Annotated in this window: 61 protein-coding genes and 1 pseudogene (2 of these 62 cut by a window edge); 34 read left to right on the plus strand and 28 right to left on the minus strand. The window is 61.9% G+C overall.

From position 1 onward, the window contains the following. The 4 genes and pseudogenes from X744_RS155935 to X744_RS1000000173700 all read left to right on the plus strand — a co-directional run. A protein-coding gene (locus tag X744_RS155935; RefSeq protein ID WP_023759473.1) for a vitamin B12-dependent ribonucleotide reductase crosses the window boundary here: on the plus strand, positions 1–2,659 show its 3' portion. 1,118 nt of this gene lie to the left of the window's left edge; 2,659 of the gene's 3,777 nt are visible here — the last part of the coding sequence; the start codon falls outside the window, past its left edge; the stop codon is at positions 2,657–2,659. A gap of 214 nt (positions 2,660–2,873) precedes the next feature. After that, positions 2,874–3,773, plus strand: a pseudogene (locus X744_RS155930) (DUF4238 domain-containing protein); the annotation flags it as partial. 57 nt (positions 3,774–3,830) lie between these two features. Continuing rightward, positions 3,831–4,037 (plus strand): type II toxin-antitoxin system HicB family antitoxin, encoded by a 207-nt coding sequence (locus tag X744_RS155925; protein WP_023759475.1) that lies wholly within the window; start codon positions 3,831–3,833, stop codon positions 4,035–4,037. A 36-nt stretch (positions 4,038–4,073) separates the two neighbouring features. Beyond that, a complete protein-coding gene (locus tag X744_RS1000000173700; protein ID WP_156938548.1) occupies positions 4,074–4,820 on the plus strand; it encodes a hypothetical protein in 747 nt (248 codons plus the stop codon). Between the two features lie 150 nt (positions 4,821–4,970). Here the strand turns inward: X744_RS1000000173700 and X744_RS155915 are convergent, their stop codons facing one another. After that, entirely contained in the window at positions 4,971–5,591 is a 621-nt protein-coding gene (locus X744_RS155915; RefSeq protein ID WP_023759477.1) for a hypothetical protein, read from the minus strand. Continuing rightward, on the minus strand, positions 5,584–6,105 hold the full coding sequence (locus tag X744_RS155910; RefSeq protein ID WP_023759478.1) for a hypothetical protein: 522 nt from the start codon (positions 6,103–6,105) through the stop codon (positions 5,584–5,586). The genes X744_RS155915 and X744_RS155910 overlap by 8 nt, the downstream gene beginning before the upstream one ends. A 175-nt stretch (positions 6,106–6,280) precedes the next feature. Here X744_RS155910 and X744_RS155905 point away from each other — a divergent pair, with 175 nt between their 5' ends. Next, entirely contained in the window at positions 6,281–6,640 is a 360-nt protein-coding gene (locus tag X744_RS155905) for a hypothetical protein (RefSeq protein ID WP_023759479.1), read from the plus strand. A gap of 15 nt (positions 6,641–6,655) precedes the next feature. Here the strand turns inward: X744_RS155905 and X744_RS155900 are convergent, their stop codons facing one another. The 7 genes from X744_RS155900 to X744_RS155870 form a co-directional block, all read right to left on the minus strand. Continuing rightward, complete coding sequence (locus X744_RS155900) at positions 6,656–7,621, minus strand: DUF3592 domain-containing protein (RefSeq protein ID WP_245266617.1); 966 nt, start codon at positions 7,619–7,621, stop codon at positions 6,656–6,658. A 323-nt stretch (positions 7,622–7,944) separates the two neighbouring features. Further along, positions 7,945–9,015 (minus strand): GH25 family lysozyme, encoded by a 1,071-nt coding sequence (locus X744_RS155895; protein WP_023759482.1) that lies wholly within the window; start codon positions 9,013–9,015, stop codon positions 7,945–7,947. Positions 9,016–9,191: 176 nt separating this feature from the next. After that, positions 9,192–9,980, minus strand: a complete 789-nt coding sequence (locus X744_RS155890; RefSeq protein ID WP_023759483.1) for a phosphodiester glycosidase family protein — start codon at positions 9,978–9,980, stop codon at positions 9,192–9,194. Between the two features lie 71 nt (positions 9,981–10,051). Next, positions 10,052–10,924, minus strand: coding sequence for an undecaprenyl-diphosphatase UppP (gene uppP, locus X744_RS155885; RefSeq protein WP_023759484.1), 873 nt, complete (start codon positions 10,922–10,924; stop codon positions 10,052–10,054). A gap of 182 nt (positions 10,925–11,106) precedes the next feature. Further along, on the minus strand, positions 11,107–11,304 hold the full coding sequence (locus X744_RS155880; protein ID WP_023759485.1) for a hypothetical protein: 198 nt from the start codon (positions 11,302–11,304) through the stop codon (positions 11,107–11,109). A 140-nt stretch (positions 11,305–11,444) separates the two neighbouring features. Beyond that, positions 11,445–11,843, minus strand: coding sequence for a GFA family protein (locus X744_RS155875; RefSeq protein ID WP_023759486.1), 399 nt, complete (start codon positions 11,841–11,843; stop codon positions 11,445–11,447). Between the two features lie 264 nt (positions 11,844–12,107). Beyond that, positions 12,108–12,356: a ParB N-terminal domain-containing protein gene (locus X744_RS155870; protein WP_013532091.1), complete on the minus strand. Its 249-nt coding sequence runs from the start codon at positions 12,354–12,356 to the stop codon at positions 12,108–12,110. Between the two features lie 156 nt (positions 12,357–12,512). On the opposite strand from X744_RS155870, the gene X744_RS155865 reads away from it, so the two are divergent. From X744_RS155865 to X744_RS155845, 5 genes are all read left to right on the plus strand, one after another. Beyond that, entirely contained in the window at positions 12,513–14,153 is a 1,641-nt protein-coding gene (locus X744_RS155865; RefSeq protein WP_023759488.1) for a N,N-dimethylformamidase beta subunit family domain-containing protein, read from the plus strand. 1 nt (position 14,154) lies between these two features. Then, entirely contained in the window at positions 14,155–15,540 is a 1,386-nt protein-coding gene (locus tag X744_RS155860; RefSeq protein WP_023759489.1) for an aspartate aminotransferase family protein, read from the plus strand. A gap of 4 nt (positions 15,541–15,544) precedes the next feature. After that, positions 15,545–16,474 (plus strand): 3-keto-5-aminohexanoate cleavage protein, encoded by a 930-nt coding sequence (locus X744_RS155855; RefSeq protein WP_023759490.1) that lies wholly within the window; start codon positions 15,545–15,547, stop codon positions 16,472–16,474. A 195-nt stretch (positions 16,475–16,669) separates the two neighbouring features. Beyond that, positions 16,670–17,182 carry a GNAT family N-acetyltransferase gene (locus tag X744_RS155850; RefSeq protein ID WP_031260252.1) on the plus strand — a complete coding sequence of 171 codons (513 nt, stop codon included), beginning with the start codon at positions 16,670–16,672 and terminating at the stop codon, positions 17,180–17,182. After that, positions 17,179–18,207, plus strand: coding sequence for a histone deacetylase family protein (locus tag X744_RS155845; protein ID WP_023759492.1), 1,029 nt, complete (start codon positions 17,179–17,181; stop codon positions 18,205–18,207). Before X744_RS155850 ends, X744_RS155845 begins: the two co-directional genes overlap by 4 nt. A gap of 18 nt (positions 18,208–18,225) precedes the next feature. Here X744_RS155845 and X744_RS155840 read toward each other — a convergent pair whose 3' ends face one another. The 3 genes from X744_RS155840 to X744_RS155830 all read right to left on the minus strand — a co-directional run bounded on the left by X744_RS155840 (position 18,226) and on the right by X744_RS155830 (position 21,188). Further along, on the minus strand, positions 18,226–19,491 hold the full coding sequence (locus X744_RS155840; protein ID WP_023759493.1) for a cysteine desulfurase-like protein: 1,266 nt from the start codon (positions 19,489–19,491) through the stop codon (positions 18,226–18,228). A 51-nt stretch (positions 19,492–19,542) separates the two neighbouring features. Continuing rightward, entirely contained in the window at positions 19,543–20,610 is a 1,068-nt protein-coding gene (locus X744_RS155835) for an aldo/keto reductase (RefSeq protein WP_023759494.1), read from the minus strand. 116 nt (positions 20,611–20,726) lie between these two features. Beyond that, positions 20,727–21,188, minus strand: a complete 462-nt coding sequence (locus X744_RS155830) for a hypothetical protein (RefSeq protein WP_023759495.1) — start codon at positions 21,186–21,188, stop codon at positions 20,727–20,729. Positions 21,189–21,583: 395 nt separating this feature from the next. Here X744_RS155830 and X744_RS1000000172045 point away from each other — a divergent pair, with 395 nt between their 5' ends. Then, complete coding sequence (locus tag X744_RS1000000172045; RefSeq protein WP_023759496.1) at positions 21,584–21,748, plus strand: DUF1127 domain-containing protein; 165 nt, start codon at positions 21,584–21,586, stop codon at positions 21,746–21,748. Between the two features lie 59 nt (positions 21,749–21,807). Here X744_RS1000000172045 and X744_RS155825 read toward each other — a convergent pair whose 3' ends face one another. Continuing rightward, a complete protein-coding gene (locus X744_RS155825; RefSeq protein WP_023759497.1) occupies positions 21,808–22,314 on the minus strand; it encodes a DUF1993 family protein in 507 nt (168 codons plus the stop codon). A gap of 134 nt (positions 22,315–22,448) precedes the next feature. On the opposite strand from X744_RS155825, the gene X744_RS155820 reads away from it, so the two are divergent. Next, positions 22,449–23,501: a DUF1176 domain-containing protein gene (locus X744_RS155820; RefSeq protein ID WP_023759498.1), complete on the plus strand. Its 1,053-nt coding sequence runs from the start codon at positions 22,449–22,451 to the stop codon at positions 23,499–23,501. 44 nt (positions 23,502–23,545) lie between these two features. Here the strand turns inward: X744_RS155820 and X744_RS155815 are convergent, their stop codons facing one another. The 8 genes from X744_RS155815 to X744_RS155780 all read right to left on the minus strand — a co-directional run bounded on the left by X744_RS155815 (position 23,546) and on the right by X744_RS155780 (position 31,545). After that, complete coding sequence (locus X744_RS155815) at positions 23,546–24,718, minus strand: epoxide hydrolase family protein (protein ID WP_023759499.1); 1,173 nt, start codon at positions 24,716–24,718, stop codon at positions 23,546–23,548. Between the two features lie 100 nt (positions 24,719–24,818). Beyond that, positions 24,819–25,670 (minus strand): phospholipase, encoded by an 852-nt coding sequence (locus X744_RS155810; protein WP_023759500.1) that lies wholly within the window; start codon positions 25,668–25,670, stop codon positions 24,819–24,821. A 375-nt stretch (positions 25,671–26,045) separates the two neighbouring features. Further along, positions 26,046–27,656: a molybdopterin-binding/glycosyltransferase family 2 protein gene (locus tag X744_RS155805; RefSeq protein ID WP_023759501.1), complete on the minus strand. Its 1,611-nt coding sequence runs from the start codon at positions 27,654–27,656 to the stop codon at positions 26,046–26,048. A gap of 66 nt (positions 27,657–27,722) precedes the next feature. Then, positions 27,723–28,460, minus strand: coding sequence for an XdhC family protein (locus tag X744_RS155800; protein WP_023759502.1), 738 nt, complete (start codon positions 28,458–28,460; stop codon positions 27,723–27,725). Between the two features lie 6 nt (positions 28,461–28,466). Beyond that, positions 28,467–28,805, minus strand: a complete 339-nt coding sequence (locus X744_RS155795; RefSeq protein WP_023759503.1) for an XdhC family protein — start codon at positions 28,803–28,805, stop codon at positions 28,467–28,469. Positions 28,806–28,843: 38 nt separating this feature from the next. Continuing rightward, complete coding sequence (locus X744_RS155790; RefSeq protein ID WP_023759504.1) at positions 28,844–30,088, minus strand: VWA domain-containing protein; 1,245 nt, start codon at positions 30,086–30,088, stop codon at positions 28,844–28,846. A gap of 3 nt (positions 30,089–30,091) precedes the next feature. Continuing rightward, a complete protein-coding gene (locus tag X744_RS155785) occupies positions 30,092–31,021 on the minus strand; it encodes a MoxR family ATPase (RefSeq protein ID WP_023759505.1) in 930 nt (309 codons plus the stop codon). Then, a complete protein-coding gene (locus tag X744_RS155780) occupies positions 31,018–31,545 on the minus strand; it encodes a flavin reductase (protein ID WP_023759506.1) in 528 nt (175 codons plus the stop codon). The genes X744_RS155785 and X744_RS155780 overlap by 4 nt, the downstream gene beginning before the upstream one ends. A gap of 181 nt (positions 31,546–31,726) precedes the next feature. Here X744_RS155780 and X744_RS155775 point away from each other — a divergent pair, with 181 nt between their 5' ends. Together X744_RS155775 and X744_RS155770 are read left to right on the plus strand one after the other, a co-directional pair. Further along, a complete protein-coding gene (locus X744_RS155775; protein WP_023759507.1) occupies positions 31,727–32,800 on the plus strand; it encodes a branched-chain amino acid ABC transporter substrate-binding protein in 1,074 nt (357 codons plus the stop codon). After that, positions 32,800–33,825, plus strand: coding sequence for a P1 family peptidase (locus X744_RS155770; RefSeq protein ID WP_023759508.1), 1,026 nt, complete (start codon positions 32,800–32,802; stop codon positions 33,823–33,825). Before X744_RS155775 ends, X744_RS155770 begins: the two co-directional genes overlap by 1 nt. A gap of 14 nt (positions 33,826–33,839) precedes the next feature. On the opposite strand, the gene X744_RS155765 is transcribed toward X744_RS155770, so the two are convergent. Next, complete coding sequence (locus X744_RS155765; protein ID WP_023759509.1) at positions 33,840–34,094, minus strand: DUF2171 domain-containing protein; 255 nt, start codon at positions 34,092–34,094, stop codon at positions 33,840–33,842. Between the two features lie 135 nt (positions 34,095–34,229). On the opposite strand from X744_RS155765, the gene X744_RS155760 reads away from it, so the two are divergent. The 3 genes from X744_RS155760 to purB are packed head-to-tail and all read left to right on the plus strand — an operon-like array spanning position 34,230 to position 36,825. Further along, the gene (locus tag X744_RS155760) at positions 34,230–34,943 is read left to right on the plus strand and encodes a DUF2259 domain-containing protein (protein WP_023759510.1); all 714 of its coding nucleotides are present in this window, start codon (positions 34,230–34,232) and stop codon (positions 34,941–34,943) included. A 56-nt stretch (positions 34,944–34,999) separates the two neighbouring features. After that, positions 35,000–35,464: a hypothetical protein gene (locus tag X744_RS155755; protein WP_023759511.1), complete on the plus strand. Its 465-nt coding sequence runs from the start codon at positions 35,000–35,002 to the stop codon at positions 35,462–35,464. A 59-nt stretch (positions 35,465–35,523) separates the two neighbouring features. Then, on the plus strand, positions 35,524–36,825 hold the full coding sequence (gene purB, locus X744_RS155750) for an adenylosuccinate lyase (RefSeq protein WP_023759512.1): 1,302 nt from the start codon (positions 35,524–35,526) through the stop codon (positions 36,823–36,825). Between the two features lie 346 nt (positions 36,826–37,171). On the opposite strand, the gene X744_RS155745 is transcribed toward purB, so the two are convergent. After that, a complete protein-coding gene (locus X744_RS155745; protein WP_023759514.1) occupies positions 37,172–37,987 on the minus strand; it encodes a VOC family protein in 816 nt (271 codons plus the stop codon). Between the two features lie 252 nt (positions 37,988–38,239). Here X744_RS155745 and X744_RS155740 point away from each other — a divergent pair, with 252 nt between their 5' ends. Continuing rightward, entirely contained in the window at positions 38,240–38,788 is a 549-nt protein-coding gene (locus X744_RS155740) for an alpha/beta hydrolase (protein ID WP_023759515.1), read from the plus strand. 173 nt (positions 38,789–38,961) lie between these two features. After that, the gene (locus X744_RS155735; protein ID WP_031260256.1) at positions 38,962–40,137 is read left to right on the plus strand and encodes an acyltransferase; all 1,176 of its coding nucleotides are present in this window, start codon (positions 38,962–38,964) and stop codon (positions 40,135–40,137) included. A gap of 55 nt (positions 40,138–40,192) precedes the next feature. Here X744_RS155735 and X744_RS155730 read toward each other — a convergent pair whose 3' ends face one another. Together X744_RS155730 and X744_RS155725 are read right to left on the minus strand one after the other, a co-directional pair. Beyond that, complete coding sequence (locus X744_RS155730; RefSeq protein ID WP_023759517.1) at positions 40,193–40,966, minus strand: HpcH/HpaI aldolase/citrate lyase family protein; 774 nt, start codon at positions 40,964–40,966, stop codon at positions 40,193–40,195. A 170-nt stretch (positions 40,967–41,136) separates the two neighbouring features. Then, positions 41,137–41,457: a DUF1476 domain-containing protein gene (locus X744_RS155725; protein ID WP_023759518.1), complete on the minus strand. Its 321-nt coding sequence runs from the start codon at positions 41,455–41,457 to the stop codon at positions 41,137–41,139. A gap of 276 nt (positions 41,458–41,733) precedes the next feature. On the opposite strand from X744_RS155725, the gene purC reads away from it, so the two are divergent. The 8 genes from purC (at position 41,734) to X744_RS155685 (ending at position 47,066) form a co-directional block, all read left to right on the plus strand. Further along, positions 41,734–42,528, plus strand: coding sequence for a phosphoribosylaminoimidazolesuccinocarboxamide synthase (gene purC / locus X744_RS155720; RefSeq protein WP_023759520.1), 795 nt, complete (start codon positions 41,734–41,736; stop codon positions 42,526–42,528). A gap of 44 nt (positions 42,529–42,572) precedes the next feature. Further along, positions 42,573–42,815 carry a phosphoribosylformylglycinamidine synthase subunit PurS gene (purS, locus tag X744_RS155715; protein WP_023759521.1) on the plus strand — a complete coding sequence of 81 codons (243 nt, stop codon included), beginning with the start codon at positions 42,573–42,575 and terminating at the stop codon, positions 42,813–42,815. 18 nt (positions 42,816–42,833) lie between these two features. Beyond that, entirely contained in the window at positions 42,834–43,088 is a 255-nt protein-coding gene (locus X744_RS155710) for a hypothetical protein (protein WP_023759522.1), read from the plus strand. After that, positions 43,085–43,753: a phosphoribosylformylglycinamidine synthase subunit PurQ gene (gene purQ, locus X744_RS155705; RefSeq protein ID WP_023759523.1), complete on the plus strand. Its 669-nt coding sequence runs from the start codon at positions 43,085–43,087 to the stop codon at positions 43,751–43,753. The genes X744_RS155710 and purQ overlap by 4 nt, the downstream gene beginning before the upstream one ends. Before the next feature lie 87 nt (positions 43,754–43,840). Further along, positions 43,841–44,506 (plus strand): glutathione S-transferase family protein, encoded by a 666-nt coding sequence (locus X744_RS155700; protein WP_023759524.1) that lies wholly within the window; start codon positions 43,841–43,843, stop codon positions 44,504–44,506. Next, on the plus strand, positions 44,503–44,910 hold the full coding sequence (locus tag X744_RS155695) for a hypothetical protein (RefSeq protein ID WP_023759525.1): 408 nt from the start codon (positions 44,503–44,505) through the stop codon (positions 44,908–44,910). The genes X744_RS155700 and X744_RS155695 overlap by 4 nt, the downstream gene beginning before the upstream one ends. Before the next feature lie 106 nt (positions 44,911–45,016). Continuing rightward, positions 45,017–46,126 (plus strand): IS110 family transposase, encoded by a 1,110-nt coding sequence (locus X744_RS155690; protein WP_023759526.1) that lies wholly within the window; start codon positions 45,017–45,019, stop codon positions 46,124–46,126. Positions 46,127–46,424: 298 nt separating this feature from the next. Further along, a complete protein-coding gene (locus tag X744_RS155685) occupies positions 46,425–47,066 on the plus strand; it encodes a Pr6Pr family membrane protein (protein WP_023759527.1) in 642 nt (213 codons plus the stop codon). A gap of 67 nt (positions 47,067–47,133) precedes the next feature. Here the strand turns inward: X744_RS155685 and X744_RS155680 are convergent, their stop codons facing one another. After that, positions 47,134–47,385, minus strand: coding sequence for a DUF1127 domain-containing protein (locus tag X744_RS155680; RefSeq protein WP_023759528.1), 252 nt, complete (start codon positions 47,383–47,385; stop codon positions 47,134–47,136). A 92-nt stretch (positions 47,386–47,477) separates the two neighbouring features. Between X744_RS155680 and X744_RS155675 the strand changes: the two genes are divergently transcribed. The 7 genes from X744_RS155675 to X744_RS155645 all read left to right on the plus strand — a co-directional run bounded on the left by X744_RS155675 (position 47,478) and on the right by X744_RS155645 (position 54,893). Further along, the gene (locus tag X744_RS155675; RefSeq protein WP_023759529.1) at positions 47,478–48,896 is read left to right on the plus strand and encodes a PLP-dependent aminotransferase family protein; all 1,419 of its coding nucleotides are present in this window, start codon (positions 47,478–47,480) and stop codon (positions 48,894–48,896) included. Between the two features lie 120 nt (positions 48,897–49,016). Further along, positions 49,017–51,248, plus strand: a complete 2,232-nt coding sequence (purL, locus tag X744_RS155670) for a phosphoribosylformylglycinamidine synthase subunit PurL (protein ID WP_023759530.1) — start codon at positions 49,017–49,019, stop codon at positions 51,246–51,248. A 58-nt stretch (positions 51,249–51,306) separates the two neighbouring features. Then, complete coding sequence (locus X744_RS155665) at positions 51,307–51,840, plus strand: hypothetical protein (protein WP_245266619.1); 534 nt, start codon at positions 51,307–51,309, stop codon at positions 51,838–51,840. A 134-nt stretch (positions 51,841–51,974) separates the two neighbouring features. Further along, positions 51,975–52,208 (plus strand): BolA family transcriptional regulator, encoded by a 234-nt coding sequence (locus X744_RS155660; RefSeq protein WP_023759532.1) that lies wholly within the window; start codon positions 51,975–51,977, stop codon positions 52,206–52,208. Positions 52,209–52,234: 26 nt separating this feature from the next. Beyond that, the gene (locus tag X744_RS155655; RefSeq protein WP_023759533.1) at positions 52,235–52,969 is read left to right on the plus strand and encodes a class I SAM-dependent methyltransferase; all 735 of its coding nucleotides are present in this window, start codon (positions 52,235–52,237) and stop codon (positions 52,967–52,969) included. A 168-nt stretch (positions 52,970–53,137) separates the two neighbouring features. Beyond that, a complete protein-coding gene (gene grxD, locus X744_RS155650) occupies positions 53,138–53,473 on the plus strand; it encodes a Grx4 family monothiol glutaredoxin (RefSeq protein ID WP_013532137.1) in 336 nt (111 codons plus the stop codon). A gap of 151 nt (positions 53,474–53,624) precedes the next feature. Continuing rightward, positions 53,625–54,893, plus strand: a complete 1,269-nt coding sequence (locus X744_RS155645) for a multidrug effflux MFS transporter (protein WP_023759534.1) — start codon at positions 53,625–53,627, stop codon at positions 54,891–54,893. On the opposite strand, the gene X744_RS155640 is transcribed toward X744_RS155645, so the two are convergent. Then, positions 54,890–55,297 carry a hypothetical protein gene (locus X744_RS155640; protein ID WP_023759535.1) on the minus strand — a complete coding sequence of 136 codons (408 nt, stop codon included), beginning with the start codon at positions 55,295–55,297 and terminating at the stop codon, positions 54,890–54,892. The two genes, X744_RS155645 and X744_RS155640, sit on opposite strands and share 4 nt — an antisense overlap. Before the next feature lie 83 nt (positions 55,298–55,380). Next, positions 55,381–55,442 carry the 3' portion of an inositol monophosphatase family protein gene (locus X744_RS155635; protein WP_023759536.1) on the minus strand. It continues 766 nt past the right edge of the window, so only the last 62 of its 828 coding nucleotides appear in the window; the start codon falls outside the window, past its right edge; the stop codon is at positions 55,381–55,383.

The following is a 55,442-nucleotide window of genomic DNA, read 5'->3' on the forward strand; positions in this document are numbered from 1 at the left end:
TTCGTCGATGTCGTTCAAGACTTACGACACCGACTGGGATTCGGATGCCTACCTCACGGTTTCGGGCCAGAACTCCAACAATTCGGTGTCGCTGAAGGACAATTTCCTGCGCGCTGTCGAGGACGATGGCGACTGGCACCTGACCGCCCGCAAGGACGGCAAGGTGCTGAAGACGCTGAAGGCCAGGGATCTCTGGGAAAAGATCGGCTATGCCGCCTGGGCATCGGCCGATCCGGGCCTGCATTTCAACACGACGATGAACGACTGGCACACCTGCGCTTCCGCCGGAGCGATCCGGGCCTCCAACCCGTGCTCGGAATACATGTTCCTCGACGACACGGCCTGCAACCTGGCCTCGATCAACCTGCTGCCTTACCGCAATGCCGACGGCACCATCGACATCGCCGCCTACGAGCACACCGTACGGCTGTGGACCATCGTGCTGGAAATCTCCGTGATGATGGCGCAGTTCCCGTCGAAGGAGATCGCCAAGCAGTCTTATGAATACCGCACGCTCGGCCTCGGCTATGCCAATATCGGCGGCCTGCTGATGACCTCGGGCATTCCCTACGATTCCGACGAGGGCCGCGCCATCTGCGCCGCACTCACCGCGATCATGACGGGTGTCGCCTATGCCACATCGGCCGAGATGGCTTCCGAGCTTGGCGCCTTCGCCGACTACGACCGCAACGCGCAGAACATGTTGCGCGTCATGCGCAACCATCGCCGTGCCGCCTATGGCGAAAAGCAGGGCTATGAGAAGCTCGCCGTCAATCCGGTGCCGCTGGTCGCTTCCGACCTGAAGCAGCAGGACCTCGCCGCCCACGCCAAGGCCGCCTGGGACCGCGCCATCGAGCTTGGCGAGGAGCATGGCTACCGCAATGCGCAGGCGACCGTGATCGCGCCGACCGGCACGATCGGCCTGGTCATGGATTGCGACACCACCGGCATCGAGCCCGACTTCGCCCTGGTGAAGTTCAAGAAGCTCGCCGGCGGCGGCTATTTCAAGATCATCAACCGCGCCGTGCCGGAGGCGCTGCGCACGCTCGGCTACTCCGAAGCCCAGATCGGCGAGATGGAGGCTTATGCGGTCGGCCACGGCAATCTCAACCAGGCACCCGCCATCAACCCCGGCGCGCTCAAGGCAAAGGGTTTCACCGACGAGAAGATCGCGGCGCTCAACGCAGCCTTGAAGTCCGCCTTCGACATCAAGTTCGTCTTCAACCAGTGGACGCTCGGCGCCGACTGGGTGAAGGAGACGTTCGGCTTCACCGACGAGCAGCTCAACGACTTTTCGTTCGAGATGTTGCCGGCGCTCGGCTTCTCCAGGAAGGACATCGAGGCCGCCAACATCCATGTCTGCGGTGCGATGACGCTGGAAGGCGCGCCCTTCCTCAAGCCCGAACACCTGGCTGTGTTCGACTGCGCCAGCCCGTGCGGCAAGATCGGCAAGCGCTCGCTTTCGATCAACAGCCACATCCAGATGATGGCGGCGGCGCAGCCCTTCATCTCCGGCGCCATCTCCAAGACCATCAACATGCCCAACGATGCGACGGTGGAAGACGCCAAGGGCGCCTACATGCTGTCGTGGAAGCTGGCGCTGAAGGCCAATGCGCTCTACCGCGACGGCTCGAAGCTGTCGCAGCCGCTCAACTCCTCGCTGCTCGCCGATGGCGAGGACGACGAGGACGAAGCTCTCGAGCAGTTGATCGCCGCACCGGCGGCGGCGCGCACGGCGCAGATCACCGAACGGATTGTCGAGCGCATCATCGAACGCGTGTCGCGCGAGCAGGAAAAGCTGCCTGGCCGCCGCAAGGGCTACACGCAGAAAGCCAAGATCGGCGGCAACACCATCTTCCTGCGCACCGGCGAATATGACGATGGCCGCCTCGGCGAGATCTTCATCGACATGAACAAGGAAGGCGCGACGCTGCGTGGCCTTCTCAACAACTTCGCCATCGCCATCTCGCTCGGCCTGCAATATGGCGTGCCGCTCGATGAATATGTGCACGCCTTCACCTTCACCAAGTTCGAGCCGGCCGGCATGGTGCAGGGCAACGATGCGATCAAGAGCGCGACGTCGATCCTCGACTACGTGTTCCGCGAACTGGCGATCTCCTATCTCGGCCGCAACGACCTCGCCCATGTCGACCAGTCGGACTTTTCCAACACCGCACTTGGCCGCGGCATCAGCGAAGGCAAGACGGATGCGGTCTCCAAGGGCCTGACCCGCGGCGCCTCGCCGGTGAAGCTGGTGTCGCGCGTCAGCGGCAATGATCCGAAAGGCTTTGCGGCTCCCTCGGGCGCCCCTGCCCGCTCAGTGCCGACAGCTTTCTCCGGCTCCAACGTGCTGGCGCTGAAACCGACAAGCGACGAAGCGGTCGCCTACAAGCGCGACTATGAGGAGCGGGCCAAGGAATTGGCCGAGGACATCGCCTTCGAGGAAGCGGCTGCTTCGGACGCCACGGCGGGATTGTTCACCGACGCCGCGGCCGTTGAGGCGGCCGAAGCCAAGAAACTCGCCAACGACCGCCGCGCCAAGTCCCTGCTCCAGGGCTACACCGGCAATGCCTGCTCCGAGTGCCAGAATTTCACGATGGTGCGCAACGGGACGTGTGAGAAATGCGATACGTGCGGCTCGACGAGCGGGTGCAGCTGAGGAAATTCACGCGCCGCCGCCGCCCACCACCAACAACGCGAATCCGCTCTCGGCACAAGAGACGTGCTGAGAGCGGAGGCTTATAAAAATGCCACCAGAGCCCAAGCAACAGCACTACATCCCGGAGACCTATTCGAAGCATTTCTCGGACGGAGACGGCTGCATCAAAATCTACGACATGTGAGAAAATTGTAGACTTTTCTGTACTTCCCCCAAATCGGCGTTCAAAGAGAAATATCTATACTCACAACCAGTTCACGCTGAGGCGTGTTTTGACAACGCGATCGAGAGACTTTTTTCCGACACGATAGAGAGCGGCTGGGACCGAGCTGTGAACATTATCGCGGAAAAGAAACCGCTCTCACTTGATGAAATTAAACATTTCACTGAATTCCTCTTGTCCATGCGATGCCGTGTACCTAACGCGCTTAGATCGGTCATGAGCCTTTTGCGAGACTCTGTTGCTAGGATATCGGATGCAGTTTCAGCTCCCGTACCAGAGGCCTTGTTGGAAATTTATCGGAAGACAACAGGAGACGCATCGAAACCGATTAGAATGCAAGACTTGATGAATGCCGGCATAATTCAAATAAACATCGACCCACACACCGCCCTTCTTTCGATGCCAAATATCATTAAAGGCATGCTGCCTGTAATGAGTCGATACAACGTACCTGTTTTTATACACAACGAGACGGCCGTTGATTTTATTTCTAGCGATAATCCAGTTTGCTACTTTAAATCTGGAACGCCGATAAGTAAGATCGTTCCATACAACGTCGGAAATTTTGATGATTTTGAACTTGTCTTCCCGATAACTCCGCGGATAGCGTTGTATCTGGACACCAGAAAGCAGACGGACGCATTACACAGGGAGGTACGCAGCCGCCAGACGATAGATCGCATCAATGAGGTAGTATCTCTTTTTGCCGATCGCTATATATTTAGCCGACGGGGAGATATCGAAACCTTAGCATCCAACTATTTCGATAAGGGGCCAGTTCCGGACTTCGAACGTTCGATAGTTGGCAACGGCTTGGTGCAGCGAATAAGCTACAAGATCGGACAGCCCTCAGCTCTATCGAATGCATGGGAATACCCATTCCGGCGATGAGATTCTGACAGGAACGTGAGCTGTAACGCTGACTAATCCACCTAATGGGCCGATGACATGCGCTACGCAGTAGTAATTGAAGAAGCAGGCGATAATTTCTCTGCTTATGTGCCGGACTTGCCTGGCTGCATCGCGACCGGCGCGACCGTGTCTGAGGTGGAGACCGAAATTCGCGACGCAATACGCTTCCATATTGAAGGCTTGCGCGCCGATGGGCTGGATGTGCCTAACGGTGTCAGCCTCGCAGAGTACGTGGAGGCATAGCAGGCAGCCGCCAGCAGAGTTGCTCTAGGGGGCGAGATGGTACACAGATCGGCCGCGGAAGCTCTCGCAGAGGACAGAGCCGTTCTAGGTAATGATTACGGAACCGCGTTCCACCATTGTTGCCAAGAGCTTTGGCGAGTCTCGTCGTCATGGGATCGCTATCAAGCTCTATTTTCAACTCAAGAGCGCGTTGACCTCCTAAACCACAGCGGCGGAAACTTTTGGCATTCAATTCAGGGAATTGTGTTCGAAGACGTACTACTGGGTCTGTGTCGCCTTACCGACCCCGCGAAATCTGGACGCAAAATAAATCTGAGTGTTCGTAAACTTCTGGAGCTCGATCTTTCCAAACATAATATCCGACTTCGACAGCGCGTAGTTGCATCTGAGAGGAAAGCGCAATTTGCTCGAACTTGGCGTGACAAGCGTGTTGCTCACAATGATTTCGAACAGATAACAGGCGTTGCAAATAAGTTGGCGCCGGCCACCGGTAGAAAGGTAACAAACGCGATCCTTTCCATCCACGAGGTGTTTCGATGGATCAATGCCAAACATTTTGGCGGCGATATGGGTTTGATAGACATGGGCGACAAGGATGCCATCGAAGTAATGTCGGTTATCGCGGACGGTCTGAAATTTGATAGGCTTCGCCAAGCCGAATATGCGCGCGGGAACTACGGCACTTACGAGCATTCATTCGAGTGGATGGGGCATGGCCCTGATCCTGCGAAGCGATACGAAATTACGCAACATTGGAAGCTTCCGCACAGTCCAAGGCGTTGAAAAATGCCGCTCCGCCCAAGATCCTTGACCGTCTCGGCGCAGCGCGCCATTTCACCGCCTGGCGAGTCACCTGTCTCGCACCCTTCGGGCCCGGAAGGCGAGACGCGCTCAGACTCGATTCACTCAATCCGGACCGGCTGATCCCGGCACCTACCCCGCCGGCAACACCCGCAGCGTCTGCTCGTCAAATAACGGCTCGTCCTGGCCTATACGCACGAACAGCACTTTCTGCCCCTCACCTGGTGGCATCTCGAAATACTGGATGCCATCCGGCACTTCACCCCAGTCGCCGCAGGGCGGCTCCGGAACCTCGTTGGGGTCGGCTACCGCTTTCAGCTCTTTCGCATAGTCGGCGTCGGGGCTGAATGTGTAGCGCTTGACGCCGGCGGGCACTGGGCCCTCCGTGTAGGGCGCGAGCACGCAGCGCGCGCTGACAGCCTTGTCGGTCTTTTCCAGGAACAGGCGCTGCAATGCGGCCTCGGCGGTTTCGCCTGATATGATGTCGAAGACCTCGACAAGAGGGTCGGCCGCGCCGCCATCGCTGTATTTGATGGCGAGTGCGTTGCCGGCAAATTCGAAGTGGATCTGGCGGAAGCCGAAGTCGCAGCGCTGCGTCCAGGCGCCCAGCCCGACACTCTTGTCGGTCAGCCTTTCCCAGACGCACTTGTCGATGGGCGGGCGTGACGGCGCCGGCTCGTCCGCCACGGCGGATATCGTCGCGGACGCAAGCAGGGCGCAGGTCAAGCTGATCGATCTCATGACGCTATTCATCGCTGCATCCTGTCAACGTGAAGGCATCCCACGCCGAGCCATCGGGGTTGGCGTTGGCGAAATCGGCCCATTCGGTAAAAGCCACGCCGAATTCCGGCAAGAGCAGCCCTTTCGGCGCCGGTGTCGCTTCGCGCGAATTCAACTGCTCGGCGCCGCCGCCGGTCAGGGCGTAGACCTGGCCATCCCATATCCTGCACAGCCCGCTGCCGTCCTGCAGGCCCGCTTCGCGATCGTCGTTGGTGCAGGTGTGGCGGATGGTGCCGAGCGGAAACGAATTCTTGCCGTTGGTCCAGGTGATGTCGGCCGGCAGGCTTGTCACGGTATTGGGCACGGTCAGCGAAAACACTTCGGCCGTCAGCGCCGCCGGCTCGTTGTCGAGCGGCCGAAATTGCATGACGGCGCCCGAGCGCGGTTCCCGATAGGTGGCGTGGCTCAGCAGACAGTCCTTGGCGTTAGCCGCCTGCATCGGGCCAAGCAGGCCCAGAAAAACGAAGGCCAGTGTGCGGGTGGTCATCAGATGTCTCTGGGAAAGCGTTGCCTGGGTACTGGCCCGCACAGTCGCATCATCCGCGCAAAAGCATAAGCGAAATCCGGAACGGCTGCGTTTATCCGCTCCTGGACGAAACATATCCCTTGATCCCCAACAGTCTGTATGGTCGAGCGCAACGGCGATGGGGAAAAATCCGGTGATGCAGCGTTTGGTAATGATGATGGCGATATCCGCATTCGCGGGCAGCACGGCACTGGCGGCGGCGCCCTATGTCGGGACATGGTCGAGCGACAGGTTCAACTGCCACGCGGCCGCCGACGTCCAGAGCAAGACCGTCTTCACCGTGGAACAGACCGCGTTGTCGCTTCCCGAATTCGGCTGCGAGCACGCGACATTTCGCAAAAACCCGACGGGCTGGGTGGTGAAGGCAAGCCAATGCTACGGCTCTGACCCGTCGATCGAGGAGCCGTTCACGCGTATCATTCATATCGTGAGATATGGCGCCACGCTGCGGTTCACCTGGCCTGGCTTCGACAGCGGCCCCCTCGTCCGCTGCTGACGGCATCCCGGCGCCTCAGAACAGCCCGACCAGAAAGGCGGCGCCGCCGAGCAAGCCAGCAGAACACACCCATAGCATCCAGAGCCCGCGCACCCGGCATTCGAGCACCGCCGAACCGGGGTTGGCGAGGTCATAGTGCACGTCGACCTTGCTGCCCTCGACATACTGCCGTGCCTGACCGCCGACAAGGCCGGGCAGCGAAGCCATCACCGTGGCGCCAAAGGTCACGCGATCGGCGCTGTAGCGCTGACCGGAGACGCCATAGGAGTAGACGATGCGGGATTTGAAGACGGTCCGCCAGTGTCGATAGCCTTCATGGGTTCGCAGCGCCTGCAGGCCTGAGGTGTCGATGCGGCCGGCGGCGACCGGCCATTTTGCCGCCTGCTCCGCAAGCGACTTCTGGGCGAAGCCCATGCGCAGGGCGAACAGGCCCGTGAACAACAGCAGCGCACCGGCGCCGAGGTTCTGCGGCTTGGGTAGATGCGAGCCGATCGCCTCCAGGATGCCGCCGACGGAAAACACCAGCACCAGCGCGCCGATCACCAGCCCCGCCGAAAGCTGGACCATGAACTTGAAGGCGCCTTCGGGCATGGTGCGCTCGATGACGGCTTTGCCCGGAGCCGCCGGATCATAGAACACCGTCACCTGAGCGCCCTTGGCAAACCGCGCAAGCGTCTCCGTGACCTCGAAATTTCCAAGGTTCTCCTGCACGCTGTAACGCGAACTTTGAAATGTCTTGCCGCCAACCTTGTACTCGAAGGTGATGGCCGGGAAATTGCGCATCTCGGTGGAATCGCTGCTATCCGAGCCGCTGCCAGAGCTGCGGACCTCGCGTGCCTCGACGCGCGACGAGATGATCTTTCCCGGCGCCGGTAGCCAGCGGCTGAGCGCCTGCACCTCGCGCCATTTCAAGAAGGTGATGAGCGACAACATGCCGGCGACCGCGCAGGCAAAGCCGACAAGCAGAATCTTGAGCTCCAACTCGTCTCCCCCCAGGAGTGCAGGAACCTGCACATAGACAGCAACGCGGCAGCAATGTCTTGTCTATTCGCGAAACCTCCCCCTCGGAGTTGGAAACGACTGTCTTCCGTTGATCTGGATCAACGCACATTCACCGCGTGTGCTGTCTTCTCGATATCAATCGAAGGGAGAACCAACGTGTCGACTTACGACCTCATGATCACCGCTGCGGTCTTGACCTATTTCGGATCATTCTCCGCAGTCCTGGCCTATGTCACCTTCGATGAATCGCATCGCCGGCCACGCTGACAAGATGGCCATATGCGGCGACCGCGCATCGCGCGTCAGTTGGCGTCGGCGACGGAAACCCGACCTCCGGCCCAGGCGCGCCATTGCCGCTCGTCGCCGTGGAAAACGTTGAGATCGATGCGGCCGGTGACGCCATGCGACAGGCCGGAGCCGGAGTACTGCCAGAACAGCCATTTGCGGTCGGGGTAGACCTTTGAGGGGTGCCGCGCCACCGCCCGCACCCAAAACGGATAATCGAGAAAAGCGCCGCGCAGATTGTCGCGATAGAAATCGGGCGCGGTGTAGATGATGGGCCGCTGGCCGTAATAGCGCTCCAGCCTGTCCATGAACACCTGCATCTTCTCCAGCACCTTCTCGCGCGAAGGCCGCCGCTTGCAGCTGGACTCGCCGTTCCATTCGACGTCGATCACCGGCGGCAGCGCGCCTTCGACCCTGGGCACGTTGCGGATGAACCAGTCGGCCTGCTCGCCCGCCGTGCGGCACCAGTAAAAGAAGTGATAGGCGCCGCGTTTCAGGCTGGCGGCGTCGGCATTGCGCCAGTTCCTGTNCCTGTTGAACATCGGATCGAGATGGTCGCCGCCGTCGGTCGCCTTGATGTAGGCGAAGTTGGCGCCCTGGGCGCGTAGCTTTTCCCAGTTGACGTTGCCTTGCCAGCGCGAGACATCGACGCCGTGCACGGCGAGGTGGCGGGGCGAAGCCTTGCCGAAATTGATCGGCTTGGCGTCGCGAAAACCATAGCGCGTGACGGGCCCGGCAAGCATCGGCGGTGCTGCGCGGCTCAGCAGCCTCGGCGGTGATACCAGGGCCGCCGGCTCGACCATCGGCTCGACGCTGTCCGACGGGTCAGGTGCTGAAAGTGCCACCGTCTCTTCTTCGGCCAGGCCGAAAGGCCGGGGGCTCTCGTCTACCGGCGCCGTTTCCGCCCGTGGCGCGCGCCTGGTCGCGGACGCAGGCACTGCCGCGATGGGTGCCGGCGGCCGTATCACCGAGCTGGTTGTTTCGCTCGACGGTTTCTGCAAATCCAAGGCATCGACGCCGGCCGTCGACGTGCAGCCGGCAAGGCATAGCGATGCGATCAAGAAACTGATGGCGCCCGGAATCCGCATCTGGACCTGTACTCAAAACACAACAGACCGAGGGCAAAACGACAGCCAACGGACAAACCGGACCAGTTATGAACGAGAAATTGCCAATAAAGTTTGAATCAATTTTTTTCACGTAGGCCAAACAGCGAAATCTGGCTCTCCGCGCAAGGGATCGGCCAGCCTTGTGGGCAAAGCCGCTACGGCTTTCTGAATACCCCAATCATCGGCCCCAGATTCCAGTAGTCGTCATTGCGGCCGATGGCCGGCGCAAACAGGCTGGATATCGTGCCGTCGAGGAACAGCGCATTGTCGCAGCCGAGCGCGTCGCGGAAAAGACGGGCGAAGGCATGGAAGGTTACCGTGCCGTTCGAAATCGCGAAGACCGCGACGCCATCCCTACGCACGCCGACACCATCGCGGGTTTTTCGCGAGGTGCCGTCGGCCTGGAATTTAGGGTGCAGCTTGCCGTCGATCACCAGCATCGGCCCGGATTGCGTCGCATAGTCAACGGGCGGACGCCTTTTCACAAAATCCTTGGTGGCGCGGACCGCCGCCTTGCCGTCGCGCATGTAGAAAATGCCGTTCGGCTGCAGCGAAAAATTGCCGGTTCCCGACCCGGTCTTCACAGAAGCCATTTCCTGGCCCTGCTCGACATAAAGACCGACCGGCGCGAGGTTCGGATGATACATGCCGGCATTGATGCCAAACAGCATCGTGCGCCCGACCGCCTGCTGCGAGGAACTGAGATTGTGCAGCGACTGAAACGGCTTGCCCGCCGGGTCCTTCCAGAACAATTCGACCTGATATCGTTTCGGATCGACCTCGCACACGAGATAGCTGGTCGCCTCGAAGGCGAAGTCCCGGCATGGCGGCAGCGCGGCAACCCACTGGCCAAACCCCATGCCGAGTGCCGCCACCGACGGCAGCGCGCTCTTGGCCAGCGCCAGCAGCGGCGGCACCGATTGCAGAAGGGTCAAAAAATCCATGCGCGTACCGGAATCCAGATTCGGGGTCCGGTACGGATATAGCCCGTTTCAAGCGAGACTGTGAAAGTGCCCTAAACGAGCCAGCCCATCGCGACGCCCAGCAGCAGGACGACGCCGAGCACGCCGCGATAGATGACGAACGGCCAGGCCGAAAAACGCTCCAGCACACGCATCAGGCCCCAAATGGCGAAGAAGGCGGAGATCGAGGCGACGACCAGCCCGACGGCAAGGACCGACCAGCCATGGGCGTCGAGATGGACCTTGTGCAGTTCCCAAAGCTCCTTGAGGCCGGCGAGCGCAATCGCGGGCAGCCCGAGCAGGAACGAGAAACGCGCCGCCTCGGCCCGCTTGAAGCCGAGCCCCAGTGCCGCGGTCAGGGTCGAACCTGAGCGAGACACGCCCGGAATCAGTGCGCCGATCTGGGCGATGCCGACAAGCAGCGCGTCAGCCAGCGAGGCTTCGTCCACAGTGCGCCGGTGGCGGGCAAGAATCTCGGCCAGCGCCAGCAGGATCGCCATGGCGATGCAGGCCCAGCCGATCACCGTCAGGCTGCGCAGCGGCGAATTACAGGTATTGAGCAGGCCCGACAGCGCCACCCCGGCAATAACGATCGGGATCGTCGCCAGCACGATCCACAGCGCCAGCTTGAAATGCCGGTCAGCGAAATCGCGCCGCGCCAGGGCATCGAGCGAACCAAACAGGATGCCCCTGACGTCACCCCAGAAATAGCTGATCACCGCGGCAAGAGCCGCGAGTTGCATGGCGGCGGAGAAGGCGGAACCCGGATCCTGCCAGCCAAGCACAGCCGGCACGATGCGCATATGGGCGGTTGAGGAAATCGGCAGCAATTCGGTGATGCCTTGCACCACGCCAAGGATCGCCACCTTGGCATAGCCCAGGCCGACGAAGCCCGTGTCCAGGCCTTGAGTGCAGATGTCGACCAATGGCGAATTCCATACATGAGAGATTGGCTGGTGCGGACCGACCGGTCGAGGTTAATCCCGGGCAAGCCTTATAGTCATGGGCCAGATAATCAATTTACGGATTTGTAAGCTGGTGCGTCGGGGTGTGAGCGATTGAAAACCGGCCCAGCTTGGGCCGGCTTTACAGGAAAATCGCAAGGCGATTACGGGCAGAGCCAGAGTTTCTGGCATGCCCTGGCGATCACATGCGCCGGCGGAACGACGGGCTCATCGACGGCAGGCCGGCGAACCCGTTCGAGCAGCATGCGCACCTGTTCGGGGCGCACACGATCGCGCTCCATCACAAGCAGGACCATCGGATCGCTCAAAAGCTCGTCCAGGGTGCTGATGCTGTCGTTCATCCGTCGTCTCCTCGAATGCCGTTACCCGCACCCCATAAATAGGAAGACAAAGATGGCCCGCCAATGACGCTTTGCCGGCTATCTCGTGTTGATTTGGATTAAATTTTGTTCAGCATGCGCCCTCCGTTCCGAAGGAAAAACTAACCTGGCGGCGGCGCGCCTTCGTATTGCGGCAGGCCGTCATCGAGCACCAGCCAGGGCTGCTTCGAGGCCATGAAAATATGCATTTGCGGCTTGAAAACCGTGGGGTCGTCGAGCGAACCGGTGGTGACGCCGATGATGCCCGCGGAATCGCGCCGGGAGAACATCGTCGTGCCGCAGCTCGGGCAAAAGCCGCGCTTGAGGTCCGGCGAGGAGTTTATCGTCGCCAGCGGCCCGTCGACCGTCAAATCGTCGATGCGAAACAGCACGCGTGCGTTGAACGCGGCGCCGATCGCCTTCTGGCACACCCGGCAATGGCAGACGCGTTCGTTGATGGGGGCAGCGTCGGTGCGGTAGCGCACCGCCTTGCACAGGCATCCGCCTTCATATCTTGCCATCGCCCGGATCCGTTGCTGGAGAGAATAAGCCGCGAGCGTAGCGGCGGAGCCGATTGGGTCAATTCAAAAGCTTTGATACAACGTCATCGATTATGGTGATGTGGGTGGGACTGAAGTCATGATGGCATCTTCGGTGGAGTAATCGCGGCTCTGGCGCATGAAAGCGCCGAGCGAAGCGATGGGCGCGTTTGCGCCAATCGCCGGGGCTCTCGACTTATTAGGGCAGCATATCTGATCGACAAACTGGGTGTTCTTGTCGACGTGTCAGTGGCGCTTGGCTTGCACCAGATAGGCCTCGATCTCGGTCTCGCCGAGCCACTTTGCCGCTTCCAGCCGATGCAGGCCCTCGACGAGGATATGGCGCTTGCCGTCATGGCGGACCTGGATCGGTGTCTTCATGCCGTTTTCGAGAATGTCCTCGGCCAGATGGCGGACAGTCTCGGGATGCAGCGTCTTCTTGCGCGCCGTCGGCACGTAGATCTCGTCGACCTTGACCTTTTGCACTCTGAGCATGCCGACCCCCGTGGCGGAAACGCCGCCCTTTGTGGAGATAGTCTCTTTGACCACGGGGGCCAAGGGCGCGGCTAACGAATGCTGGCCCGATCGTTTCCATTTGACGCTGGACCGGCAGATCGCCGAAATGGCGGCCTTCGAACTTCTCCGGTGTTCATGACCCAACTGCCGACCGAGTTCCCCGATTTCGGACTGACGCCCGAGCAGCGCCGGCACGCGGTGCGCGGCCACTATTACGAATGGCCTGGCATGGATGGCGAGCGCGGCGAGATCTGGTGCTACAGCGACCGGTATTCCTATCGCGCCGGCGAAACGGTAGCGCTCCATGTCAGTTCGACGGCCTCGCAGTTCAACATTGAGATCGTCCGAGACGGTGGCTCCAAGACCAAGGTGTTCGAGAAGACGGGTATCGCGGCGCGCAGGCAGGACACGCCCGACCAATGTTCGGTCGAAGGCTGCGGCTGGGACGCCTCGTTCGAATTCCGCGTCGAGGCGGACTGGCCATCCGGCGCCTACCGGGTGACGCTGACCGCCGATGGCCGTGACGGCAAGCCGATCCATTGCCACCATATTTTCATCGTCACGCCCCTGCCCGGAAAGAAGCCCGGCCGTGTGCTGCAGGTGGCGGCGACCGGGACCTGGCTCGCCTACAACACCTGGGGCGGCTCCAACCACTACCAGGGTATCACCGGGCCGGACCGCAACCAGTATTCGCCCATCGTGTCGACGCAGCGCCCCTGGTGCCGCGGCTTCGTCGTGCTGCCGAAAGATGCGCCGCGCGTGCCGCTGGAAGTCGCCGTGCCGCCGAAGACGGTGCCGCGCTATCCGCACATGGAATGGGCGCTCGCCACCGGCCATTCGAAGAAATACGCTTCGTCCGGCTGGGCCAGTTATGACAGCCACTTCTTCCGCTTCGCCGAACGGGCCGGCTATGACGTCGATCTCGCCAGCCAGCACGATCTGCATTTTTCGCCGGAAATTCTCGACGGCTATGACTGCGTTGTCTTTGTCGGCCATGACGAATACTGGACTTGGGAGATGCGTGACGCCGTCGACACCTATGTGACCCGCGGCGGCCATGCGGCGCGTTTTGCCGGCAATTTCATGTGGCAGACGCGGCTGGAGGATGAGGGCCGCCGGCAGGTCTGCTACAAATACCGCGCGCGCGCCGAGGATCCCGTCTATCGCGGCGGTGATGTCACCCGCGCCACCAACTCTTGGGAAGCGCCGGAAATCGGCCGGCCTGGTTCGGCGACCTTCGGGCTCAATGCGACGCGCGGCGTCTATGCCGGCTGGGGCGGTTGCGCGCCGCGCGGCGTGCGCGGCTTTCCGGTCTATCGGCCAGAGCACTGGGCCTTCGCCGGCACTGGTATCTATTATGGCGACCTGCTGGGCGCGGACAGCCATGTCTATGGCTATGAGGTCGACGGGCTCGACTTCGAGATACGCGGCGGCCTGCCCTACCCCACGGCCACCAGCGGCGCGCCCGAAGGCCTGCAGGTTCTCGCCGTCGGCATGGCGTCCCAGGTCGAGGAAAGCGCCGATATACCAATCGAGGACCAGTTCCTCACCGATGAGGATGGTCGCTTCACCGCCGAAACGCTGTTCGGCGAGGCGAGCGACGCCAATCTGGAAAAGGTCAAACGCGGCAACGGCATGATCGTCAATTTCCCGCGCGGCAAGGGCGAGGTGTTCCACGCCGGAAGCTGCGAATGGGTCGCAGGCCTGCTAAGACAGGACCCGATGGTCGAACGCGTCACAAAAAATGTCCTCGATCGTTATCTCGGAAAGTCCTGACATGTCGAAAGCCCAGACCGCCGCTCAAGACACGGAAATCCGTCGAGAATCGCATTTGTTCTATCTGTCCAGCCTGCGCCGGCCGCTGATCGACCGCGCCGAAGGCATCTACATGTGGACGCAGGACGGCCGCCGCTTCATCGACGGATCGAGCGGCCCGATGGTCGCCAATATCGGCCATTCCAACCGCAATGTGCTCGACGCCATGAAGCGGCAGATGGACCGCGCCACCTTTGCCTATCGGCTGCATTTCGAAAACGAGCCGGCGGAAGAGCTGGCGCGGGAACTCGCCGGCAAGCTGCCGGAAGGCATGGACCGTATCTTCTTCGTCTCGGGCGGCTCGGAAGCGACGGAATCCTGCATCAAGCTGGCGCGGCAATGGGCCGTCGCCACCGGCCAGGCCACCCGCTGGAAGGTGATCACCCGCTTTCCCTCCTATCACGGCGGCACGCTGGGTTCGCTGTCGATCACCGGCGACGATGCGCTTGCCGAAACGTTCGAGCCGATGATGCGGGTGATGCCGTCCGTGCCGGCGCCGAACGCCTGGCGCGACCGCGACAACCTTTCTATGGAACAGCGCGGCATCCGCTATGCCGACATGCTGGAGGAGAAGATCCTTGCGGAAGGCCCAGGCAGCGTGGTCGCATTCATCATGGAGCCGATCGGTGGTGCTGCCACCTCAGCCCTGGTGGCGCCGGACAGCTATTATCCGCGCATCCGCGAGATCTGCGACCGCTACGGCATCTTGCTCATCCATGATGAAGTGATGAGCGGCGCCGGCCGCACCGGCAAATTCCTCGGCGGCGATCACTGGAACTGCAAGCCCGACATTGTCGCGCTGTCCAAGGGACTTGGCTCGGGCTATGCGCCGCTTGGCGCATTGGCCGCACCGATGCGGCTGGTGCAGCCGCTGCTTGCCTCCGGCGGCTTCCAGCACGGCCATACCTATGCCGGCAACCCGCTGGCCTGCGCCGCCGGCCTGGCTGTCCTTGGTGAAATGGACCGGCTCGACCTGATCGCCAACGCGGCTGCCATGGGCGACGTGCTGATGGATGGGCTGAAGGCGCTGGCCAAGCGGTTTCCGTTCATCGCCGACGTGCGCGGCAAGGGCCTGCTCACCGGCGCCCAGATGGTCGCCGATCCCGAGACCTTGAAACCGATCGACCAGACCAAGAAGGCCACGGAGAGGCTGCTCGACCTCGCGTATGGGCGCGGGCTGATCATCTATGGCCGCAAGGTCAAGGGCGGCGTCGACAGCGACAATTTCATGGTCGCGCCGCCGATGATCGTCACTAGCCAGCAGGTCGGCGAGATCGTCTCCATCATCGGCGACTCGCTGGAGGTTTTGGCCTCCGAGCTCGACCTGCCGATCGAAGGCCAGGGGTAAAAGAATGGCACCGCGCAAAGTCATCATCACCTGCGCCGTCACCGGCTCGGTGCACACGCCGTCGATGTCGCCCTATCTGCCGGTGACACCGGACCAGATCGCCGCCGACGCGATCGCGGCGGCCGAGGCCGGCGCCTCTATCCTGCATCTGCACGCCCGTGACCCCAGGGATGGCCGCCCGACCGCCGATCCGGACGTCTACATGCAGTTCCTGCCGCGCATCAAGCAGGCGACCGATGCGGTGATCAACATCACCACCGGCGGCTCGTCGCTGATGACCTTGGATCAGCGGCTGGCTGCCCCTTTGCGCGCCGAGCCAGAAATGTGCTCGCTCAACATGGGTTCGATGAATTTCGCGCTGTTTCCCATGCTCGACAAGCCACGGGAATGGCAGCACGAGTGGGAACCGAAGCTGCTGGAAGCGACGCGGGACACAATCTTCAAGAACACCTTCGCCGACATGGAAGGCGTGCTGGAAAGGCTGGGCAAGGGCTGTGGCACGCGCTTCGAATTCGAATGTTACGACGTCGGCCATCTCTATTCGCTGGCGCATTTCCGCGACCGCGGCCTGGTGTCGGGACCGCTGTTCATCCAGTTCGTGCTGGGCGTATTGGGCGGCATCGGCGCCGATCCCGACAATCTCGTCCATATGAAGCGGATCGCCGACAAATTGTTCGGCGATAGCTACCAGTTCTCGGTGCTGGCCGCCGGCCGTCAGCAGATGCCGCTGATCTCGATCGCCGCGGCGATGGGCGGCAATGTCCGTGTCGGCCTGGAAGACAGTCTCTATGACGGCCGTCAGCTGGCGAAATCCAATGCCGATCAAGTGCGCCGCATCCGCGGCATTCTCGATGGGCTGTCGCTGGAGGTCGCCACACCCGCCGAAGCGCGCGATATGCTGGCGCTGAAGGGTGGCGATCGGGTGGCGTTTTGAGATGGTAGCGTCCAGTCCCGCCCCCCTCTGTCCTGCCGGACATCTCCCCCTCAAGGGGGGAGATTGGCTGTCACAACGGCTTTCGCAAATCTCCAACGTCAGGGGATGGGTGGCAAGGCCAAAGCTGCCAATCTCCCCCCTTGAGGGGGAGATGTCCGGCAGGACAGAGGGGGGCGCCTGGGCGCCCTGCCTGTCGTGAGCAAACCATCAGAAGTCCGCCTTCGCCCCGGCCGCGTGGAGGACGTCGATATCATCCATGCATCGATCCTGAAACTTGGGACCCACATCGGGGCACCGGAAGAGATCATCTCCACGCCAGACGACCTACGCACCTACGGCTTTGGCGAAAAACCCGCCTTTTCGACCCTGATCGCCGAAGTCGGCGGCGAGTTCGCCGGTCTCTGCCTATATTTCCCGATCTTTTCGACCTGGATGGGGAGGCCTGGTGTCTATGTGCAGGACCTCTATGTCGAGGACCGTTTTCGCGGCCGCAAGATCGGCGAGCGGCTGCTGCGGCACGTTGCAGCGCAGTGCCGGAAAGACGGCGGCGCCTATCTCCGTTTGTCCGTCGACACCGATAATGAGGGTGCCAAGTCCTTTTATGAAAGGCTTGGCATCGCCTGGTCGAGCTACGAGCAGACGCAGAAGATCACCGGCGAGGCCTTTTTCGCCTTCGCCGATGCGACCGAAAATGGGGAGCAGGAATGAAAACTTTCTATGCCGAGGAACAGAAGCGCCACGACCCCAAGGCCTTTCTTTCGAGCGGTGCGGCGCAGCCCAATCCGGAACAGCCGGACCGCGTTGAGAGGTTATTAGCCGGCGCAAAAGCAGCCGGGTGCGAGATCGTGCGGCCGCGCAATCACGGGCTCGGACCGGTCGCGGCGGTGCATACACCGGAATATCTGGATTTCCTCGAGCACATCTACGCGCGCTGGCAGCGCATCGACGGCGCGTCTGCTGAAGTGATCCCCAACATCCACCCGATCGCGCGCAACGGCTCCTATCCGGCCTCGGCGGTCGGCCAGGCCGGCTACCACATGGCCGACACCGCTTGCCCAATCTCGGGCGAGACATGGCAGAGCGCGCTGTGGAGCGCCTGGAGCGCAGTCGAAGCCGCCGAGGCGGTGATGTCAGGCGCATCAGCCGCCTACGCGCTGTGCCGCCCGCCCGGCCACCATGCCTTTGCCGATGTCGCCGGCGGCTTCTGTTTCATCAACAACTCGGCCGTCGCCGCGCAGGTTTTACGCAGGACGGCTTCGCGCGTCGCAATCCTCGATGTCGACCTGCACCACGGCAACGGCACGCAAGGCATCTTCTATGCACGGCCCGATGTTCTCACCGTCTCGCTGCATGCCGATCCGGTGCGCTTCTATCCGTTCTTCTGGGGCCACGCCGACGAGCGCGGCGAAGGGGCTGGCCTTGGCTACAATTTCAACCTGCCGCTGCCGCGCAAATCCACTGATGCGGCGTTTCTCCAAGCGCTTGAGGTGGCATTCCAGCGCATCCGTGCCTTTTCGCCCGACGCGCTGGTCGTGGCACTCGGCCTCGACGCGTTCGAGGGCGACCCGTTCGGCGGACTTTCTGTGACGACACCGGGCTTCGCGCGCATCGGCGAGGCCATTGCCAAGCTCGGCCTATCAACGGTGATCGTCCAGGAGGGCGGTTATCTCTGCGACGAACTCGGCGACAATCTCACCGCCTTCCTCACCGGCTTCGGCGGCAAGTCGCGGTGATCTCACCCTGACCACGCGTCAGGGTCGCTGCTGCCTGAGCATGGCGATGACCCGGTGTACGCTCTCCAGCGTCTCTTCGATTTCGGCCGCCGTATTGTAGTGGGCAATGCCGATGCGCACGACACCTTGCTCGGCCGGAATGCCGAGCTGGTGGACGATCTCCCAGGCATAGTTGTGGCCGGACCACAGGAAGATATTTTCGGCGTTCATCTGCCGCACGATCGTCTCCGGCACGATGCCGTCGACGGTGAAGGAGACGGTCGGCACGCGCTCGCCAATCCGCTTCGGATCGGTGATGCCGTGGATGGTCAGACCCTCGATATCGGACAGACCTTCGATCAAGCGTTGCGCCAGCGGGTTTTCGTAGGCGATCGAGACTTCAAATGCCTTGGCGATCTTCTGCCTTCGCGATCCACCCTCGCCCGATACCGCGCCAAGGTCGGCAAAGTAGTCAACCGCGGCCGTGAGACCGGCCATCAACTCGATTTGCGGCGTGCCCAGTTCGAACCGCTCCGGCAGCCCATTCGACGAGCAGCGGCATTTGTAAGGTTTCAGGCCATCGATGACGTCGCGCCGCCCCCACAAAATGCCCATGTGCGGACCGAAGAACTTATAGGCCGAGCAGATCAGGAAATCGCAGCCAAGCTCCTGCACGTCGATCAGGCCATGCGGCGCGAACTGGACGGCGTCGACATAGACCAGAGCACCAGCATTCCTGGCGATGGCCGTCAGCGCCTTCACGCGATTGATGGAACCGGTCAGGTTGCTGGCATAGTTCAAGGCGACCAATCGCGTCCTGTCTGAAAGCAGGCTAGCCAGCGTTGCCTCTTCGACCTGCCAGCTCTTTTCGTCGAATGGCAGCCAGCGCACGACAAGGCCAAGGTCCTCGGCCAATTGCAGCCATGGCGAGACATTGCCCTCATGGTCCATGCGGGTGAGGATGATCTCGTCGCCGGGCTGCATCGCGCGGCCGAGCGTGCGCGACATGTGATAGGTCAGCGTCGTCATGTTGGCGCCGATGATGATTTCCTCGGGGCTCGCCGCACCGAGGAAATCGGCCATCGCCTGATGCGCGTCGTCGACGACAGCTTGCGCGGCAATCGTCGTTTCGAAATAGCCGCCAAGGTTGGCGTTGGTGGCCAAGAGACAGCGCGACACGGCATCCGCTACTGCCTGTGGCACCTGCGTGCCGGCAGGGTTGTCGAGATAGATGCGGCGACGGCCCTTGTCGGTCAGGGACAGCGCCGGAAATCGTTCGCGGACCAACTCTATCGGAAAATTCATTGTCGCCCGCTCCCTTGGAATTATCGAGTATTCGGCCACATCCAATTCCGTTCAGGGACAGGGATTGCCGACGTGCTGGTGGATCGCATCCACCGCCTTCTGCATCTCTTCGGTCCAGACGATTTCCACGGAAGACAGCGCCATCTCGAGCTGCGAAAGGGTCGTCGCGCCGACGATGTTGGAGGTAACGAAGGGCCGGCTCGAGACATAGGCATTGGCGAACAGTGCTGGCTCCAGCCCAAAGGATCGCGCGAGCTGATTGTATTCGAGCTGTGCTTCGGCGGCTCCTGGCGTCTCATAGCGCTGGCCGCGATTGAATAGCTGCGAGCGCGACCCTTGTGGGCGAGCGCCATGGTCGTATTTGCCGGTCAGATAGCCCTGCGCCAACGGCGAATAGGGGAGCAACGATACCTGCTCGCGTTCGCAGACCTCGGCGAGGTTCACCTCGAAAGTGCGGTTGACGAGATTGTAGGCGTTCTGGATCGACGCAACGCGCGGGCCGATCCCTTTGTCAGCCTCGGCAAGGAAACGCATCACGCCCCAGGAACTCTCGTTCGACAGGCCGAAATGGCGGATCTTTCCCGCCTTCACCAGATCGTCGAACACGGCGAGCGTCTCGGCGATGGGTGTTTCGTCGGCCGGAGCGCCGACAGAATCGGCGCGCGGCGATACGGCGCCGACACGCGTCGGATTGGCGCCCCAAGGGATGTCCCGTTCCGGCCAATGGATCTGGTAGAGGTCGATATAGTCGGTGCCGAGCTTGGCCAGCGATTTGTCGATCGCGTCAAAGATATCGGTGCGCACCAGTTGCGACGGCCTGTCGCCGCGAAACCACCGGTTGGCCGTACGGCCGACGACCTTGGAGGCAAGGATCACCTTGTCGCGGTTGCGGTTGGCCTTCATCCAGCTGCCGATGATCTTTTCGGTCCACCCTTGCGTCTCCGCCTTGGGCGGGATCGGGTAAAGCTCGGCGGTGTCGATGAAATTGACGCCGCGCGAGAAGGCCAGGTCCATCTGCGCATGGCCTTCGGCCTCGGTGTTCTGCTGGCCCCAAGTCATGGAGCCCAGGCAGATCTGGGTAACAAGAAGATCGGTCCGACCGAGACGGCGTTTGTGCATGGAAATCTGCTCCGGAGGAAAAGGGTGCGGCAGCGCGGGGAGGAAGTCCCATCCTACGGAAAGCAGAGGCACTCTCCAAGCCTCGCCAGACCGACTTTTGCGTGAACCAGCAGCGTTCAGCGGCGAGCGGCGGCCACCGCGCGCCGCTTGGCCTCATCGATCAGCATATTGGCGACCTGCATGCGGATCATGGCGCGCTGGCGCAGATGCGGGGCGACACGGTCCGGATGATTGGCAAAGGCAAAACTGCGGCGCATACGGCTGAAATCGGCGATTTGCTTGGGCTGATCGAGACCAAGTTCGACGGAGATGGATTCCGGATCGATCGGCGGCAACACCTCCTCGGGCTTTGGCTCTTCGCCAGCCAGAGCCAGCTTCGCATGATCGAGCAAGGCGGCGAATTCGGTCGCCAGATCGGCGCCGGCCTCGCGATATTCGGTGGCGGAAACCTTGATGCGGCCGGAATGGAGTTCATCGGCCACCGAGAGATAATCGAACGGAATGGATGGACGGGCGCGGGCCTCGTCGCCCCCAATTCCGTCGCCCTTGTCGGAAGCGACGAAGAGGTCGTCGAGCAACGAAGCGAAATCACGCTTGGTGCCAGTGCCGATGTCAGCCTCCTCCTTGCCCGACTGTGCAAGCTTCAGAGCATATAACCGGCTCGTTAAAATTGCATGCCGTCGATCTTAACGAATTTAGCCGTTGCGCGGCTGCGCCGCTTCAACTCCTCAACCCCAGAATGAAAAGCCGGACCGCACTTTCATGCGGTCCGGAATTCGCCAGGAGTGGCGAGGAAAAACCGGCCATGTAGCCAGCATTCGAGGCTACGATGCGCGTCTGCCAAAAGTTTCGGTCGGTTCAGGAAATGGCGAAAAAATCGCCAAGACATGGCAGGCATGCAAATGCTGCACTGCACAATCGTCGCGATTCAGCTATACTAGTGGCCGTGGAGGACCAATTAGGGGCTTGAATCATGAGTTTCTTCACTGAAATGTTCGCCCGGCCGCGGCCGCAGGAGCATCTGAGATACCGTTCGGCGCTCGCACTGCTCGATGCGATGAGCAATGCCGACCGCGCCGACATCGGTATCAAGCCGGCCGATTTCCCCCGCATCGCCCGCGAAATGTCCGTTCGCTAAACGTATCGAGCCGCGAGATGTCCCGGATCGGTCCGGGACTTCTCGAAGACATCGATCCGTTAGCGCGATCCCAGGAACGTCGCCTTGCCCAGCGGCACGCCGTTGTGGCGAAGAATGTCGTAAGCCGTGGTGAGGTGGAAATAGAAGTTGGGCATGGCCACATGCAGCAGATACTGCAGGCCCGGCATCGAGCTTTCGCGCCCGCCAAGCTTCAATTCGATTATCTTGTCGTCCGAGCCGTCGAATTCGGCCGCCGAAAATGTCGCCAGAAGCTCCAGGGTCTTCGTGATGCGCGCCTGGACATCGGCGAAACTCACCTCGTTGTCCTCGTACCTGGGCACCTCGCGCCCGGCGAGCCGTGACGGCGCGCCCTTGGCATGGTCGGTGGCGATCTGCACCTGCCGGGTCAAAGCATACATGTCGGGCGCCAACCGCGACGTCAAAAATACCTGCGGGTCGATCTTGCGGTCAATCGCATTCTGTTCGGCGGCCGCAAGCACATTGGAAAGTGCTTTCAGCCTGGCCGAAAACACAGGCACGGATGCCTCATACATCGATATTGCCACGTCAAATCTCCTGTCCGGCCGAACGCCGGCGGATGCGACGTAGCGCCTTCGCGCACGATTCTTCAAGACCGCCGAACCAGCGTCACCACGTTGCCGCAATCGCCATGGAATCTCCCATCGAGCGGAGATACCCGATGAGACGCGCCCTTTTCGCAGCGACTGCCTTGCTCGCCCTTGCCCCGATCGGCCAGACGGCCCTGGCCGCCGAAGGTGCACCGGAAACGCCCTATGTCGACGATCGGTCGAGCGCCGACGCGGTGGTCCGCTCGCTCTACAGCGCCATCAACCGACATGAATTCGCCCGCGCCTGGGGCTATTTCGGGGATACCAAGCCGGCTAAGGATTTCGACAGTTTCGTCAAGGGCTATGACGGCACCGACAAAGTCGAGGTCGAGACCGGGGCCGTATCGAACGAGGGCGCCGCCGGCAGCATTTTCTACAACGTCCCCGTCGCCATCCGCGCCACCGACAAGAGCGGCGGCGAGAAGGTCTTTGCCGGCTGCTATACGCTGCGCCAGGTGAATGCCCAAATTCAGGCCGCGCCGCCCTTCGATCCGATCCACATCGAAAAAGGCGCGCTTAAACCCTCCACCGCCGATTTCGAAGAGGCCTTGCCGCCAAGCTGCGGCGACGGGCCGCCGCCGCCGAAGAAGGACACAGCACTGGAACAGGCCAAGAAGGCCTTTCTGGCGACGTATGGCGACCAATGCGACAAGCAGTTCCTGGCCGACGAGCCGGAGGTCTTTTCGATCAAGTACAAGGACAAGAATGCGCAGCCCGGCGATCCTGACAAGGAAGCGCGGCTGTTTCATTTTTCGTGTTCGGCCGCCGCTTACAATGAAAATTCGGTCTACTACATGACCGACGAGCTTTCGGCGGTGCAGCAATTGCAGTTCGCCGAACCGGAGACCGATATCCGCTACGAGAACAACGACAGTGAAGGCAAGCTGTTGAGCGTGACCGTGGTCGGCTTCCACACCACGGGATGGGCCACCAATTCCGACTATGACCCGGACGCCCATACGATCACCACTTTCAACAAATGGCGCGGCATCGGCGATGCCTCCGACTCCGGCACGTATTTGTTCCGCAACGGTGATTTTTCGCTGGTCCAGTACGACGTCGATGCATCCTACGACGGCGAGGAAAATCCGCAGACGGTTGTCGACTACAACACCGCGCCGTAGGGAAGACTCGATCAAGAACGCCGCGTTCGACCCGTCCTCCGCATTCACCTTCTCGTTTCGGGCCGCGAACGCATCGGCCGAAAGAAGGCGCGAATGTCCTGGACCAGAAGATTCGGTTCCTCCAGCGCAGCGAAATGGCCGCCGCGCGGCATCGGCGTCCATCGCTGCACGTCGAAGACCCTCGCCACCCAGGAGCGCGGCGGCATTGGCAACTCGCGGGGGAAAAGCGCTACCCCAAGAGGCGGCGAAACGCGTTCCTGCGCCTTGAACGCAAGAGGGGAGAGCCGATTCTCCTTGTAGAGCCGCAAGGACGAGGTGAGCGCATTGGTGAACCAGTAGAGAGAAACGTCTGTAAGGAGCGCGTCCATGCCAAAGGCGCGTTCCACGTCACCGTCGCAATCGCTCCAGGAACGGAACTTCTCGATCATCCAGGCTGCGAGGCCGATCGGCGAGTCAATCAGCGCATAAGCGAGCGTCTGAGGCTTCGTGCCCTGCAGATGGGCATAGGCACCCTCTGTTGCCGCCCAAGCCGCAGCCTTGTCCAGAAAGGCCTGTTCCTCAACGGTGACAGGCGGCTGATCTGCACCCAAGGGTGGCCGATAGCTCCCGGGAATGTAATTAACGTGGACGCCAAGCACGTTTTCAGGAAGGAGCCGTGCCATCCAGGCGGAGACGCCCGCGCCGATGTCGCCGCCCTGGCAAGCGAAGCGCTCATAGCCGAGCCCGCACATCAACTGCACCCATAGCTCCGCGATGCGCCCGGAGTGGAAGCCGGGTGCCGTCGGCGCCTGCGAGAAGCCGTATCCGGGCAACGAGGGAACCACGACGTGGAAAGCGTCGGCCGGGTCACCACCATGGGCGGATGGATCCGTCAGCAATGGAATGATGTGTTCCATTTCGATGAAGGAACCGGGCCAGCCATGCGTGATGATCAGCGGCAGCGGCGCCGGTCCGGTGCCTAGCTGGTGGACAAAATGGACATCCAGATTGTTCACCCTAGCCAGATATTGCGGCAGCCGGTTCAGCCGCGCCTCTTGCGCTCTCCAGTCGAAGCGATCTCGCCAGTAATCCGCAAGGCGCTCCATGAACGGCAGGTCGGCCCCGTCGTTCCAGCCTGTCTCGATTAGCGGAACTGGCCATCGCGTTGCGTGAAGACGGTCCTGGAGATCCTCAAGTTGTTCGTTCGGAATCTGGATATTGAAGGGACGAGTGTCCATCGCCGTGCTTCCGAGTTGTTGGATCATGTCAGTCTACACCGGCAAGTGGATATCGGCCGAGCCATGATCGCCAAACCCACTGCACTTTGGCCGATATGCATCAAGGCGCCTTCGACAGCATCCAGTTGAGCGTGCCGCGCCAGTCGGTCATGCGGATCGGGGTGCCATGGGTGCCGGTCTCGAAACGGACGAAGCGGGTCGGATAGGCTTTCGATCTGGCGACGATCGAGCGGAAGAACGCTTCCTGCTTTTCCACGGGGAAAACCACGTCATTGCTGCCCTGGCCGAAGAAGACCGGGACGTGACGCTTGAAGGCGGGGCTTGCCAGGAAACTCTCGTCCCATAGCGAGCCGAGCAGCAGCAGCCCGTTGATGCGCCGGCCGGTATCGTTGCGGGCGGCAAGCTTCCAGCACAGGGCGCCGCCCATCGAGCCACAGGCGACGAAGATCTTCGCGGCTGGCGATTGTTCCGCATAGTGATTGATCAGGGCCGCCACCTGCGCGGCGCCGGTGTCACCGAAATCGGAAAAATCCGGGCTGAGGTAAAGGCCGCCATTGCCGGCCATCAGGTTCTTGAGTCGGTTGAAATTGCCGCCGAAGGTGAAGTCGTCGACGCCTTGCTTGCGGCTGCCGCCCTGCCCATGCAGATAAAGCACGATGATGCCGGCGCCCTCGGTCTTGCCGACGGCAATATGCCTGACATCGCCGGCATCGGTCTTCAAGAGCAGATCCTGCTGCACCTTGCGAACGCCGATGTCTGTGTATTGGGCGTTCACCCGGCGCTCCGGCACCTGGTCACGCTGGTTGATGTCGCGCATCTCGCGATAGTCCAGAACCGTGTAGGCGCCGTTGGTATCGGACGAGAGCGTGGCCGGATAGGCGAAGAGGTCGTCCTTGAAGGGTTTTAGAGATAATGTGTCGGCGTGGGCCGCCGAAGAAAACAAGAAAAGCATTGTTGTAAGGAAAGCGCGGCACGCCCCCCTCTGGCATGCGTAATTCGGCTCGGGTTTGTCAATCCTGCAGCACGCCGCCGGCGCTTTCCAGCGCCNATGTGTCGGCGTGGGCCGCCGAAGAAAACAAGAAAAGCATTGTTGTAAGGAAAGCGCGGCACGCCCCCCTCTGGCCTGCCGGCCATCTCCCCCTCAAGGGGGGAGATTGGATGCGCTTTCGGTTTTCGCCAATCTCCAAAGTTGCAGATCGAGCACCATCGGCGAAACTGCCGATCTCCCCCCTTGAGGGGGAGATGGCCGGCAGGCCAGAGGGGGGTAAAAGCGCCAACATGGAAGATGAAGTCATCCCTCTGGCATGCGTAATTCGGCTCGGGTTTGTCAATCCTGCAGCACGCCGCCGGCGCTTTCCAGCGCCTCGCGGGTGTCGACATCGACAGACGCCGCCGCACCGATCTCGACATCGATGACATCGAGCCCTTCGGTCTCGACCAGATGGCGTGCGCCGGTGTCGCCTTCCAGATGGGCGATCGCCGGAAACAGCGAACGCGGCAAAAGCACCGGGTTGCCGCGCTTGCCATTATGTGTAGCGCGAACCACCGAATTGCCGCCGGCCTTGCGGAAGGCGTCGATCAACCTGTCGAGATCGTCGGACGCGACTCCCGGCATGTCGCCGAGAACGATCATCACACCGGCGGAGCTCTCGGGCAGATAGGCAATGCCGGCCTTCAGCGAGGTGGACAGGCCCTCGGCAAAATCGGGATTGTCGGCGAAGGTCACGTCGAGGCCCGCCAGAGCGGCGCGCACCCGCTCGCGCTGATGGCCGGTGACGACAATCGTGCCGGAAGCCTTCGAGCCGAGCGCCCGCTCGGCGGTGCGTTGCACCAGCGGCTTGCCGTCGAACAACGCCAGCAGCTTGTTGGGTCCGCCCATGCGGCTCGACCGACCAGCCGCCAGCAGCACGATGCCGACCTTGAGCTGGCTTTTCGCCGGCAGCGGTTCGCGCGGCTGCGGGCGTGTCGGGATCTCCATCAGCAGCCCGCCGACCCCCATGCCGGCAATATCCTTGGCAGTCACGTCAAGGCCGGCGATCAACCGATCCAGAACCCAGTCGAAGCCGTTCTCCTTGGGACTGCGGGCGCAACCGGGCGCGCCGATGACGCGCTTGCCGTCGAGCGTGCCGAGCACCAGCAGATTGCCGGGATCGACCGGCATGCCCGCGCGGATGACAGTCCCACCTGCCCTCTCGATGGCCGCCGGAACCACGTCGGCGAAATCGCTCATCGCCGAGGCGCCGAAGATCACCACCATGTCGTTGTCTCGCGCCAGCGAGGCCGTGGCTTCCGCCACCGGTGCGATCTCATGCGGCGTACGATGCTCCGCCGTCAGCCTGCCGCCCGTGCGCGCCAGCCGCGCTTCGGTAACGCGCAGCGTCTTGTCCAGCACACTTGGCTTGATGCCCGGCAGAACCGTCTGGATGACGCCGACACGCACCGGCTGGTAGGCATTGACGACAAAGATCTCGCCACCGGCGCAGATTTTTGTCGCAGCATCGACCAGGGCCGAACTGACCGCGAAGGGAATGATCTTCACCGTCGCGATCATCTGGCCTTTCTCGACCGGCGCATGCTGCGCCAGCGTGGCGATGGTGATGGCCGGATCGATGGCATTGAGGGCGTCAACCATCGCGGCATCGACCGTGAAGATACCCGACGCGTTGGCATGGAGATTGACCCGCCCGGTCGCGGCCGACCTGACCTCGATGCCGCGAAAGGCCATACCCTCGGAGATCGCCTGCGCGGCGGCATCCTCGCTGAGGTCGTCGGCAGCCAGCACAGCCGCAACGACCTCAGAAATACCGGCGGCCCGCAACAGCGCCACGTCTTCGGCGCTCAGCCTGTGCGCCTTGCGGAAGCGCCGTTCACCAGCGGTGGTGGCATGCGCCAGCACCGCGCCTTCAGCCGCCTCGATCGGGATAGGCCCGAATTTCACGCCGCCGCGCCCGTAGAGCGCCGCGCGTCCTTTTGGACGCGCAAAGGACGCTCTGCTATTTTGAATCTACGCATCGTGCTTTTCCAAAATCGATTTCGATTTTGGGGCCGATGCGGAGGCATCGAGACCACGCGAGCGAAAGGCGTGGATCGCTTGCGCCAGCACCGCAACCGCGATCTCAGCCGGACTGGCAGCACCAATATCGAGCCCGATCGGCGCGTGAATACGAGCGATCTGATCGGCGGTTGCGCCGAGCGCCAGCAGGCGTTCGACACGCTTGGCATGCGTCTTCCTGCTGCCGAGCGCTCCGACATAGAAGCAGTTCGCATCCAGCGCCGCCTTCAGCGCGAAATCATCGATCTTCGGGTCATGGGTGACGGCGGCAAGTGCGCTGTAGCTGTCGAGCGGCTGGCGCTTCAGAACATCCTCCGGCCATTCGGCATGGAGCGCCACGTCGGGAAAGCGGTCCGGCGTGGCGAAAGCGGTGCGGGGGTCGATGATCTCCACGGGGTAACCGGCGATTTTCGCCATCGGCGCCAGCGCCTGGCTGATGTGAACCGCGCCGATTACCAGGAGACGCGGCTGTGGCAGATGTGCATTGAGAAAGAAGGTTCGTCCTTCGGCCTCGACCGAACCGGAACTCCCGGTGCGGAACGCTTTTGCGATTGCGGCTCCAAGATCGCCGGCGACCTGATCGCCCTCGCGCACGATGCGGTCGCGGCCGTCACCGAGATCGGTGACAAGAATCGCGGCGCGACGGGCGCGTCGTTCGGCGTTAAGCGTCTTCAGCGCATAGGGATCCATTCGAGATCAGCCCAGTCTTTCCACATAGACCTTGATGCGGCCGCCGCAGGACAGGCCGACCTGCCAGGCGGTTTCGTCGGCAACACCGAACTCCAGCATCCTGGCCTTGCCGCTGTCGATGACGTCGATGGCCTCGGTCACCACCGCGCCTTCGACGCATCCGCCCGAAACCGAGCCGTGGAAATTGCCGTCTGCGTCGATGACCAGATGGCTGCCCACAGGTCGGGGCGCGGAACCCCAGGTCTCGACCACTGTCGCGATGGCCACGTCCTTGCCGTCGTTCATCCAGCCTTCCGCGATGATCAAGGGGTCACGGGCTTCATCCAGATAAATGCTGTTTTCCATGATCGTTTCTCTGAGAGTCTGTTTTTCCGGATATATGGCTATGCGGCACGTCTCGCGCCAACTTCCATCCATTGGCGCGGGTCGACCGACTGTGCCGACTTCTTGTCCAGCGATGCGCAGAGGTCGGCGAGCGCATCGAGATTGTGCACCGAGCGGAACTCGTCGACATGCGGCAGCATCGCCTTGACGCCGCGGGCGCGCGCCTGGAAGCCGTCGAAACGCAGCAACGGGTTCAGCCAGATCAGCCGCCGGCAGGATTTGTGCAGGCGCTCCATTTCCTCCGACAGGCCGGCGACATCGTCGCGCTCCAGCCCGTCGGTGATCAAAAGCACGACCGCACCCTGCCCCAGCACGCGGCGCGACCATATCAGGTTGAACTCGGACAGCGTGTCGCCAATGCGGGTGCCGCCCGACCAGTCCCTGACCGCAGTCGAACAATCGGCAAGGGCGGCATCGGGGTCGCGATGGCGCATCTGACGGGTCAGGTTGGTCAGCCGGGTGCCGAAAACGAACGTGTGCACGCGCCGGCGTTTTTCCGTCAGCGCATGCAGGAAATGCAGGAAGATGCGCGTGTACTGGCTCATCGAGCCGGAAATGTCGGCCAGCACAACCAGCGGCGGATGAACTTCGCGAGCTGAGCGGAATTTCGGCAGGATCAGTTCGCCGCCGGTGCGCGCGGCTGAACGCATCATGGCGCGCGGATCGACGCGGCGACCCTGCGCGTCGGCTTTGAAGCGCCGCGTTCGCACCATGTCGAAAGGCAGCCGCAGCTGCGCGATCGCCTTCTTTGCGTCGGCCATCTCGGTCGCGTTCATCTGGGCAAAATCCTTGCCTCGCAGCACCTCGTTGCCGGAAAAAGTGAACCGGGCGTCGACCTCGATCTCAGGGATTTCCTGGGCTGGCTGGTTCTTCTGGTGGCCTTCGAACATCGCCTGGCTGACGCGGTTCTCGGCTGCGCGGGGCTTCTGCTTTTCCCTGTTGTCAGGCGCCACCGGCGAAAACATCGCCAGCATCTTTTCGATCAGTTCACGCGATTTCCAGAACAGCCGGAAGGCTTCGTCGAAAATGGCGTGATCCTCATGCCTGGACACCAGCACGGCGTGCAGCGTCCAGTAGAAATCGTCACGCGAGCCGATGCCAGCGACGAGAACCGCCTCGATGGCATCCTTGACCGAGGCGGGCCCGACCCGCATGCCGGCCTTGCGCAGAGTGCGGGCGAAATAAACGATATTGTCGGCGATCCGCCCGTCGGCCTTCGCTTCTTTCGGCTCCTGGATCGGCATCGCCTACTCCGCCGCCGAAAGCTCGGCCTTCACCTCGTTGAGGATGCGCCGGCCTTCGCCCTGTTCGATGCGGGCAATGTCGTCCTGGTATTTCAACAGCACGCCGATCGTGTCGGATACGGTTTCAGGATCGAGCGCCACCTTGTCGAGCTCGGTGAGCGCGCCGGCCCAGTCGATGGTTTCGGCGACACCCGGCACCTTGAACAGCTCGATCTGGCGCAGCTTCTGGATGAAGGAGACCACTTCAGCCGAAAGCCGCTGGTTGGCCTGCGGCACCTTGCGGCGCACGATCTCCAGCTCGCGCTCGGCATTGGGATAGTCGACCCAGTGATAGAGGCAGCGCCGCTTCAGCGCATCGTGGATCTCGCGGGTGCGGTTGGTCGTGATGATGACGATCGGCGGCTCGTCCGCCTTGATGGTGCCGAGTTCAGGCACCGTGACCTGGAAGTCGGAGAGGATTTCGAGCAGGAAGGCTTCGAAGGCCTCGTCGGTGCGGTCGAGTTCGTCGATCAGGAAGACCGGGGCTGCCCCCGTCTTGCCGGTCAGTGCATCGAGCACCGGGCGGCGGATCAGGTATTTTTCGGAGAAGACATTGCGCTCCATGGCGGAGCGCTCGACCTTGCCGACCGCCTCCTCCATGCGGATCTCGATCATCTGCGCGGCGTAGTTCCACTCATAGACGGCGGACGAGACGTCGAGGCCTTCATAGCACTGCAGGCGGATCAGCCGACGGCCGAGCGCCTGCGCCAACACCTTGGCGATTTCGGTCTTACCGACGCCGGCCTCGCCCTCGAGGAACAGCGGCCGCTTCATGCGCAACGACAGGAACAGCACGGTCGCCAGCGACCGATCCGCCACATAATCCGCGCCGGTCAGGAGATCGAGCGTCTCGTCGATCGTCCGCGGCGCGGCGCGCGGTTTCAGCTCGGTCATTCTTTCTCCGTGAACGCCGGCGCTCCGCTTTCCAGAACGTGGTAGCCGCGGGCGTGGTAGATCAGCGGCCGCAAATTATCGCCCATCCGCAGGCCTGTCACCTTGCCAAAAAGCACACGATGAGTGGCCAGGTCCTTGGTGTCGATCAATTCGCAGTCGAACACGGCGAGCGCGCCCTTCAGAGTTGGCGCGCCGGTGGAGATCACGTCCCATTCGCCAAGCGCGAAGCGCTCCTCGACCGGCAGGCCGGTGATGCCGGAAAAGCCGATCGACAGCGGCTCCTGATGCGAGGCCAGCGTGTTCAAGGCAAATTTGCCGTTTTTCACGAACGGCTCATTCTTGGGATTTTCACGGTTGAGACAGACCAGAATGGTCGGCGGTGTATCCGACACGGAACAGGCCGCGATCACCGTGGCGCCGCGCTTGCCGGCCGGCCCATCGGTGGTGACAACATGGACGTGGCCGGCAAAATGGCTCATGGCGTCGCGGTAGGCCTGCGGCCCAATTTCGTTCTTCTTCAGCACCGTATGTTTTCCATGGTCAGGATCCTACCGACATATATGGCCATACATAGCCTGCCACAAGCGAAGTGCTTGAGCCATATCCCGAAATTCGCGTGTTGCACCAAGGTCGGGCAGGCTTTAGGTCTTGGCGATAAATAGGTGCCAGCAGCATAAGACCGGCACAGAGGACCTCATCGCTCGAATGCGACCCAGGACAAGAACGATAGCGGCGCTGTTCTGGCTGTTTCTGGCCAGTGATGCGAATGCCCAGACGCTGGTGGTCGGCGTCTCAGCGCCTCTCTCTGGACCATCGGCCATTCTCGGCAAGCAGATCGAGGCCGGCACCGGTCAGGCGGCCCTAGCGAACGGCATAGAACTCAAGATCGTGGATGACGCCTGCACTGCGGACGGAGGCGCTGCCGCGGCCAGGGAATTCGTCGCAGCCAAGGTCAATGTCGTGGTCGGATTCCTTTGCACCGAGGCGATCGAGGCGGCGATGCCGATCCTCAGGGATGCCAACATTCCAGTCATTACCGTTGGCGTGCGAACCGAAAGCCTGACCGACCGCCGCGCCAAGACCGGCTGGCCGGTCTTTCGCCTCGGGCCACGCGGCGACGATGAGCGCAACGCCGTCGCCTCCACCCTCACCCATCTGTGGCAAGGCGAGTTGTTCGCGGTCATCGACGACGGCACCATCTATGGCCGCGAAATCGCCGAGACGTTGCGGGCGGCCGCGGAGCAGGCAGCGCTGAAACCGGTATTCGTCGACACGTTCCGGCCGCAGCTCGACAATCAGATCGGCATGATCGGCCGGCTGAAGAAGGCCGGCGCCACGCATGTATTTGCCGGCGGCGACGGCGACGACATAGCCATCATGGGCCGGGATGCCGCACAGCTCCAGGCCGGCATCGTCTTTGCCGGCGGGGAGAACCTCCGCACACCGACCGGCGACGTGCCCTATGCCGTGGGAACATTGATGATCGCACCGCCGGAATGGGCCGATGTCGCCGACCCCAAACTATTGTCGGCCTTTGCCACGCAGAAGGTCGTGCCCGACGGTTATACGCTGCCCGCCTACGCGGCGATCGAGATCGCCAAAACGGCGTCAACCTTGTCCGAGGGCTCGGGCAAGCCACTGACCGAGGCCCTGACGGGACAGGACTTTACCACTGCGATCGGGCCGATCCGCTTTGATGCAAAAGGCGACCTCAGCCAGAGCCCTTACCGCGTCTTCCGCTTCGACGGCACACGCTTTGCGCCTTTGGAAAGCAACTGATGTTTCGCACCGGCCCGCGCAACCTGATCACCGACGTTGCCGGACTGCGCGTCGGCAACGCGTCCGATGCCAAGCTGAAATCGGGCGTTACGACCGTGCTCTGCGACGAACCGACGGTGGCCGGCGTTCAGATCCTGGGCGGTGCGCCGGGCACCCGTGAGACCGACCTGCTCGAACCGCACAATTCGGTCGATGTGGTGCACGCCGTAGTGCTTTCGGGCGGTTCGGCTTTCGGCCTCGACGCTGCATCCGGCGTGCAGGCGGCGCTGCGCGAACGCGGCATCGGCCTGGAGGTCGGAGGCTTTCGCGTGCCGATCGTGCCGTCGGCGATCCTGTTTGACCTGCGCAATGGCGGCGACAAGGATTGGGGCCTTTATCCACCCTACCGCGAGCTTGGCTATGAAGCAGCGCAAAACGCCGCTGCCGATTTCGAGCTCGGCACCATTGGCGCCGGCACCGGTGCGCTGACTTCGGGGCTGAAGGGCGGCCTCGGCTCGGCTTCGACGCTGCTGGACAACGGCATCACCATCGGTGCGCTGGCCGCCGTCAATCCGACCGGCTCGGCAACCATCAGCCGAACTCGCCATTTCTGGGCAGCACCGTTCGAAATCGGCGACGAATTCGGCGGCCTTGGTTATCCCTCGCCGATGCCGGACGACGCGAAGCGGATCCTGCTGAAATACCGCGACAAGCACATGGGCAGACAGATGGAGACCGGCGGCAACACCACCATCGCTATCATCGCCACCGACGCGGTTCTCACCAAGGCTGCCGCAAAGCGCCTGGCAATCTCGGCGCATGACGGCTTCGTGCGCGCCATCTGGCCGACGCACACGCCGGCCGATGGCGACCTGGTATTCGCGCTGGCAACTGGCACGAGTGGCATCGAACTCACCGCCGACGCGGCAATCGACCTCTATGCCGCAGCCGGCGCCACAATGGCGCGCGCCATCAGCCGCGGCGTGTTTGCCGCGACGCCGGCCGAAAACGATCTGTTTCCGGTCTGGTCATCGCGCCTGAGATAAACAGAGGCCCTCGATCATACCCGATCGGATTTTTCTTCCTCGAAGGTCACCGCGACATCGGAATTCGCGGACAGCCACACCTTGTTGCCGTCGACCTCGGCAATGAGGCTCACGGGAACATAATGGTGATGGCCCTTGTGAGCGCCCTTGCCGCTATCGGCCTTAATCAGCTTGATGCGCTGACCATCGACCTTGTCGACGGTGCCGACATGCACGCCATCGGCGCCGACGACTTCCATATGCTCACGAATTTTGCTGGTGTCGGTCATGGTGGTTCTCCATTGGGACTGCCGACGATAACAAATGACGGGCCGATTGGATGCATCGGGCTTTGGCACTGCGCGACGTTTTGATTCCGTCGTGGTAGTGGATGGAGGCGATCACGGCCGAGGGGTGAAGAACCGATGCGAATGCTCTTTCTGTTTGCCGTTGCCCTGCTTGGACAGTTTGCGACATCGATGGCTGCCCGTGCCGGCGACGTTGCCCAACTTGAAATCCTGGGCTTCACCAAGGACGGCAGTGTCTTCGCTTTCGAGGAATATGGCGTGCAGGACGGATCGGGCTTTCCCTATGCCAACCGCTATTATATCGACACCAGCACCGACAGCTTTCTCAAGGGCACGCCGATCCGGGTACGGCTCGAGGACGAGAACGCCAAACTGGAAGCAGTGCGCCTTCAGGCCCGGCAAAAGGGCGAAGCCATTGTCGGTGAGGCGGAACTGAGCGCCAACCGCGGCATAACAGCTGGTTTCAACCCGGTGACCGAGCTTTCGGCCGATCCGCACCGGATAGCGGTCAACCCGCGCCCGATCTTCTCAGCCGTCGACCAGCCGCTCGAATTCCGGCTGGACGAGTTGGGCATGAACAACACCCAAGGCTGCGAGAGCCAGGGCGAGATCAACGGTTTTCGCTTGCTGCGTATCGAAGCGCAGGATGGCGGCACCACCAAGCTGCTGCATGAGGACAAGGCGATACCGAAAAGCCGGGGTTGCCCGAATGGCTATCGCATCGGCGCTGTGCAAACCTTTTCAATGGACAGTCTCAGCGCCTACGCGGTGCGCCAATACGGTTTTGAGGGGCCGGACTTTCGCTGGGTCGCGGTGACCGGCCGCCTGTGACATTCCCTGTTCAACCCGCCAGGCGCGACCGCGTCTTGAGCCGCGTTCGCCACGCGATGCCGGAACTTCGCATCGCATTTTTCGGCGCCTTGCTGTGGGCGGCGACGATGGGGGCCAGCGCGCTCGTCAACCTGTTCTTGGACGAATGGGAGACGCCGGCGAAAATCCGCATCGTCACCTTGCTGTTTGCTGTGGGAGGTGCGCTGGCCTTTCCGATTGGCCTGTTTGCCGCGAAGCTGGTCTCACAGGGCAGGCGCTGGGAGGTCGCCTTCGCGGCGGCCTTCGTGTGCCTCGCCGCAGCGACGGTCGGCTTGACGGCCGGGCTGTTCGCCCTGCAGTACCGCTCCTACTATGCCGAGTGGCATGCACCTGCTTTCACCCATACCTGGGCCCTGCAGTTCGTCTTCACGACGTTGATTGCGCTGTATCAGTTCGTCGTACTGGGCATCCGGCTTTATTTTCCGCTTGGTTTCGTGGCCTTGTTTGCCGCGAGCGTCTGGTTTGCGCGCCAGCGGCGTTGAGCATTTTGCCCACCTCTGTTAGGACGCGGGAAAACCTCTCGATACGTCAGGACTGACCGATGATCCCTCGCTATTCCCGGCCGGAAATGGTCGCCATCTGGTCGCCCGAGACCCGGTTCCGCATCTGGTTCGAGATCGAAGCCTATGCCTGCGACGCGCTGGCCGAACTCGGCGTCATCCCCAAGCAAGCGGCAAAGACCATCTGGGAAAAGGGCAGTGCTGCGAAATTCGATGTCGAGGCGATCGACGAAATCGAGCGCGTCACCAAGCATGACGTCATCGCCTTCCTGACCCATCTTGCCGAATTTGTCGGGCCGGACGCCCGTTTCATTCACCAGGGCATGACCTCGTCGGACGTGCTCGACACCTGCTTTGCCGTGCAGCTTACCCGCGCCAGCGACATCCTGCTCGCCGACATCGACGGCCTGCTCGCCGCGCTCAAGCGCCGTGCGTTCGAACACAAGGACACCGTCACCATCGGCCGCAGCCACGGCATCCATGCCGAGCCGACGACCTTCGGCGTCAAGCTGGCGCAGGCCTATGCCGAGTTCTCGCGCTGCCGCGAGCGACTGGTGCATGCGCGCGAAGACATCGCCACCTGCGCGATATCGGGCGCGGTCGGCACCTTCGCCAACATCGACCCCTATGTCGAGGAACATGTGGCGGCAAAGCTTGGCCTGAAGCCCGAGCCGGTGTCGACGCAAGTGATCCCGCGCGACCGTCACGCCATGTTCTTCGCCACGCTCGGCGTCATTGCCTCGTCGATCGAACGGCTGTCGATCGAGATCCGGCATCTGCAGCGCACCGAAGTGCTGGAAGCGGAAGAGTATTTTTCGCCGGGCCAGAAGGGCTCGTCGGCAATGCCGCACAAGCGCAACCCGGTGCTGACCGAAAATCTCACCGGCCTTGCCCGCATGGTGCGGTCGATGGCGCTGCCGGCGATGGAGAATGTGGCGCTCTGGCACGAGCGCGACATTTCGCACTCCTCCGTCGAGCGCATGATCGGGCCGGACGCCACGGTGACGCTCGATTTCGCGCTGTCACGGCTGACCAGCGTCGTCGACAAGCTGCTTGTCTATCCCGACAACATGCTGAAGAACATGAACAAGTTCCGCGGTCTCGTGCATTCGCAGCGCGTCATGCTGGCGCTGACGCAGGCCGGCCTGTCGCGCGAAGACTCCTACCGGCTGGTTCAGCGCAACGCTATGAAGGTATGGGAGCAAGGCGCTGATTTTCTTGACGAACTGCTCGCCGACAAGGAAGTGACCGCAGCGCTGCCGGAAGCTGAAATCCGCGAGAAATTCGACCTGGGCTATCACACCAAGCACGTCGACACGATCTTCAAGCGGGTGTTCGGATAGGATTTTCAATGCGACTGGCTGTCATTTCAGACGTCCATGGGAATCTTCGCGCGTTGGAGGCGGCGCATGTCGGCTGATACTCAATCCCGGCAGCGTAGGCGTCCAGGCCTTCCCCGGCCTCACTGTGACCGGCAGCCCGCATGCGCGCTTCGCAATCGCCACGCGCAACAACGGCGAATGGTCTTTCAGCCAGCACGTGATTGGTTATGACTGGGCACAGTCCGCCGCGCGCACGGCGGCAACCGGGTTCACCAGTTGGTCGCACGGATTGCTAACGGGCTACGCCGCCGGATCCAGCTAAGAACCATCTAGCGGCATCTGAACCGGCGACAAGCCTCCGATCCTATCAACCAGCCTTGCCGGGAACAGTCCTGATCACCGTGCCCCACGGGTCTTCGCGGGCTGTCGAGCTGGTCACATTGTCCGAACGCATTTCGACCCAAGCCAGACCGGACCTGCTTGGATCGCGGCGACCGGCGCCCGAACTCTGCCAGGCGTTGGCGCCGATGTGATGGTGATAGCCGCCGGACGATAGGAACACCGCCTGGCCGCCATATTTGGCCACCGTGTCGAAGCCGAACTCCTGGTTCCACCAGGCCTCGGCGTCTTCCGGCCTGCCGACACGCAGGTGGACATGGCCGATAATGCTGTTTTCCGGCGCGCCCTGCCAGCCGGCGTCATCCACCGGCACTTCGGCAACGACCGACGGAATGTTCAGCCGCTCAGTCGCCATGGCAATCTTGTTGCCATTCCACTTCCAGTCCTGCGGACGGCGGTCAGCATAGATCTCGATGCCGTTGCCTTCGGGGTCGGTCAGATACAGCGCTTCGCTGACCAGATGGTCGGAAGCCCCTTCGATGGCGATCTTGTCGGCGATGGCATGGTTGATCCAGCGGCCGAGATCGGCGCGGCTGGGCAGCAGGAAGGCCGTGTGGAACAGGCCGGCGCTGCGCGGATCATCCGGCTTGGCAGAAGCATCGGCCTCGATGACCAGCAACGGACGGTTGGCTGCGCCCAGCGTGATAGCGCCGTCGGCACGGCTCACTTCCTGCAAGCCGAGGACGCTGCGATAGTAGGCCGCGAGACTTTCAGCGTCGCGCGCTTTCAACCCAACGCGGGCAACGCTGACCGGCGTGGTGGCGGCAAAGGGCAGTTCACTCATCAAATGCTCCGATCGACCGGCCTGCGGTGAAGCTCCCAAGGCAAGAAGCCCCGCACCGCCAATCATCATACGTCGTGTCAGTTCCAAAAGTGAGGGCTTCCGCACACGGCTGTTTCTTTTCCTGGCCACCTTTCGTCCATCGGTATCGTTCACACAAGACGTAAAGAAGCGAACATCCTGTTCACTATTGTGATCAAGAGCGCTGTTCATGACCCGTTGCACGAAGCGACGTGGCTCGCTATTTCAGGCGCCATGAAGGTCAAGGAAGCAGATATTCTCATCGTGCCGGGCTACACCAATTCCGGGCCCGACCATTGGCAGAGCCGCTGGCAATCGAAGCTGTTGACGGCGCGCAGGGTCGAGCAGGCCGAGTGGTCGAAGCCGGTACGCGACGACTGGACAACCAGCGTGGCCAAGGCGGTCAACGAAGCCAAGAAGCCGGTCGTCATCGTCGCGCACTCGCTCGGCGTCGCCACGGCGGTGCAAGCCATCCCGCAATTCCGCAAGCCGGTTGCCGGGGCCTTCTTCGTTGCGCCGCCCGATGTCGCCAATCCCGAGATCAGGCCGAGGCACCTGATGACCTTCGGCCCCTACCCGCGCGAGCCGCTGCCCTTTCCGTCCATCGTGATCGCCAGCCGCAACGATCCGTTCTGCGCCTTCGATGTCGCCGAGGACATTGCCGGAGCGTGGGGTTCGCTGTTCGTCGATGCCGGCGCGACCGGTCACCTCAACGCGGATTCGGGCTTTGGTCCCTGGCCCGAAGGCTCGATGACCTTCGCCAAATTCCTGACGGACCTGTAATACGTCGCTGTCAAAGCTTCCGCACGGACCCGCCCGGATAGGCCCGGCTGTGCTTGTGTGAACAATAATTTAATGCACATCGGGGTAAGATCTTCGGTGACGGCACGCTCTGTTCACCTGGAAGATTATTCTCGTGCGCTAAACGGGCAATTTTCCAAGAAAAACGGCCCTACTTGCGCAAAGATGCTTCACTCGAATTGTTGAGAGGTGTCGCGGCACTCATTGTTCTGAATGGGCACTGTTTGCGTGCTTTTGCGCCGTTGGCGATAGGAGAGGGAGACAAGGCGGCGCAATCGCTCAAGACAAGTCCGGCTTTCATCGCCTTCAATGGCGGCTCCGCCGTCTACTTGTTTTTCGTGCTCTCTTCCTATGTGCTTGTGAAGCGTTATTTTCAGACCCGCGAGGCGCAAGACCTGTGGCTGGGTGCCATAAAGCGTTTGCCTCGTCTGGCTGGACCCGTGCTTGTCGTGGTTCTCTTGTCCTGTGTCCTCTTCAAGCTCGACCTGTATTTCTTCGAGGATGCGGCGGCGGTCACCCAATCTGAGTGGCTCGGCAGATTCGGCAATGCTCCAAAGGTGCTGTCGCGGGAGACAGCGAGTTTCTCCGATGCGTTCCTGCAAGGGGCCTGGCGGACGTTCATTTACGGCGACAAATATTATGACAGCAGCCTGTGGACCATGACGGTCGAGTTCTGGGGCAGCATGCTGACTTTCGCACTCGCCCCGATCGTCTTTTTCTTCCATGGCCGCGGGACGCTGGTATCCTGGTTTTGCATAGCGACAGGCGCATTCCTGACGGTACAAGTCAGCTACTTCTTTTGTGCCTTTCCGGCCAGCCTCCTGCTCTATCCGCTTCTCGCCATGGGATTTCGTCCGAATCCCTGGGTGAGAGGCGCCATGGCGATGATTTCCCTGGCGCTGCTGGGTTATGCGGGGGATGCGGTAGGCCTATATCGGCCCTTTGCACTGCTTGAGGCTATGGTGTCCGATGATGTAGGCCTGCGGCAATCCTGCGTGGCCATTCCGGCCAGCATCATGTTGGTCTATGCCGTGCTGAGTACGGATGAGCCGCCGTCATGGTCTTCGAGCAAGGCGGCACGTTTCCTGGGCGATCTGTCCTTCCCACTCTATCTCGTGCATGTACCCGTCATCTGCTCGCTCGGGTCATGGGTCCTGCTGGCCAGCGGCTCCGCCGCGCTCGGCGCCGCCGCCGCCATACTGGGTTCGATCCTCGCGGCATTGCCGCTGATGGCCTTCAACAATTGGTGGGTCCGTGCACTCGGCGTCCTGTTCAACAAATTCAGACGCAGCACACCGGCCGCGGCGATGACCGCGGCAGCGCGGGCCTGACGACACGATGCTGCAGCGACAATTGGGCTTGTAGCGACAATTGGTCCGTTCTGGTTCAGGACCCGATCGAATCCCTGACGCTGTTGATCAGGGCTTTTGCACCGAGTCCGATCAGCGCGTGTTCGGATCCCATGGCCAGCAGCCGGTAGCCCATCGATACGACACGACCGGCAATTGTCGGGTCGACAACATAGATCGCCGCATATTTGCCGGCCTTGCGCGTGCGCTCGGCGACCGACGCCACTGTCTCCATCATGCTTTCCAGTGTGGAATCGACCGTGGCGCCATTGCTCCAGGCGATCGAGAAATCCGATGGGCCGAGGAAGATGCCGTCGATGCCAGGCGTGTCGAGAATGCCATCGAGCGCATCGAGGGCGGCGCGCGTTTCGACCATGGCGAAGGCCAGCACGCGCTGGTTGGTGTCGCGCAGCCATTCGGCCTGGTCGCCCTTGCCGTGGCGTGGAAAGGCGTAGGTCGGGCCCCAGGAACGCTCGCCGACCGGCGGGTATTTCATGGCGGCGGCGAACAGTTTGGCGTCAGCCACCGAATTCACCATCGGCGCAATGACCGCCTCGGCGCCAAAATCGAGCGCACGGCTCGCCATGTCGAAACGTCCGACCGGAATGCGCACCAGCGCCGGCTTTCCGGCAGCGAGCACCGGCACCAGCCCACGCAGCACGCTATCCTCGTGATGGCCGCCATGCTGCATGTCGAGCGTGACGGCATCAAAGCCCTGCTTGGCGACGATTTCGACGGTCAGGGCATCCGGCACGCCGGACCATGCGGTGAACAGCGTTTCATCGGCTGCAAGACGGGACTTCAGGGACATCTAATCGCTTCCTTGTTAACGACAGCAGTTTCAGCCGGAAACCGCGGCAAAGGCAAAGAAAAACCGCCCGGATAGGCCGGGCGGTCGATTGGTCCAGTCATTCTTTGGTCTGTCGCAGGTTTTCTGTCGCAAAGCCGTTGGCCACTTTTGCGGAACCTGCTTCGGCCGGATCAGGTGTTCTTGATCTCTTCGATCGCCTGCGCCATCAACTCGTCCATGGTGCGGCGGATCTGATGGTCCGACTGATCTACGCCGGCGGCATCGAAATCCTTTCGGATCTTGCGGAACACGTCGTGATCGCCGGCTTCCTCGATGTCGGAAACAACCACTTCCCTGGCATAAGCGTCGGCGTCGGTGCCGGACTTTCCAAGCTTTTCGGCGGCCCACAGGCCGAGCGCCTTGTTGCGGCGCGCCGAGGCCTTGAACCGAAGCTCCTCGTCGAAAGCAAATTTGCGCTCGAAGCCCTCTTCGCGGTCTTTCATGCTGCTCATGGCGTCCCTCCGGGTCAAATTCGATTCGTTGGCGGTGGATATGTGTGTTGCCAAAGCACAAACCAAAAGGTCGCGGGCCGGTCAATACGCTTCGTCGCATGCTGCGCTGCGGCATTTCGATCCCGAAAGCGGTTGATTGGAAGGATTTGCCGATTGAGCAAACGATGTGATTGGGATAGACCCGGCATTGAACCCTACCGTAAGCCGCACTATTTCAGGCAGACGGACAGGAAATGGTCTGATACCGCCTGTCCGGAACCCCAGAGAAAAAATCAGATGAAAAATCGCCGCCGCATTTATGAAGGCAAGGCCAAGATCCTCTATGAGGGACCCGAGCCGGGTACGCTCATCCAGTTCTTCAAGGACGACGCCACCGCGTTCAACAAGAAGAAACATGAAGTCGTCGACGGCAAGGGCGTGCTCAACAACCGTATTTCGGAGCACATCTTCAATCACCTCAACCGCATGGGCATCCCGACCCATTTCATCCGCCGGCTCAACATGCGCGAGCAGTTGATCAAGGAAGTCGAGATCATTCCGCTCGAGGTGGTCGTGCGCAACGTCGCCGCCGGTTCGCTGTCCAAGCGCCTCGGTATCGATGAAGGCACCGTTCTGCCGCGCTCGATCATCGAATTCTATTACAAGGCCGACGCGCTCGACGATCCGATGGTGTCGGAAGAGCACATTACCGCGTTCGGCTGGGCGAGCCCGCAGGAGATCGACGACGTCATGGCGCTGGCCATCCGCGTCAACGACTTCCTCTCCGGCCTGTTCATGGGCGTCGGCATCCAGCTCGTCGATTTCAAGATCGAATGCGGCCGCCTGTTCGAGGGCGACATGATGCGCATCGTCGTCGCCGATGAGATTTCGCCGGATTCCTGCCGCCTGTGGGACGTAGCGACGCATGACAAGCTCGACAAGGACCGCTTCCGCCGCGACATGGGCGGCCTCGTCGAAGCCTACCAGGAAGTTGCCCGCCGCCTCGGCATCATGAACGAGAACGAGCCGCCGCGCCCCACCGGCCCGGTGCTTGTCGCCTCGACCGACGGCCTCAAAGGCAAGCCGCACTGAATAGCGGCTTGCAACCCGATAGTCAGAACAGGAGCATGTCCAGCGTGATCAAGGCCCGCATTACCGTCACACTCAAGAACGGCGTGCTTGACCCGCAAGGCAAGGCGATCGAACACGCCCTGTCGGGCCTGGGTTTTGGCGGCGTCGGCGCGGTGCGGCAGGGCAAGGTGTTCGACGTCGAGCTGGCGGAAAGCGACAAGGCCAAAGCCGAGGCGGACCTCAAGGCGATGTGCGACAAGCTGCTGGCGAATACGGTGATTGAGAATTATAGTGTGGCGATTACCTGAGGTTGCGCCGGAGGCACTATGCCGGAAGTCACGAATGAGCCGATGTACGAGCTTCTTAAGCGCGTGCATCATGAAATTGGTGAACTTCGTCAGGATGGTTCCGAGACGAAGCGGGAATTGAATGTGATGCGGGGTCACATGGTGGCGACGCAAAGCGATATCCATAACATTTATGGCATTCTCGCCCGTCAGGACGAGCGCCTCGAACGCATAGAGCGACGCCTCGACTTACGCGAACTCGCCGAAAACCAAAGGCCTTTCGAACCGAAATGAAATCAGCTGTCGTCCTTCTGCCTGGCCTCAACCGCGACCGTGACATGATCGCGGCGCTGACCAAGATTTCGGGAAAGCCGCCGATCACTGTCTGGCAGACCGACACCGAAATCCCCGATGTCGACCTGATCGCCATTCCCGGCGGTTTTTCCTTTGGCGATTATCTGCGCTGCGGCGCGATTGCCGCGCGCATGCCGGTCATGCGGGCGGTGGCCGAAAAGGCAGCCGCGGGCGTGACAGTCATCGGCGTTTGCAACGGTTTCCAGATCCTGGTCGAGGCCGGCCTGCTGCCGGGCGCCTTGATGCGCAACACATCGCTGAAATTCGTCTGCCGGCAAGTGAAGCTTGAGATCACCAACGCCAACACGATGTTCACCCGCCGCTACCAGCCAGGCCAGATCATCCGCACGCCGGTTGCGCATCATGACGGCAATTATTTCGCCGACGCCGACACACTCGCCCGTCTCGAAGGCGAAGGCCAGGTGGTGTTCCGCTATGCGGACGGCACCAATCCCAACGGCTCGATCAACGACATTGCCGGCATCATCAACGACCGCGGCAATGTGCTCGGCCTGATGCCGCACCCGGAAAACCTGATCGAAGCAGCCCATGGCGGTACCGACGGCCGGGGACTGTTCGAAAGTGCGCTTGGCATCGCCGCCTGACCTCTTCGAGGCAAGCGTCTTGAAAACATCCGGACATTCCTGTCTCTTTGTCGAGGCAAGTCCAGTTCATGGGGGAGAAAAACGGTCATGAAACTCTATTCGCGGCCGTTGTCGCCCTACTCGTCGATTGTGCGGGCGCTGGCCTACATCAAGGACGTGCCGCTCAAGATCATCGCGCCACCGCCCGGCTTTCCCATCCCGGAAGGATTTCGCGCCATCTCGCCGATGAACCGGATTCCGGTGCTGATCACCGGCTCAGGCGAAACGATCGTCGAATCGGTGGTCATCGCCGAGTATCTCGAAGAGCGATTTCCGGAACCGGCACTGCTGCCGCCCGATTCCAAGGACCGCGCGCTGGTGCGCATGTTCGCCCGCATCACCGATCTCGATGTGCTGACCCCGATGATGAAGCTTTTCGAGCTTCATTCCATGCCGAAGCGAAACAGTGCCGAGATCGACGCCCAGTTCATCCGGCTGCACCACGGGCTGGCAGCGATCGAGGAGCGCATGGCGCACGGGCCCTTCGCGCTCGGTGACGATATCAGTTTCGCCGATGCCTGGCTGACGCCGACGCGGTTCATCTTCAACAATTTCCGCGCCATGACAGGACGCCGCGACCTGCTCGACGCCTACCCGAAATTCGACGCCTATGAGCAGATCGCCTCGCAGCACCCGGCATTGTCGCGGGTGTGGGGCGAGATGTCTGACGGCCAGAAGATGTTTCTGTCCGAGCTTGAGATGGGTGCCGCTTGACCAGGAGCAAGGCGATCGCGCTGGTTGCCGCGGCGGCTTTCGCTCTCACATCCTGCCAATCGACCCCGAAGAGCACGCCTGTGCCCTCGGGCAAGAGTGCAGCGCTGCTGGCCATGGAACAGGTGGCGATATCGGCCCATAAATGCTGGATCGCCAGCAAGGACCCAGCCTTCAAACAGTATCAGATGGCCAATGAACTGAATTCGTTCAGCGGCACGCCGCGTTTCCTGCTGGTGCCGGCCAAACACTATGGCGGCAAACCGTTGCTGGTCGTTCAGGCGCAAGGCAATTCAAGCCGCGTCGATGTGTTCGGGCCGCTGATGAACGATCCGCTCGGTGCCCGCATCGGATCGGACATCGCCCGCTGGCAAGCCGGCAATCCGGCCTGCGCCGCGACCGCCTAGACGTCATGTTCCGAGGCCTGAGATCGGTGGCCCGCCCTTTCGTGCGATTAAGAGACGAGGGTTGCTCGGATAGGCCGAGCCGATCCTCACGCACGGAGGACGAGCCATGGGAGAGTATAGCGAAGCATTTGTCGCGTTTGATGTAGCCAAGAAGAAGCATGCGGTGGCGATCGCAGCGGGCGGCCGCACGGGCGAAGTCCGGTTTCTCGGTGAGGTCGAGAATAGGCCGGCTGCGATAGAGCGGACGATCAAGAAGCTGGGAAAAAGGTACGATCGACTGCACGTCTGCTTCGAGGCCGGACCGACTGGTTACGGACTTTGCCGTCAGGTCCGCGATCTTGGTCACGACTGCATGGTGGTTGCGCCCGCCCTGATTCCGAAGCGGTCGGGCGAGCGCATCAAGACGAACCGAAGGGAGGCGGTCACTCTGGCGCGGCTGCATCGGGCGGGCGAACTGACCGGAGTGTGGGTACCGGACGTCGTCCACGAGGCTGTCCGCGATCTGGTGCGGGCTCGGGAATCCGGAGCCGACGACCTGCGCCGCAAACGCCAGCAGCTGCTCTCCTTCCTTCTGCGCCATGGTCGGATCTACGAGGGCGGCGGTCATTGGACATTGGCGCACCGGCGCTGGCTTGCCCGCCAGAGCTTCGAGCATCCGGCGCAGCAGATCGTGTTCCAAGAGAAGATCGACGCGATCGAGGACGCGGTTCAGCGGCTACGCCGCTTGGACGAGCAGCTGAGCGCCGTCGTGCCCACCTGGTCCATGGCGCGGGTCGTCGAGGCCTATCAGGCGATGCGCGGTGCCTCGTTCCTGGTCGCAGTAATCTTCGCGGCCGAGATCGGGGATGTGCGCCGCTTCGATACACCGCCGCAGTTGATGGCCTTCCTCGGCCTGGTTCCGGGGGAGCGTTCGACCGGCGACACGGTCCGCAGGTCGAGCCTTACACTCGCCGGCAATCGACGCGCCCGCCGCGCCTTGGTCGAAGCGGCCTGGACTTACCGCTATCCCGCCAGGGTCAGCGAGGCCCTGAGGCTCCGGCTCGAGGGGTTACCCAAAGCTGTCCGCGACATCGCCTGGAAGGCGCAGGTCCGGCTCTGCGCTCGCTATCGTCGCCTCAACGCCGCCGGCAAGAAGCCACCGGTGGTCGTGGCCGCGATCGCGCGCGAGATGGCCGCCTTCCTGTGGGCCATTGGGCAGGAGGTCGAACCGTCATAGACGAGTCTCGACCCAGCCCGCTGCACAGGGCCGGGGGTGGGGCCACGGTGGGGAACTCCCGTCGCTAGTTATGTGGCCGAGCCAATCCGCCCGACGCCCGCCCTCTAGACCGAGGACAGCCCCGAGACGAAGACACGGAAGGCGGTATCCAACCCGCGGATGTCTGATCAACCGTCGTCTCTGAGCTCCACCCCCGACCCTGTGCAGTTCCAGCCAATCCGACTGCTTTGCACACTCGCGCCAAGCAGTTGTTCCCTCTCGCCTTCAGCCTTGACAGGGAACATGAGAGAGCTAGCGCATGGGCCGCTTTCTGCAGATGACGGGGCTGGCCATCGGTCTGGCCGGGCTCGTCCTGCAGTTCTGCATCAGCATTCCGGCGTCGATGGAGGCAGGCCGCAGCCTGCTTGGCTCCATCGTTTTCGTTTTCAGCTTCTTCACCATCCTGACCAACATCGGTGCGGTGCTGGTGTACGTGTCGCTGCTGTCGCCCGCCGGCTATGCCTGGCTGCCGGCCTTCGCCGGGACGCGCATACGGGCCGGCGTTGCCGTTTCGATCGCGTTGGTCTTCATCATCTACGCCGCGGTGCTGGCACAGCTCTGGCAGCCGCAGGGACTGTTCCTGCTCTGCGACGTCCTTCTGCACTATGTGACGGCGCTGCTGTTCGTGTTGTGGTGGCTGACATCGGGCGCCGACGGTCGGACGCGCTGGAGCGACATCTCCTGGTGGGTGCTCTATCCCGTCGCCTATCTGATCTATGCGCTGATGCGGGCGCCGTTTGCAGGCGAGGTGCCCTACCCGTTCCTGGACGTCGCCAGGAACGGCCCGGCCAGCGTTGCCATCTCGGCGGCCGCCATCACCGGACTTTTTCTCGTGCTGTGCGTGGTTGCCGTCCTTGCGGACCATGGCGTTGCGCGCACCCGGCTATCGAGCGTCCGCTAGAGCGGCATGCATTGTGGCACCTCTGCGACGCCAAGCGAATCCGCTTGGCTGCAAAATGCCTTGGCTTTCAGTCCCAGAAGGGTCTGATACCCTCGCGGTGGGCATCGCAGCGCGAGACCCCGATATCCTTGAGTTGGTCATCAGTCATTTCCAGAAGCGCCAGCCTGCTGCGCCGACGCTCCAGCAGATGGCCGATCCATCTCGCCAGCGACCTGGCCAAGCGCACCAGACGGGTGACAAAGCCACTTTGGCTCGATGGGCGTGCCGATTGACCTGATAGTTCGGTTCTCGAAGAGCGGATTGTAGCGATTGTGCTCATTTTCTTCCTACCCGAATTCCAAATTGCACCCTTTTTTGGCAATTCCGATATGTATTGACTCACAATTCGGCGCAATATAGAAAATTGTCACCATGACAAATTGGCTTCCAGATCTCACTGCCGGCTCCGGCCCGCTGTATCAGCGCCTGGCGGATTCAATCGAAACGGATATCGATCGGGGTGTGATCGAAGCCGGAGCAAAGCTGCCGCCGCAACGCGACCTCGCCTACGACATCGGCACCACGGTCGGCACGGTCGGCCGGGCCTATCAATTGCTGCGCGAGCGCGGGCTGGTGAGCGGCGAAGTCGGGCGTGGAACCTATGTACTCGGTCAGCGCGCCGACGGCGCGAAACCGAACCTGCCGGCGCCGGTCACCAGTGGCGAAGGCACTCGCCATATCGATGCACCGCGCGGCAAATTGCGTTTCGACAGCACGGCAGCGCCAGACATCGGCCAGGGCGCTGATATCGCCGATATCCTGTCGCGCACGACGCAGGACCACCCGCATGAGATTTCAAGCTATACCAGGGACTTCCCCGACCGCTGGTACGAAGCCGGCGCCCGCTGGCTATCGCGCAATTCGTTCAGACCTAATGCCGAGACCATCGTCCCCACGCTCGGCACCCACGCCGCGGTGATGGCGGCGATCGCGGCACTCACCACCCCTGGCGACTATGTCGCCTTCGAGCACCTCACCTACTCGCAGATTTCCCGTAGCGCCGGCCTGATCGGTCGACGCACCGCACTGGTGGCATCGGACGACGAAGGTATCGACCCCCAGGATTTCGAGCGCGTCTGCGCGCAAAAGCATCCCAGGATGATCTTCCTGATGCCTACGGCGCAGAATCCCACGCTGGCGACCTTGTCGGCGGCGCGCCGCGAGGCAATCGCGCGTGTCGCGCGCGAATACAATGTCATCCTCATCGAGGACGATCTCTACGGCAATTTGACAGACGATCCGACACCGTTGCTGGCCGAATATGCCCCTGAACGCACCATTGTGGCGGGTGGCCTGTCCAAGTCGGTCGCGGCCGGTGTGCGCGGCGGCTGGCTTTCCTGCCCGCCTGCCTATCGCCATCGCATCCGCGTCGCCCACAAGATGATGACCGGCGGCATGCCTTTCCTGCTGGCCGAGGTGAATACAAGGCTGGTGCTGTCGGGCCAGGCGGACGAGATACGCAAGAACAGCATCGGCGAAATCCACGCCCGCATCGCGATCGTGCGAGAGACTTTGGCCGGCTTCGCGTTCAAGGCACACGACAGGGTGCCTTTTGTCTGGATGACCCTACCCGATCCCTGGCTTTCCGGCACCTTCAAGAACGCCTGCCTCGAACATGGCGTGCTGATCGACGACGAGGATGAGTTCAAGGCCGGCCGTTCCGAGCAGGTTTTCCACGGCGTCCGCTTCGGCATTTCGCAGCCACGGCAGCGCAAGGACATTGCCGAGGGAGTCGCGGTGATCCGGCGACTTCTCGATGAAGGCCGTGCCGGCTACGACAGCTTCTCCTGACGCCCTGTGGTTTTGTCCGGTTTTCCGTCATTTTCGTCGAACCATGGGTGTATCGGCCTTAAAGCTTGCGATAAGACGTGACTCAAAATCCCAACGCGCCCCGGATAAAAATCGCTGCCCATGACCATTTCCAATTCCGTGCCGATCACCCCTGAGCTTATCGCCGCGCACGGGCTGAAGCCCGACGAGTATCAGCGCATTCTCGATCTTGTCGGGCGCGAACCGAGCTTCACCGAACTCGGCATCTTCTCGGCGATGTGGAATGAGCATTGTTCGTACAAATCGTCGAAGAAGTGGCTGCGCACGCTGCCGACCACGGGCCCACAGGTCATCCAGGGCCCGGGCGAGAATGCCGGCGTGGTCGACATCGGCGACGGCGACTGCGTCGTCTTCAAGATGGAGAGCCACAACCACCCGTCCTACATCGAGCCCTATCAGGGTGCGGCGACCGGCGTCGGCGGCATATTGCGCGACGTCTTCACCATGGGCGCGCGGCCGATCGCTGCGATGAATGCACTGCGCTTCGGCGCGCCTGACCACCCCAAGACCAGGCATCTCGTTTCGGGCGTGGTTTCCGGGGTCGGCGGCTATGGCAACGCCTTCGGCGTGCCGACGGTCGGCGGCGAGGTCAATTTCGACGCCCGCTACAACGGCAACATCCTGGTCAACGCTTTTGCGGCCGGCATTGCCAAGACCGACGCGATCTTCCTGTCGGAAGCCAAGGGCGTCGGCCTGCCTGTCGTCTATCTCGGCGCCAAGACCGGCCGCGACGGCGTCGGCGGCGCCACCATGGCTTCAGCTGAATTCGACGACAAGATCGACGAGAAGCGCCCGACCGTGCAGGTCGGCGATCCTTTCACCGAAAAGTGCCTGCTGGAAGCCTGCCTCGAACTGATGGCCTCGGGCGCCGTGATCGCCATCCAGGACATGGGTGCCGCCGGTCTGACCTGCTCGGCGGTCGAGATGGGTGCCAAGGGCGACCTCGGCATCGAGCTCGATCTCGACAAGGTGCCGGTGCGTGAAGAGCGCATGAGCGCCTATGAAATGATGCTTTCGGAAAGCCAGGAGCGCATGCTGATGGTGCTGCGCCCCGAAAAGGAACAGGAAGCCGAGGCGATCTTCCACAAATGGGGGCTCGACTTCGCCATCGTCGGCAGGACCACCGACGATCTGCGTTTTCGCGTGCTGCACCAAGGGGATCAGGTCGCCGACCTGCCGATCAAGGATCTCGGCGACAAAGCACCGGAATATGACCGGCCGTGGGTCGAGCCGAAGAAGCCGGCGCCGCTGGCCGCCGATGACGTGCCGCAAGCCGACGTGGCCGATGCGCTGTTGAAGCTGCTCGGCGGACCGGATCTTTCCTCGCGCCGTTGGGTCTGGGAGCAATACGACACACTGATCCAGGGCAATTCGCTGCAGCTTCCCGGCGGCGATGCCGGTGTGGTGCGCGTCGACGGCCATCCAACCAAGGCGCTCGCTTTTTCGTCCGACGTGACGCCGCGCTATTGCGAGGCCGACCCCTACGAGGGCGGCAAGCAGGCGGTGGCCGAATGCTGGCGCAATTTGACCGCCACCGGCGCCCTGCCGCTGGCTGCCACCGACAATCTCAATTTCGGCAACCCGGAGCGGCCCGAGATCATGGGTCAGTTGGTCGGCGCGGTGAAAGGCATCGGCGAGGCCTGCCGCGCACTCGGCTTCCCGATCGTCTCCGGCAATGTCTCGCTCTACAACGAAACCAACGGCCAGGGCATTTTGCCGACGCCGACGATCGGCGGCGTCGGTCTGATCGCCGACTGGTCGAAGATGGTGCGGACCGGCTTTGCCGCGCAAGGCCAGATGATCCTGCTGGTCGGCGCGCCGGACTCCTGGGGAACGCATCTCGGCCAGTCGGTCTATTTCAGGGACATCCACGGCCGCACCGATGGCCCGCCGCCACCGGTCGATCTGGACCATGAAAAACGCGTCGGCGACCATGTGCGCGCTCTGATCGCATCCGGCATCGTCACGGCGGCCCATGACGTGTCCGATGGCGGTATCGCGGTGGCTTTGGCCGAAATGGCGATGGCCTCCGGCATCGGCGCGACCGTTCCCGGGCTTGTCGGCACCGATCCGATCCCGGTCTGGTTCGGTGAGGATCAGGGCCGTTATCTGCTGACGCTGTCGATCGACCCGCATGGCGATGAATGGGACGCGATCCGCAAGCAGCAGGGCGAACTCGGCATCTTCGCGCCGTGGATCGGCTCTACCGGCGGCAGCGCACTGAAGCTTGGCGAGGCGCGGGCAATCCCGGTCAGCGAACTGACCGGGGCGCACGAGGGCTGGTTCCCACGCTTCATGGATCAGGCCACTTGACCAGAGCATGATCCCCAAAAGTGGACACCGGTTTTCGGGGACAAACGGAAAACCGATTTTGTCCAGAGGTCATGGCCAACCACAGAATCTGGCTGCCCGGGCGCTGCTTGCAGTCATTTTCTGGCCGTCGCTGTTCTTCTTCTGGTTCCTCGGGCCGTTCCTCTTCTTCCTGCTTTCGACGACCTCAAGCGAGGTTTGCGCCCAGCTGGAAACACGCGCGCAGTTTCTTGCCGCGGCCAACGGCGCTATCCCGATGCTCATCGCGCAGAACCTCATCTACGCGATCCCGATCGTCTGCCTGGTGTTGTGGAGCCGCCTTGCGCCGGATCCGGCACGGGCAAGGCATATCGTCACCTGCATCAAGCTTTTCGCTTGCGCCGTGGTCATAGGGGCGCTGTGGGAGTACGGCTCGTCGCTTATCTGCGACGGTTACGGTCAACCGTTCTTCTCGCCAGCCTGGCAGATGACGAGTTATCTCCCCGTAATCAGCCTGATTATCAACATTCCCCTCTATGTGCTGGCTTTCAGCCTTGGCCGCGCTTTTTCGACGCGTGAGGACGTTGCCGAGGATGAAGCTAGCCCACAAGCCTAAATCTCTCCCTGAGATTCCCGGATCGTCTTGCCCTTGATGGGACAGAACGTCTTCAATCCGGACCGGAAAGGCTTTAGGCTCGCCCGACTCTCATCTAATGGCCGGCTACCGGCCGCTCGAAACAGGATTCTGCCATGGCAATGGATGCCCGCGACATCGAAAAACTGATCAAGGACGGCATTCCGGACGCCAAGGTGACGATTCGCGATCTCGCCGGTGACGGCGACCATTATGCGGCCGAGGTGGTGGCCGAGAGCTTTCGGGGAAAAACCCGCGTGCAGCAGCACCAGATGGTTTATGACGCGCTGAAGGGCAATATGGGCGGCGTGCTGCACGCGCTGGCGCTGCAGACCAGCGTTCCCGACTAAAACGCACAAGAACGAAGACGGCAACCATGACCAGCAGCAGCGATACGCCAATCGCTAGGCGAGCCTACGCCTCGTTTGCCGATCGCTATGATGCGTTTGCTCCCGGCAAGCCGCACAATGCGCTCTATGAGCGCCCGGCCTCGCTGGCACTTGTCGGCGACGTCACCGGGCTCGACATCCTCGATGCCGGCTGCGGGTCCGGCATCTGCTCGGAAAAGCTGGCACAGGCCGGTGCGCGCGTCAGGGCATTCGATGTCACGCCGGAGATGGCGGCAATCGCCAGCCGACGATGCGCCGGGCTCGATGTGGAGATCCGCGTCGGCGACATGACGAAGCCTCTGGACTGGCTCGCCGATCACAGTGTCGACGGCGTGCTTTGCGCGCTGGCGCTCGACTATGTCGAGACCCTCAAGCCGGTTTTCTCGGAATTCTATCGCGTCGCACGGCCAGGTAGCTGGCTGGTCTTCTCGATGGGTCACCCGATGCGCGACTGGGCGGATGCCCGCAGCAGGGGCGAGAAGAGCTATTTCGAGACCAATCGCTGGGGCATGCACTGGGGCGGTTTCGGGGAACCCAATCCCTATGTCGAATCCTACCGCAGGCCACTCGGCGACATTCTCAACGGCCTTGTCGACACCGGCTGGACACTCGACCACTTTGTCGAGCCACTTCCCTTGCCCGAAATGGAAACCGTCGATCCCCGCCACTTTGCCGAACTGAGCCTGGCGCCGGCGTTCATCTGTGTGCGTGCGCGCAAATAACATTGCCCGATCGACAACAGAGGCCGCAACGGCCGCTTGGCCCAACACAGCCCATCCTTTGCGCCATTTCAGCTACGGCACGGCTAAAGTCTTGTTTCGAGCAATCGTTGGGTTTATTTGAATGGAAATGTTTCGAGCCTGACTCCCACAGGCGGGAAAGGATATTCAATGAGCGGCATCAACGACTACATCGACAACGAAGTGAAGGGCAACGACGTCGTCCTTTTCATGAAGGGCACGCCCGGTTTCCCGCAATGTGGGTTTTCCGGCCAGGTCGTCCAGATTCTTGACTATATCGGCGCGGACTACAAAGGCGTGAATGTTCTGGACTCCGCAGAACTGCGCCAGGGCATCAAGGAATATTCCAACTGGCCGACGATCCCGCAGCTTTACGTCAAGGGCGAATTCGTGGGCGGCTGCGATATTGTGCGTGAGATGTTCCAGGCGGGCGAACTTCAGACATTCCTTGTCGAAAAGGGCGTCAGCGTCAAAGGCGCCGCCTGACTTTTGTTTTCGTGCATGTCGGCCGCCTGACCGCCGCACACATGCATGAAACGCAGGGCACCTCGGCAATTTTCATGTCCTGAACTAGGGACCAAGACGAGCCAATGCGCCGGCCCGCCGGCGCATTTTCGTTTGAAAGATCGGACTTGCCGTGGACCAGCAAAAGTCAGCGCCGCAATCGGCAAGCAAACTGCCCATTCCTCGCTGGGAATTCATTGCGCTGTGCGCTGCGCTGATGGCGCTGAACTCGCTGGCCATCGACATCATGCTGCCCGCTCTGCAGCAGATCGGCGCCTCGCTTGGCGTCGAGAACGAAAACCACCGGCAATATGTGATCACCGCCTATATTCTGGGCTTTGGCGGCGGCCAGCTGTTCTTCGGGCCGATCTCGGATCGCTTCGGCCGTCGCGCACCGCTTGTCGCCGGGCTGGTGATCTATGTCGCCGCGGCTGCGGCGGCCGCCGTTGTACCAAGCTTTGAAACACTCCTCTTGTGCCGGGCCGTGCAAGGCATTGGCGCTGCCGCGACGCGCGTCATCGCCGTCTCGATCGTGCGCGATACGTTCGATGGCCGACGCATGGCCGAAGTGATGTCGCTGATCTTCATGGTGTTCATGGCGATACCGGTCATTGCCCCCGGCATCGGCCAGTTCATCATGCTGTTAGCGACATGGCATTGGATCTTCGTCACCATGGCCGTCGGTGCACTCATTGTCTCGGCCTGGTCGCTGCTTCGCCTGCCCGAAACATTGCATCCCGAACATCGCCGGCTGATGACCGTCAACTCCATTGTCGGCGGGTTTCGCATCGTGCTCACCAACCGCGTTGCGATCTGCTATGCCTTCGCCAGCACCTTCATTTTCGGCGCCATGTTCGGCTTCATCGCCTCGGCGCAGCAGATCTATGTCGGCATATTCAATGTCGGCGAGATGTTCCCGGTCATCTTCGCCGGGGTTGCGGGCGTGCTTGCTTTCTCCAACTTCCTGAACTCGCGCCTTGTCGGCCGCATCGGCATGCGCCGCCTGTCGCAGAGCGCGCTGCTGCTGTTCCTGGTCATCAGCCTTGCCTGGCTGGTCGTTTCGCTGGAAATGAAGATGCCGCTCTGGCTGTTCATCACCTTCTTTGCCTGCGCCATGCTACCGTTCGGCGCCCTCGGCGCGAATTTCAACGCGCTGGCCATGGAGCCGCTCGGCCAACTGGCGGGCACGGCGTCATCCATCCTGGGTTTCATGCAGACTTTTTTGGGCGGCATTCTCGGCACGCTGATCGGCCAGGCGTTCAACGGCACGGTGACGCCGCTGGCCGCCGGCTTCTGCAGCGTCTCGGTGGCAGCGCTGCTGATGATTTTCATCGCCGAGCGCGGCAAGATGTTCCAGCCGCAGAACCCGCCCGTCTCTGGGCACATCACCGACTTGCATTAGGACGCACCCTCAAGGGCTGCCGTGAAGCGAGGGGCAAGCATACGCCCCGCGATGGCTTCGCCCATGCTGTCCGAAAAGGGCAATGGCAGGGCATCGTCGAGTGCCCTGAGGATTGAAGCCACGAAGGCCCGGCTGAGCTGGGCATCGGTCCCCAGATCGGAATACGTGGCGCGAGGCTTGCCAATCAGTGTGCCGTTGCGACGAAGCGAGAACCGCAGCGTCAGGGACATGCCGGCGGTTCCGGGCGGCGGCTTCCAACAGGCGTAGATTGCGTCGGACATCTCTTTTATCGTGTCGACGGGATCGGGATTGCGACAGGTGCGCTCTTGCGATCTTGCCTCGTTGGAGCTGGCAAACAAGGCGGCGGCAAGTGCCGCCGCGACAATTGCGAACCGAGGTTTCATTCGAGAGCCTCCGGATTTGCGTGAGATTGCACCGCTCCTTCAGCCGGACACCGCCGGTTCGGACACTGGCCGCAGGATTGATCCTATTGCGCCCAGAGTTCGCGGCGCAATTCCTGCCAGCTTTCCAGATCGGGCGCGACAAGCA

Origin of the sequence: Mesorhizobium sp. LNHC252B00, assembly GCF_000502955.1 — a bacterium.
In the GTDB taxonomy this organism is placed as follows: domain Bacteria; phylum Pseudomonadota; class Alphaproteobacteria; order Rhizobiales; family Rhizobiaceae; genus Mesorhizobium.

Bases quoted from the DNA above. Each gene is read 5' to 3' on its own strand.
- X744_RS155865 (WP_023759488.1), top strand. From the start codon at position 12,513: ATGACCCAACTGCCGACCGAGTTCCCCGATTTCGGACTGACGCCCGAG.
- X744_RS155840 (WP_023759493.1), bottom strand. From the start codon at position 19,491: ATGAATTTTCCGATAGAGTTGGTCCGCGAACGATTTCCGGCGCTGTCC.
- X744_RS155775 (WP_023759507.1), top strand. From the start codon at position 31,727: ATGCGACCCAGGACAAGAACGATAGCGGCGCTGTTCTGGCTGTTTCTG.
- X744_RS155925 (WP_023759475.1), top strand. From the start codon at position 3,831: ATGCGCTACGCAGTAGTAATTGAAGAAGCAGGCGATAATTTCTCTGCT.
- purB (WP_023759512.1), top strand. From the start codon at position 35,524: ATGATCCCTCGCTATTCCCGGCCGGAAATGGTCGCCATCTGGTCGCCC.
- X744_RS155905 (WP_023759479.1), top strand. From the start codon at position 6,281: ATGCAGCGTTTGGTAATGATGATGGCGATATCCGCATTCGCGGGCAGC.
- X744_RS155910 (WP_023759478.1), bottom strand. From the start codon at position 6,105: ATGACCACCCGCACACTGGCCTTCGTTTTTCTGGGCCTGCTTGGCCCG.
- X744_RS155770 (WP_023759508.1), top strand. From the start codon at position 32,800: ATGTTTCGCACCGGCCCGCGCAACCTGATCACCGACGTTGCCGGACTG.
- X744_RS155870 (WP_013532091.1), bottom strand. From the start codon at position 12,356: ATGCTCAGAGTGCAAAAGGTCAAGGTCGACGAGATCTACGTGCCGACG.
- X744_RS155690 (WP_023759526.1), top strand. From the start codon at position 45,017: ATGGGAGAGTATAGCGAAGCATTTGTCGCGTTTGATGTAGCCAAGAAG.
- X744_RS155760 (WP_023759510.1), top strand. From the start codon at position 34,230: ATGCGAATGCTCTTTCTGTTTGCCGTTGCCCTGCTTGGACAGTTTGCG.
- X744_RS155880 (WP_023759485.1), bottom strand. From the start codon at position 11,304: ATGAACGACAGCATCAGCACCCTGGACGAGCTTTTGAGCGATCCGATG.
- X744_RS155790 (WP_023759504.1), bottom strand. From the start codon at position 30,088: ATGCCGATCCAGGAGCCGAAAGAAGCGAAGGCCGACGGGCGGATCGCC.
- X744_RS155725 (WP_023759518.1), bottom strand. From the start codon at position 41,457: ATGAGCAGCATGAAAGACCGCGAAGAGGGCTTCGAGCGCAAATTTGCT.
- X744_RS155800 (WP_023759502.1), bottom strand. From the start codon at position 28,460: ATGGATCCCTATGCGCTGAAGACGCTTAACGCCGAACGACGCGCCCGT.
- X744_RS155820 (WP_023759498.1), top strand. From the start codon at position 22,449: ATGAGACGCGCCCTTTTCGCAGCGACTGCCTTGCTCGCCCTTGCCCCG.
- X744_RS155810 (WP_023759500.1), bottom strand. From the start codon at position 25,670: ATGCTTTTCTTGTTTTCTTCGGCGGCCCACGCCGACACATTATCTCTA.
- X744_RS155785 (WP_023759505.1), bottom strand. From the start codon at position 31,021: ATGACCGAGCTGAAACCGCGCGCCGCGCCGCGGACGATCGACGAGACG.
- X744_RS155815 (WP_023759499.1), bottom strand. From the start codon at position 24,718: ATGGACACTCGTCCCTTCAATATCCAGATTCCGAACGAACAACTTGAG.
- X744_RS155915 (WP_023759477.1), bottom strand. From the start codon at position 5,591: ATGAATAGCGTCATGAGATCGATCAGCTTGACCTGCGCCCTGCTTGCG.
- X744_RS155860 (WP_023759489.1), top strand. From the start codon at position 14,155: ATGTCGAAAGCCCAGACCGCCGCTCAAGACACGGAAATCCGTCGAGAA.
- X744_RS155680 (WP_023759528.1), bottom strand. From the start codon at position 47,385: ATGAGCACAATCGCTACAATCCGCTCTTCGAGAACCGAACTATCAGGT.
- purQ (WP_023759523.1), top strand. From the start codon at position 43,085: ATGAAATCAGCTGTCGTCCTTCTGCCTGGCCTCAACCGCGACCGTGAC.
- X744_RS155745 (WP_023759514.1), bottom strand. From the start codon at position 37,987: ATGAGTGAACTGCCCTTTGCCGCCACCACGCCGGTCAGCGTTGCCCGC.
- X744_RS155755 (WP_023759511.1), top strand. From the start codon at position 35,000: ATGCCGGAACTTCGCATCGCATTTTTCGGCGCCTTGCTGTGGGCGGCG.
- grxD (WP_013532137.1), top strand. From the start codon at position 53,138: ATGAGCGGCATCAACGACTACATCGACAACGAAGTGAAGGGCAACGAC.
- X744_RS155765 (WP_023759509.1), bottom strand. From the start codon at position 34,094: ATGACCGACACCAGCAAAATTCGTGAGCATATGGAAGTCGTCGGCGCC.
- X744_RS155700 (WP_023759524.1), top strand. From the start codon at position 43,841: ATGAAACTCTATTCGCGGCCGTTGTCGCCCTACTCGTCGATTGTGCGG.
- X744_RS155795 (WP_023759503.1), bottom strand. From the start codon at position 28,805: ATGGAAAACAGCATTTATCTGGATGAAGCCCGTGACCCCTTGATCATC.
- X744_RS155655 (WP_023759533.1), top strand. From the start codon at position 52,235: ATGACCAGCAGCAGCGATACGCCAATCGCTAGGCGAGCCTACGCCTCG.
- X744_RS155660 (WP_023759532.1), top strand. From the start codon at position 51,975: ATGGCAATGGATGCCCGCGACATCGAAAAACTGATCAAGGACGGCATT.
- X744_RS1000000173700 (WP_156938548.1), top strand. From the start codon at position 4,074: ATGGTACACAGATCGGCCGCGGAAGCTCTCGCAGAGGACAGAGCCGTT.
- purC (WP_023759520.1), top strand. From the start codon at position 41,734: ATGAAAAATCGCCGCCGCATTTATGAAGGCAAGGCCAAGATCCTCTAT.
- X744_RS155845 (WP_023759492.1), top strand. From the start codon at position 17,179: ATGAAAACTTTCTATGCCGAGGAACAGAAGCGCCACGACCCCAAGGCC.
- X744_RS155640 (WP_023759535.1), bottom strand. From the start codon at position 55,297: ATGAAACCTCGGTTCGCAATTGTCGCGGCGGCACTTGCCGCCGCCTTG.
- purL (WP_023759530.1), top strand. From the start codon at position 49,017: ATGACCATTTCCAATTCCGTGCCGATCACCCCTGAGCTTATCGCCGCG.
- X744_RS1000000172045 (WP_023759496.1), top strand. From the start codon at position 21,584: ATGAGTTTCTTCACTGAAATGTTCGCCCGGCCGCGGCCGCAGGAGCAT.
- X744_RS155685 (WP_023759527.1), top strand. From the start codon at position 46,425: ATGGGCCGCTTTCTGCAGATGACGGGGCTGGCCATCGGTCTGGCCGGG.
- X744_RS155835 (WP_023759494.1), bottom strand. From the start codon at position 20,610: ATGCACAAACGCCGTCTCGGTCGGACCGATCTTCTTGTTACCCAGATC.
- X744_RS155675 (WP_023759529.1), top strand. From the start codon at position 47,478: ATGACAAATTGGCTTCCAGATCTCACTGCCGGCTCCGGCCCGCTGTAT.
- X744_RS155875 (WP_023759486.1), bottom strand. From the start codon at position 11,843: ATGGCAAGATATGAAGGCGGATGCCTGTGCAAGGCGGTGCGCTACCGC.
- X744_RS155855 (WP_023759490.1), top strand. From the start codon at position 15,545: ATGGCACCGCGCAAAGTCATCATCACCTGCGCCGTCACCGGCTCGGTG.
- X744_RS155710 (WP_023759522.1), top strand. From the start codon at position 42,834: ATGCCGGAAGTCACGAATGAGCCGATGTACGAGCTTCTTAAGCGCGTG.
- X744_RS155740 (WP_023759515.1), top strand. From the start codon at position 38,240: ATGAAGGTCAAGGAAGCAGATATTCTCATCGTGCCGGGCTACACCAAT.
- X744_RS155890 (WP_023759483.1), bottom strand. From the start codon at position 9,980: ATGGATTTTTTGACCCTTCTGCAATCGGTGCCGCCGCTGCTGGCGCTG.
- X744_RS155730 (WP_023759517.1), bottom strand. From the start codon at position 40,966: ATGTCCCTGAAGTCCCGTCTTGCAGCCGATGAAACGCTGTTCACCGCA.